This is a genomic window from Shinella sp. AETb1-6 (assembly GCF_009826875.1).
Lineage (GTDB): Bacteria > Pseudomonadota > Alphaproteobacteria > Rhizobiales > Rhizobiaceae > Shinella > Shinella sumterensis.
This window is the reverse complement of sequence record NZ_WUMM01000001.1, coordinates 112,004-167,708: the sequence shown is the minus strand read 5'-3', so window position 1 is coordinate 167,708 and position 55,705 is coordinate 112,004. Positions and strand designations below refer to the sequence as shown.

The following is a 55,705-nucleotide window of genomic DNA, read 5'->3' as shown; positions in this document are numbered from 1 at the left end:
CGGGCCGGCGACATCGCCAATATGGGGTTCGCCACCCGGGCCGGCGTGCCGGTCGTCCTGGTGGGCGATATCGATCGCGGCGGCGTCATCGCCTCGCTGGTGGGAACCCACGCCATTCTGCCGGACGAGGACCGGCGCATGGTCACCGGCTATCTGATCAACAAGTTCCGGGGCGATGTCACGCTGTTCGACAGCGGCATTGCCGAAATCGGCCGCTTCACCGACTGGCCATGTTTCGGTGTCGTGCCCTGGCTGAAGGATGCCGCGCGCCTGCCGGCAGAGGATTCCGTCGTGCTGGAGCGTCTGGCGAAGGGCGGCGGCGGGGCGCTCAAGGTCGCCGTGCCCGTGCTGCCGCGCATCGCCAATTTCGACGATCTCGACCCCTTGAAGGCTGAACCGCAGGTCGATCTCGTTTTCGTTCGGCCGGGGGAGGCGCTGCCGGCCGATGCCGGCCTTGTCGTCCTTCCGGGCTCGAAATCCACCATTTCGGACCTCCGCGATTTCCGCGCCGCAGGTTGGGACCGGGATCTTTCCTTTCATATGCGCCGCGGCGGCCGCGTCATCGGCATTTGCGGCGGGTATCAGATGCTCGGCCGCCGCGTGACCGATCCACTCGGCATCGAAGGCGGCGAGCGGGAGGTCGAAGGGCTCGGGCTGCTTGCGGTCGAGACGGAAATGGCGCCGGAGAAGACCGTGCGCAACAGCGACGCCCGCTCCCTGCAATATGATGTGCCGCTCGAAGGCTACGAGATCCACCTCGGCCGCACCACGGGGCCGGATGCGTTGCGTCCCTCCGTCAGCATAGACGGCCGGCCGGACGGCGCGGTCTCGCCGGATGGCCGCGTGATGGGAACCTATCTGCACGGCCTGCTTTCGAGCGATGCCTACCGGGCGCAGCTGCTTGCGGATTTCGGCATCGAGGGCGGCGGTTTCGATTACCGGGCCGGCGTCGATGCGGCACTCGACGGCGTGGCGGCCGAGCTTGCGGCCGTGCTGGATCCGCGCTGGCTCGACAGCCTTATGGGCATCCGCTGATTAAACTGCCGGCCTGAAACGTTCAGCCATCGGGTTTCTCCACTGTCGGTCGCGGCCGCACCAAAGTTGCGCCTGATTTCGGTGTAAGGAGGGACACTATCATGCCCGCTCTGCGGGTGCCGACGCCGTTGTGCGATCCGAAAGGGTGATTTGATGGGTTCTGGACCTCTTGCTCGATCTGTTCTGGTGGGCCTTGTCGGGCTGTCGCTCGCCGGTTTCCCGCTGGCTGCCTTCGCCCAGACGGCCAAGGAAACCACCAATGCCGGCAAGCGCTGGGAGGAGGAATTCGCCTTCTGGCAGAAAGCGTCTTCCGGCAGCGATGTCACGCAGTTTGAAAACTACCTGAAACAGTATCCCAACGGCACGTTCGCCTCGATGGCGCGTCTGCGTATCGCCGAATTGAAGGCCGCGGGCAATGCGAAGCCGGCGACGACGGCGTCCGACGATGCCGCCGCCAAGGCGAAGGCCGAGGAGGCGAAGGCGGCTGAAGAGGCCAAGCGCATTGCCGATGCGGAGAAGGCCAAGGCGGAGGACGCCCGCAAGGCCGCCGAGGCCGAAAAGGCGAAAGCCGAAGCGGCGAAGGCCGAGGCGGCCGCTGCCGCGGCCAGCAAGCTTGCGTCGGAAAAGGCCGCCGCCGAGGAAAAGGCGAAGGCCGAAGCCGCAGCCGCCGAAAAGGCGCGGGCAGAGGAAGCTGCCCGCCTCAAGGCGGAGGCGGACAGGAAGGCGGCCGATGAACGCAGGCTGGCGGCAGAGAAGGCTGCAGAAGCCGAACGCGTGAAGAAGGAAGCCGCCGCTGCAGCCGAAAAGGCCAAGGCGGACGAGGCGGCGCGCGTACAGGCCGAGGCTGAGCGCCGCAAGGCCGACGAGGCCGCCGCGGCCCAGAAGGCCCGCGCCGAGGCCGAGGCGAATGCCCGCGCTGCCGAAGCCGCGGCCGCCCGTGCCGAAGAGGCCAAGCGGCTGGAAGCGGAAAAAGCCGCGGCTGCCGAAAAGACCCGGCTGGAGCAGGAGGCGGCAGCCGCCCGCAAGCTGGCTGAGGAAAAGACGCGCGAGTTGGAGCGCCTGAAGGCGGAGGCCGCCAAGGCTGCGGCGGAAGCCGAGGCCAAGGCCGCCGAAGCCTCTCGCCTTGCCGCCGAGGCCAGGAAGCGTGCCGAGGAGGCCGAGGCCGCCCAGAAGCGCGCCACCACCAGTGGCCCGGCAACGGCAACGCGCGACGGCGCGGAGGCCGACAGGATCGCTGCGGCCAAGCGCGAGGAAGACACCTTCCAGAAGGCGGTGGTCGCCGGCTCGCGGCAGGCTTTCCAGGCCTATCTCGATGCCTATCCGCGCGGCCGCTATGCATCGGATGCGCGCGAACGGATGGCCGCCCTTTCGACCACCCCGACACAGAAGGTGGAAACCGAGCGCCTGGTCGAGGAGCGCCCCGTCGTCGATCCGCGTGAAGCCTATATGGAGCGCTCGACGCGCGTCCAGGCGCAGCGCTGGCTGAGCGCGCTGGGCTACAGCACCTATGGCGCCGATGGTGTCTTCGGCCCGCGCACCCGCGCGGCGATCGCCGCATGGCAGGGTGCGTCCGGCTACCGCGCCGATGGCTATCTTTCACGCCGGCAGTTCGCTGCCCTGCGCCAGGCCGCGCAATTCGCCGAGGCACGCCAGGCCAGCCGCGAGCGCCGCTACCAGCGCGAATACGATGTGCTCGAAGGCCCGGTCGACGGCTATTACGATGGCCCCTATTACGGCGATGACGGCTACTACCGCCGGCGCGGCGGCGTGGTGATCATCCCCGGCTATTGAGTTTGCGACGGCCGGCCGGCGTTTTCGGCACAGGCCATGCCGCTGGCTGTCGATTGACTTGTGGCGGCCGGCGGCATAATCATCCGACTATTGGATGGTTCTCTGGTCCGGAAACGGACCGGTGAGTAAATGGGAATGTGACGCGGCGGACCCAATCAGGGCGCTGCAATCACGGCCGACCCCGCGACTGTAGAGCAGCGAGGGACGCCCATCCGGAGGGAGGAATTTCGCGGGCGGGAGGGCAATGGTGTCCTTGAAGCGCGAAACGCCCACCGACCGGAAAAGCCACTGGGTGGCATCACGATAGCCGGGGCTGGACGCCTCTTTTTCTACGAATCGTCCGCCTGCGTGATGTGAAGAGACCTGGGAAGGTGAGGGTGGCCCGAAGGCGCTGATGCGCCGGACGCTGCGAGCCAGGAGACCTGCCAGCCAATGAGGGCATATCGCCCGACCTGGGGAGGGGCTTCCCCGGTGCCTGCACGGAGGTTGTCATGGCTGTTTCCAATACGTCTTCTATCACGCTTTCCGCGAGCGATCGCCTTGTCGCCGGCGTTCTCGCGCTGCTGCTCGGCGGGTTCCTCGTCTTCGGCGCCGGCCTTGCCAATTCGGCCGTGCTGCACGACACCGCGCACGATACGCGTCACTCCTACGGCTTTCCCTGCCACTAAGGAGTTTCTGACATGATCGTTCGTTATCTCCTGGCCGCCCTGGTGGCCGGGCTCTTCTCTGGCGTCCTGATGACGGCCGCCCAGGAGGCCCGCGTCGTGCCGCTCATCCTTCACGCCGAAGAATTCGAAGGCGATGAGGCGGCCCCCGCCACCGAAGGCACCACGCCGTCCACCGATGGCGCCGCCGCAACGCATGAGCATTCATCCTTGGGCGCCGTCGTCCTCGACGTCGCAGCTTACCTGTCGCCTGTCTCCGTCGCCTACGCCCACGATGCCGAAGGTCATGAAGACGGTGGCATCATGTTCGGCATGAGCCGGTTCTCCGGCACGCTGCTGGCCAACCTTGTGACGGGAGCAGGCTTCGCGCTGCTGCTTGCCGGTTTCAGCCTTGTCTCCGGCCATCCGATCACGGTCGCCAACGGGGCGCTGTGGGGTGCTGCGGGCTGGCTTGCCGTGCATATGCTGCCGGCCATCGGCCTGCCGCCGGAACTGCCGGGCTTCCCGGCCGCGGACCTGACGCAGCGTCAGATCTGGTGGGTTGCAGCGGTCGTGCTGTCGGCGGCGGGGCTCTACCTGCTGTTCCTCAAGCCGGGCATCGTGGCCAAGATCGCCGGGGTGGTGCTGATTGCCGCGCCGCAGGTCTATGGCGCGCCGCAGCCGTCGGACATTTCCAGCGCGGTTCCGGCCGTTCTCGGTGCGGAGTTCGCCGTCGCGGCCCTTGCCACGACGCTGTTCTTCTGGATCGTGCTCGGCCTTTCGCTGGGCTTTGCCAACGAAAAGATCGCCAAGGCTGCCTGATATGACGCTGACATCGCCCGGAGCCGTCCTGGTTCTGGGCGGTGCGCGTTCCGGAAAATCCGCTTTTGCCGAAAGGCTGGTCGCCGAGACCGGCCTTTCGCGTCATTATATCGCCACCGGCCGCGCCTGGGATGACGAGATGCGTGAACGCATCGCCAGGCACCGGGAAGACCGCGGCGACGGCTGGCAAACGCATGAGGAACCGCTTGCGCTCGCGGCCCGGATAACCGATGTCGCGCGTGCGGACCGTGCGGTCCTCGTGGATTGCCTGACCCTCTGGCTCACCAATCTGATGCTGGAGGAACGCGACATCGCGCAGGAATTCGCCGGCCTCCTGTCGGCCATCGCACAGGCGCCGGGCCGTCTTGTCTTCGTTTCGAACGAGGTCGGCCTGGGCATCGTGCCTGAAAACCGCATGGCGCGCGACTTTCGCGACCATGCCGGGCGGCTCCACCAGCAGGTGGCGGCGCTCGTACCGGAAGTGTATTTCGTTGCGGCAGGACTGCCGCTGAAAATGAAGGGTTGAGCCATGCTGCAACAGAAGATCCCCGCCACCGTCATCACCGGCTTCCTCGGGGCCGGCAAGACGACGATGATCCGCAACCTCCTGCAGAATGCCGGCGGCAAGCGCATCGCGCTCATCATCAACGAGTTCGGCGATCTCGGCGTCGACGGGGACGTGCTGAAGGGCTGCGGCGCGGAAGCCTGCACCGAGGACGATATCATCGAGCTCACCAACGGCTGCATCTGCTGCACCGTGGCCGACGACTTCATCCCCACCATGTCGAAGCTGCTGGAGCGGGAGAACCGCCCGGACCATATCGTCATCGAGACCTCCGGCCTTGCCCTGCCGCAGCCGCTCGTCGCCGCCTTCAACTGGCCGGAAATCAAGACGCAGGTGACGGTCGACGGTGTCATCACCGTGGTCGACAGCGCCGCCGTCGCGGCCGGCCGTTTCGCCGACGACCATGACAGGGTCGACGCGCTGCGCGTCGAGGACGACAATCTCGACCACGAAAGCCCGCTGGAAGAGCTCTTCGAGGACCAGCTGACCGCTGCCGACCTCATCGTGCTCAACAAGACCGATCTGCTCGACGCCGCCGGTATCCAGACCGTGCGCGACGAAGTCGCCTCGCGCACCGCCCGCAAGCCTTCGATGATCGAGGCGAAGAACGGGGACGTGGCCGCCGCCGTGCTGCTCGGCCTCGGCGTCGGCACGGAAGACGACATCGCCAACCGCAAGTCGCACCATGAACTGGAACACGAGAACGGCGAGGAACACGACCACGACGAATTCGACAGCTTCGTCGTCGAACTGCCGGCGCTTGCCGATCCGTCGGCCTTCATCGAGCGCCTCAAGGGCGTGATCGCCGAGCACGACGTGCTGCGCGTCAAGGGATTTGCCGATGTGCCCGGCAAGCCGCTGCGCCTGCTCATCCAGGCGGTGGGCAGCCGCATCGACAGCTATTTCGAGCGCGCCTGGGCGCCGGGCGAAACCCGCGGCACCCGCCTCGTCGTCATCGGCCTGCACGACATGGATGAGGCCGCCGTGCGCGCCGCCATCGCCGCGGCGGTGTGATATCGGGATGAGCATGCGGCGGCACCCCCCTCTGGCCTGCCGGCCATCTCCCCCACAAGGGGGGAGATCGGATGAGGCGACGGCTTGCCCCGCTGTCTTGCCTGGACGCCGCCGCTCAATCTCCCCCCGAGTGGGGGAGATGTCACGAAGTGACAGAGGCGGGTATGCCTCCTTGGCGGTCCTCTCGCAGCAGGGAGGCGCTGCATGCATCTCCTGCTAGCCCAGAAGGGCACCATCGCCGACGGAAAGGAGGCGATCGACCTTGGTCAGACGCCGGGCGATATCCTCTTCCTCTCCGCTGCCGATACGGAACTGGCCTCCATCGCCGCCGCCCACCGTGCGCGGGGCGGTGAGACGCGCCTTCGTCTGGCGAGCCTCGCGACGCTGTCGCATCCGATGTCGGTCGATACCTATATCGAGCGCACGGCCCGGCACGCCCGGCTCATCGTCATCCGCGCGCTCGGCGGCGCGAGCTATTTCCGCTACGTGCTGGAAGCCCTGCTGGCGACGGCTGTCGCCAACGATGTCAAGCTCGTCGCGCTGCCCGGCGACGATCGTCCCGATGAGGGCCTGATCCCCTTCAACCGCATCGAGGATGCCGACCGACGGAACCTCTGGGCCTATCTCAACGAGGGTGGGGCGGAAAATGCCGACCGTTTCCTCGCCTATGCCGATGCGGTGGTGTTTGGCGGCGAGAAACCGGCACCGGCGACGCCGCTCGAAAAGGCCGGCATCTGGTGGCCGGGGCGCGGCGTGGTGGATGTGGAAGCGTGGCAAAAAGAGTCTGCGGGGACTCCCGTCTCCTTCTCCCCCACGGGGAGAAGGTGGCCCGAAGGGCCGGATGAGGGGGCTTGTACCCCGGCGACGGTCGGTGCCGCCCCCTCATCCCGCTGCCGCGACCTTCTCCCCGCCGGGGAGAAGGGGAAGGGGGAGAGCCCTCGGCTTATTGGCGAACCCGAAGGCGAATTCCCCGGCAGGCCGGAGGGGGGTATCGGCGGAGCAGGCCGTCCGACCGTCGCCATCGCCTTCTACCGCGCCTATGTCCAGAGCGGCGAAACTCGCCCGGTCGAAATGATGATCGAGGCGCTGGCGGCGGAGGGCATCCGCGCCCTGCCGCTCTTCGTCTCCAGCCTCAAGGAGCCGGTTTCCATCGAAACCGTCCGCGCCGCCTTTGCGGAGGTCCGGCCGGAGGCCGTGCTGAATGCCACGAGCTTTGCCGTTTCCGCGCCCGGCGCCGGCCGCAAGCCGACGGTGCTCGACGAAACCGGTGCGCCGGTGTTGCAGGTCGTCTTCTCCGGCTCGTCGCGCGAGGCGTGGCAAGCGTCGGGGCAGGGGCTCACGGCGCGCGATCTCGGCATGAACGTCTCGCTGCCGGAAGTCGATGGCCGGGTTCTGTCCCGCGCCGTCTCCTTCAAGGCGGCCGCGCGGTACGACGAGCGCGTCGAGACCAACATCGTCAGCCTCGATCCGGTCGAGGACCGCATCCGCTTCGTTGCGAAGCTCGCCGCAGGGTGGGCGCGGCTTCGGCGCACCGCGCCGGCCGAACGCCGGGTCGCCCTCGTCATGGCGAACTATCCCAACCGCGATGGCCGCCTCGGCAACGGCGTCGGCCTCGATACGCCCGCCGGCACGATGGAAGTGCTGCGCGCCATGGCGGCGGAAGGTTATGCGGTGGCGGACCTGCCGGAGGATGGCGATGCGCTGATCGCCCATCTCATGGCGGGCCCCACCAATGCGGCGAACGACGGCCGTGAAATCCGCGAAACCCTTTCGCTCACTCATTACAAGGTCTTCTTCGCTTCGCTTCCGACATCGATTCAACAGGAGATGACCGGCCGCTGGGGCGCGCCGGAAGACGATCCCTTCGTGACCGGCGAGGTCTTTGCCCTGCCGCTCGCCCGTTTCGGCGAGACGCTGGTCGGCATCCAGCCGGCGCGCGGCTACAATATCGATCCCAAGGACACCTACCATTCGCCGGATCTCGTGCCGCCGCATGGTTATCTCGCCTTCTACGCCTTCCTGCGCCTGCATTACGGCGCGCATGCCATCGTGCATATGGGCAAGCACGGCAATCTCGAATGGCTGCCGGGCAAGGCGCTGGCGCTGTCGGAAGCCTGTTACCCCGAGGCCGTGCTCGGCCCGGTGCCGCATCTCTATCCCTTCATCGTCAACGATCCCGGGGAAGGCACGCAGGCCAAGCGCCGCTCCGCCGCCGTCATCATCGATCACCTGACGCCGCCTTTGACCCGCGCCGAAACCTACGGCCCGCTGAAGGACCTCGAAGCCCTCGTCGATGAATATTACGAGGCCTCGGGCGGTGATCCGCGGCGCATCAGGCTGCTGACGAAGCAGATCCTCGATCTGGTGCGCGATATCGGCCTGGACAGCGACGCCGGCATCGCCAAGTCGGACGGCGAGGAGGCCGCGCTGCAAAAGCTCGACGCCTATCTCTGCGACCTCAAGGAAATGCAGATCCGCGATGGCCTGCATGTCTTCGGCGTCTCGCCCGAAGGGCGCCTGCTGACCGACCTGACCGTTGCGCTGGCCCGGGTGCCGCGCGGCCTGGGCGAGGGCGGCGAGGCGAGCTTGCAGCGTGCCATCGCAGCCGACGCCCTGGGCGAGACGGATTTCGACCCGCTCGACTGCATCCCTTCCGATCCCTGGACCGGCCCGCGGCCGCAGATCCTTGCCGGGCAATCCGAAGCCGCCTGGCGCAGCAAGGGCGATACGGTGGAGCGCATCGAACTGCTTGCGGCAAGGCTGGTGGATGGCACATTGGGCTGCCCGGCCGGCTGGCTCGCCACGCGCGCCGTGCTCGACGTCATCGAGACATCCATCCGGCCTGCCATTGCCGCCTGCGGCCCGGCGGAAATCACGGCGTTGATGCGCGGCCTCGACGGGCGGTTCGTCGAGCCCGGCCCCTCTGGCGCGCCGACGCGCGGGCGACCGGATGTTCTGCCGACCGGGCGCAACTTCTATTCCGTCGACAGCCGTGCGGTGCCGACGCCGGCGGCCTGGGAGCTTGGCCGCAAGTCCGCCGAACTCCTCGTCACCCGCTATGCGCAGGATCACGGCGAATGGCCGACCTCCTTCGGCATCACCGCCTGGGGAACCTCCAACATGCGTACCGGCGGCGACGATATCGCACAGGCCATGGCGTTGATCGGCGTGAAGCCGACCTGGGATATGGCATCGCGCCGCGTCACCGGCTTCGAGATCATTCCACCGGCGACGCTGCGTCATCCGCGCGTCGACGTGACCTTGCGCATCTCCGGCTTCTTCCGCGATGCCTTCCCCGAACAGATCGCGCTTTTCGATCGCGCCGTGCGGGCGGTGGGTGCCCTCGACGAGGATGATGCGGACAACCCCATTGCCGCCCGTATGCGGGCGGAAGCCGCGGCGCTTGCGGCCCGGGGCGCCTCCGAAGCGGAGGCCGCCAGACAGGCGGGCTTCCGCATCTTCGGTGCGAAATCGGGCGGTTATGGCGCCGGCCTGCAAACCATGATGGACGAAGGCCTGTGGACGAACCGGGGCGACCTTGCCGACGCCTGGCTCGACTGGGGCGCACACGCCTATGACGGCGAGGGCGACGGCGTGCCGATGCGCGAACGGCTGGAGGCGCGCATGAAGAGCCTTCAGGCCGTCATCCAGAACCAGGACAGCCGTGAGCACGATCTGCTCGACAGCGACGAGTACTACCAGTTCGAGGGCGGCATGGCGGCAGCGGCGGAGCACCTGTCCGGCCGCCAGCCCGTCATGTACCACAACGACCTGTCGCACCCGGAAAAGCCCGTCGTGCGCACGCTGGAAGACGAGATCGGCCGCGTCGTGCGCGCCCGCGTGGTCAATCCGAAATGGATCGACGGCGTGATGCGCCACGGTTACAAGGGAGCCTTCGAGATCGCCGCGACGGTCGATTTCATGTTCGCCTTCGCCGCCACGACAGGGGCGGTCAAGGACCATCACTTCGAGGCCGCCTACCGGGCTTATCTGCTGGATGAACGCGTGCGCGATTTCCTGATGGAGAAGAACCCGGCCGCACTCGTCGAAATGGCGGCACGCTTTGCCGAGGCGATCGATCGGGGCCTGTGGACGCCGCGCTCCAATTCGGCGCGTTATGATCTCGACATGCTTGGGAAGAGGAGGGCATCGTAATGAACCTTACCGGCCATTGCCTTTGCCGATCTCTGGCGTTCGAGGTGACCGGCGATATTCTTCGCACGGGACATTGTCACTGCGAGAGTTGCCGACGCGCCACCTCTTCGCCGGTGACGACATTTTTCTGCGTCGCGACCGCCGATGTGGCATTCCGCGGCGACACGCTTCGCCATTATGCATCCTCGCCCGGCGTCCGTCGTGGCTTCTGCAACGGATGCGGTTCACCCGTGAGCTTCGAAACCGAAGGCCGACCGGGTGAGATCGACCTTTATGTTGCCGCGCTGGAGGACGCCACGGGCGTCGAGATCACCCAGCACTGGTATTGGAACGAGCGTGTCTCCTGGCTTCGTTGCGAGGACGACTTGCCGAAACGGGAAGACTGACATGACCGAAAACCACGACGACACCGCCGGCATGACCGAGGCCGAGCTCGCCCGCCACTCTGAAAAGATGGCGAAGAAGAAACAGGCGCGCGAAAAGATCATGGCGACGAAGACCGATGAAAAGGGTCTCGTCATCGTCCATACCGGCAAGGGCAAGGGTAAGTCGACCGCCGGCTTCGGCATGATCTTCCGGCATATCGCGCACAAGAAGCCCTGCGCCGTCGTGCAGTTCATCAAGGGCGCCTGGCAGACCGGAGAGCGCGACCTGATCGAGGCGCATTTTTCCGATCTCTGCCAGTTCTACACGCTCGGCGAGGGCTTTACGTGGGAAACGCAGGACCGTGCGCGCGATGTCGCCATGGCGCAGACGGCCTGGGAGAAGGCCAAGGAGCTGATCCGCGACGAGCGCAACTCCATGGTGCTGCTCGATGAGATCAACATCGCGCTGCGCTACGACTATATCGACGTCAACGACGTCGTCGACTTCCTCAGGACGGAAAAGCCCTACATGACCCATGTCGTGCTGACGGGCCGCAACGCCAAGGAAGAGCTGATCGAGATCGCCGATCTCGCGACCGAGATGGAACTGCTCAAACACCCGTTCCGCTCTGGCATCAAGGCGCAGCAGGGCGTGGAGTACTGAGGGCCGATCAACGCTTAATTCGCCTGCCTGCCGGTCTTGTGCGCGCAGGCGACAGCGAGGCTACCACCCCAGCCACACCCGGATCGGATGGGCCGGGTCGGCCATCAGGCGGATGGCGAGCGCGATCGAGGTGACGACGAGGAGCGGCTTGATGATCCGGGCGCCGTTTCTCATCGCCACGCGTGAACCCACCTGTGCGCCGAGGAACTGGCCGACACCCATGGTCAGCCCCACCTTCCACAGCACGACGCCGTAGAGAATGAAGACGACGAAGCCGCCCAGATTGGAGCCGAAGTTCAGAAGCTTCGTGTGCGCCGTCGCCTTCAGCACGCCGAATCCGGCCAGCGTCACGAAAGCCAGCATGAAGAACGAACCGGTGCCCGGGCCGAACACGCCGTCATAGAAGCCGACCAGCGGTACGATGGTGACGGTGAACAGGAAGACGCTCATGCGGCGGTGCTTGTCGAGATCGCCGATATTCGGCTTGAGGCCGAAGTAGATCGCGATCGCCACCAGCAGGAACGGCATGAAGATTTTCAGGACATCGCCGGGCACGACCGTGGCCAGCAGCGCACCGAATACCGAACCGATGGTCGCCGCCGCCGCCATGGGCAATTGCTCGCTGAGCCGCACATGGCCGGCGCGCGCATAGGCTATCGTGGCTGATCCCGAGCCGAACAGCGATTGCAGCTTGTTCGTCCCCAGCGTCTCCAGCGGCGGAATGCCGGCCAGCAGCATTGCCGGAATGGTGATCATGCCCCCGCCGCCGGCGATGGAATCGATGAAGCCGGCGAGGAAAGCGGCAAGGAACAGCAACAAGAGAAGGTGGAGGGCGATATCGGCCACGGCGGGACTCGGGAGCAAAAGGGGACGTCGCGTGACCTTCTGTCAGACTGGGGGCCGAAAAGCAAAGCATGTCGACGCTATGCCTCCGCACTCTGCCGCAACCCGCGCCTTGCATGCCGCAATCCGGTTTGACCGGCCTTGCCCCCTCCGGTACTAAGGAGGCAGCGACGGTGCCCGCCAGGCGGGCCGAGCGGTGTCCGGTGCGGCCGACCCAGGCGGGGCCATAGCCGGAACTGTCGGAAGACGGCGAAGCCGGGCCCTTTCGCGTGGAATTTTGCGAGAGACTGCCATGCGCGCTGCGGCCCCATCCCCAGACACCGGACGACCAAGGCTTGTCCTCGGCCTCGGCTGCGAACGCGGCACGGCGCCGGAAGAACTGGTCGCGCTTGCCCTGTCCGTCGTCGATCGCCCGGACGATATCGCTTTCGTCGCCACGCTGGATGTGCGGGCCGGGGAACCGGCCATGCAGGCCGTTGCCCGCCATTACGGCGTCCCGCTCGTGACGTTCACCGCCGCGCGCCTCGAAGCCGAGACGCCGCGCCTCGCCAATCCGTCCGATATTGTCTTTGCCCATACCGGCTGCCACGGCGTGGCGGAGGCCGCCGCCCTGGCGCAGGCGGGTGAGAAGGCGCGGCTCGTGCGCGGCAAGACGAAATCCGCCCATGCGACCGTCGCCATCGCCGAATCATCTCAATCGTTTGCGGCGCTTTCCTCGCAAACCGATTCGGCTTCTTCGCATATCGATTCAAGGGAGCGCGTGTGATGAACGCCCTGTTCTCCGCTCTTCCGGTCATCGAGAAAGGCAGCGTCTGGCTGGTCGGTGCGGGGCCGGGCGATCCCGGACTTCTCACGCTGCATGCCGCCAACGCGCTGCAGCAGGCCGATGTCATCGTGCATGACGCGCTCGTCAATGCCGAATGCCTGTCGCTTGCGCGGCCGGGCGCAACGCTGGAATTTGCCGGCAAGCGTGGCGGCAAACCCTCGCACAAGCAGCGCGACATCTCGCTCAGGCTGGTCGAACTGGCGCGGGCGGGCAACCGCGTGCTGCGGCTGAAGGGGGGCGATCCCTTCGTCTTCGGCCGCGGCGGGGAGGAAGCGCTTACGCTCATCGAGCACGGCATCCCCTTCCGCATCGTGCCGGGCATCACCGCCGGTATCGGCGGGCTTGCCTATGCCGGCATCCCGGTCACACACCGCGAGGTCAACCACGCCGTCACCTTCCTGACGGGCCATGATTCCTCCGGCGTCGTTCCCGATCGCATCAACTGGGAGGGCATCGCCAAGGGCTCGCCCGTCATCGTCATGTATATGGCGATGAAGCATATCGGCCAGATCGCCACCAATCTCATGGCGGCCGGCCGCGCGCCGGATGAGCCGGTCGCCTTCGTCTGCAATGCCGCGACCGCCGAACAGACGGTGCTGGAGACGTCGCTTGCCCGCGCCGAGGCGGATATGGCGGCGGCCGGCATCGAGCCGCCCGCCATCGTCGTGGTCGGCGAGGTCGTGCGCCTGCGTGCCTCGCTCGATTGGCTCGGCGCCTTGACGACCGGCCGCAGGCTCGCGCCGGACCCGTTCGGGGCGAGCGCGCTCAAGGACCCGGCATGAGCGGATTGCTCATCGCAGCACCTGCCTCCGGCTCCGGCAAGACGACGGTGACGCTGGGCCTGGCGCGCGCCTTCGCCGATGCCGGGCTCGACCTCGTCTCCGGCAAGGCGGGGCCGGATTACATCGATCCTGCGTTTCACGCCGCCGCCAGCGGAAGACCCTGCTTCAACTATGATCCCTGGGCGATGCGGCCGGACCTCATCCGCGCCAATGCCGCGCTCCAGGCGGGCGAGGGCAGCTTCCTGCTCGTCGAGGCGATGATGGGCCTGTTCGACGGCGCCATGGACGGCACCGGCACGCCTGCCGACCTTGCCGCCATGCTCGATCTGCCGGTGGTGCTTGTCGTGGATTGCAGCCGCATGTCGCAATCCGTGGCCGCACTGGTGCACGGCTATCGCGGGTATCGCAGCGATATCCATGTCGCCGGCGTTATCCTCAACAAGGTCGGCAGCGACAGGCACGAGGCGATGCTGCGCGGCGCGCTGGAGGCGGGCGGGGTTGAAATCTTCGGCGTGCTCGGGCGCGATGCCGCACTCGCCTTGCCGGAACGCCATCTTGGCCTCGTCCAGGCCGGCGAGCACACGGCGCTGGAGGGCTTCATCGCCCACGCGGCCGCGGTCGTTCGCCGCAGCTGCGATCTCCAGCGCCTCGCGGCCGTGGCGGAGACACGACGCGCGCCGCCCGCCGCGCCCGCCGTGTCGCGCCTGCCGCCGCTTGGCGCGCATATCGCCGTGGCCCGCGATCGCGCTTTCGCCTTCTCCTACGAGCATCTGCTGGCGGGATGGCGCGCGGCAGGCGCAGCCCTGTCCTTCTTTTCTCCGCTGGCCGATGAGGCGCCCGACGCAGGCGCCGATGCCGTCTATCTTCCCGGCGGCTATCCCGAACTCCACGCCGGCGCCCTTGCCAATGCCGCCCAATTCCGCCTAGGCATGCAGGCGGCAGCGCGCCGGGGAGCGCGTGTCTATGGCGAATGCGGAGGCTATATGGTTCTGGGAGAGGGGATCGTCGCTGCGGATGGCACCGGGCACGCCATGCTCGGGCTTCTGCCGCTCGTCACCAGCTTTGCCGAACGTCGCCGCCATCTCGGCTATCGCCGTGTCACGCCGCTGGCAGGTTCCGGTTTTGCCGGCCCCATGACGGCCCATGAGTTCCACTATTCGACCGTGCTGCACGAGGGCGATGCGGATCGGCTCTTTGCCGTCACCGATGCCGTGGGCGAGAATCTCGGCCAGGCCGGCCTTCGTCGCGACACGATCAGCGGCTCCTACATGCATCTCATCGACCTCGCCCCGGTGGCGGCATGACCGCGCCGCCTATCGTCCACGGTGGCGGCATTGCCGCGGCGGCCGCGCGCTTCGGCGGCAAGCCGGAGGACTGGCTCGATCTTTCCACCGGCATCAACCCCAATCCCGTCGCCGTTCCCGAGATCGACGCCGCCGCCTGGCATCGCCTGCCGGATCGGCATCGGCAGGACGCCGCCCGCGCCACCGCCGCCCGCTATTATCGCACGCCGCACGTCCTGCCGCTGCCCGTGCCCGGCACGCAATCCGTCATCCAGCTTCTGCCGCGCCTTGTGCCGGCGGGCCGGCGCGTCGCCGTCCTGTCGCCGACCTATGGCGAATATGCCCGCGTGCTGAGCAATGCCGGCATTGCCGTCGACCGGGTGGACGGCCTCGATGCGGTGACGGAAGCACACGGCCTCGTGGTCGTCGTCAATCCGAACAATCCCGATGGCCGCTTCTTCCAGCGTGAAACCCTTCTGGACCTCCATCGCCGGGTCGAGGCATCTGGCGGCATTCTTCTGGTCGACGAGGCTTTCGGCGATATGCGCCCGGACGACTGCATCGCGCCGCTTGCCGGCGATGACAGACCCGGTCTTGTCGTCTTCCGCTCCTTCGGAAAATTCTTCGGGCTTGCCGGCCTTCGGCTGGGCTTCGTCGCCGGCCCGTCCGCCGTTCTGGAGACGTTGGCCGATGGCCTCGGACCCTGGGCCGTGTCAGGCCCGGCGCTGACCATCGCGACAACGCTGATGGCCTCCGATACGACAGCCATCCGGCATGCCATCCAGCAACGCAAGGCGGCGCTCGATCGGGTCCTTGCCGGGGCCGGGTTGGTGTCGGCCGGCGACACGGGCCTGTTTTCACTGGTCGAACACGCGTCGGCCAAGGACCTGCACCTGCATCTCTGCCGCCAGCATATCCTCGTGCGTCCCTTCGACTATCATCCGCGCTGGCTGCGCTTCGGTCTCACGCCGGATGGGACGTCCGACACCCGGCTGGCGGCGGCGCTTCGTGATTTTGCGGGCTGACCGATGACGCAGACGCTCTTCATCCTCTTTTTCGCGCTCGTGCTGGATCGGCTGATCGGCGATCCCGATGCGATCTGGCGGCGCGTGCCGCATCCGGTCGTGCTGTTCGGCCAGGCCATCGGCCTGATGGACCGGCTGTTCAACGGCAAGCGCCTGTCCGCCGAAACGCGGCGCTTCAATGGTGCGGCCTGCATCGCCGTCCTGCTGGCCGCGAGTGTGCTGCTCGGCTTCGTCATGCACCGTCTTCTCGCCGCGATCGGGCCGCTCGGTTTGCTCGTGGAGGTCGTCGTGGTCGCGGTCTTCCTCGCCCAGAAAAGCCTGCTGGATCACGTTCGCGCCGTGTCGGAGGGCTTGAAACAGGGCGGACTCGAAGGCGGGCGGCGCGCGGTGTCGATGATCGTCGGTCGCGATCCGGCAACGCTCGACGAGCATGCCGTCTGCCGTGCCGGCATCGAAAGCCTTGCGGAGAACTTTTCCGACGGCGTCGTCGCACCGGCCTTCTGGTATGCGCTGTTCGGCCTGCCGGGCCTGTTCGCCTACAAGATGCTGAACACCGCCGATTCGATGATCGGCCACAGGAACGCGAAATATCTGGACTTCGGCTGGGCCTCCGCCCGGCTGGACGACCTGGCCAACTGGCCGGCGGCGCGGCTGTCGGTCCTCTTCATCGCCGCCGGCGCCTGGCTGGCCAAGGGCAAGGCGTTTGCGCGGCTCGCCGTCAGCACCGCCCTGCGGGATGCCGGCCTGCACCGTTCGCCCAATTCCGGCTGGCCGGAAGCGGCCATGGCCGGCGCGCTCGGCATCGGCCTCGCCGGCCCCCGCATCTATGGCGGCCAGCGCGTCGACGAACCCATGATGAACGCCAGCGGTCGCACCACGGCCACCCCCGCCGATATGGATCTCGCGCTGCGCATCTTCTCGGCAGCCTGCGCTGCACTGTCCTTCACGATACTTGTTCTGGCACTCTGCGCCGTCGTTTTGTGAACGCGTGATAGTAAAGCTCGTGCGCCCGCATCTGGTATTCGCTAAATTTTTATACCTTAACTTCGTTTTGTTTTCGCCATCCCCGTCAATATTGCGGAAGGATGAAACGTCTATATTCTGTGCCATCGGGAGACATGGCGTTCAGCATTTCAGAAATCGATAGAGAGGGAAATCATGCGTAGTTTTCTTGCGACTGCCGTCGCATTTCTTCTTGTGCTGTTCCAGGCGGAGACGGTGCTTGCCGCCAATCTGGTAGCGCAGGTCAATCTTTCTTCGCAGACCATGACCGTTACTCAGAACGGCGTCGTGAAGCATCGCTGGCGTGTTTCCACGGGGCGCAAGGGCTTCAACACGCCGACGGGCAGCTGGTCGGCCAAGTGGGCGTCGCGCAACCACCGTTCGCGCAAGTACAACAACGCGCCGATGCCCTATGCGATCTTCTTCAAGGGCGGTTATGCCGTGCATGCGACCTATGAGACGCGGCGCCTCGGTCGCCCTGCGTCGCATGGCTGCGTGCGGCTTTCGCCAAGCGATGCGGCGACGTTCTACCAGCTGGCCAACCGCCACGGCCTGCCGAACACCCGCATCGTCATCACGCGCTAGAGCATTTCCAGCCGAAGCGAAGTCGCTTCGGCGTCGGATAATGCGGTAAAAACAGGAATCTAGCGCATTTCCGGTGAACCGGAGTTCACCAGAAATGCGCTGGTATCGTCAGTCATTGCCGGCATAGCGCATGAGGCGGTCCATGTCGGGCACGCTGACATGGCGGTTGTTTTCGATGCGGATGACGTTTTCCTTGCGCAGCTTGGTGAACTGGCGGCTGACCGTCTCGATGGTCAGGCCGAGGAAATCGGCGATGTCGGCGCGCGAGAGCGGCAGGTCGAAGACGGTGGTCTCGATGTTTTCCGGGTCGACATGGGTGGCGATCAGGTGGAGGAAGCTTGCGACCTTCTCCTGCGCCGTCTTGCGGCCGAGCGTCAGCATCCAGTCGCGGGCTTCGTCCAGCTCCTTGAGCGCCTGGCGGTGCAGCTTGTGCTCCAGCTCCGGTGTCCGCCTGACGAGGCGGTCGAGCACCTGGCGCGGGAAGTTGCAGACCTCGCTTTCGGTCGCGGCCTCCGCGGTGATGGCGCTTTCCTCAAGGAAGGGGCGACCGAGGAAATCGGGTGCGAATTGCAGGCCGACGATCTGCTGGCGGCCATCGGCCATGACCTTGGTCAGCTTCACGACGCCGCGGATGATGTTGGAATAGTTCACCACCGTCTCGCCCTGGCCGATCACTTCGGCGCCGGTGTCCAGGCGATGGCGGGAGGAATGCTTGTTGAGTTCGCAGAGCTGCTCGGGCGTCAGCACGCCGCAAACGCCGCCGTGGCGTGCCTCGCAGGCGCGGCAGACCACCGGGATATCGGAATTGTGGATATCTTGGCGACGAACTTCCATGTCGATTTCCTTTGGCCCGATGGCACAACGCTGCCGTGCTATCGCAAGGTGCCGCCAACATAAAGAGTGTCGCGCAGCGGCAAAATAGCGCTTTCTGACTATTGTCAAATCCTAGCCCATCCAATCGGCTTTTCACTTGATCAAAATCAAATGGCGCGCGGCATTTCGGGTTTATTTGGCTGATCAGCAAGGAGATGATCATGCAGGACGCACTCGTAGAACGCCTTTCCGCGCCGGTTCCCCGCTACACGAGTTATCCGACCGCGCCGCATTTCGACGAGAGCGTGGGGCCGGATGCCTATGCCGGGTCGCTCGCGGCGCTGGGTTCTGCCAATCGGCTGTCGCTCTACGCCCACATTCCCTATTGCGACCGGCTCTGCTGGTTCTGTGCCTGCCACACCAAGCACACGCTGCGCTACGAGCCGGTGGAGGCCTATCTGAAGGGGTTGCATGCGGAGATCGCGTCCGTCGGCGCGCGGGTATCGCGCGCGGCGTCGGTGACGGCGCTGCATTTCGGCGGCGGCTCACCCACCATGCTGCGGCCCGATGACCTCGTGGCGCTGAAGGACTGTCTTGCGCATCATTTCGCCTTTTCCCCGGAGGCCGAGATCTCGGTGGAGATGGACCCGAACGATCTCGACGATGCCAGGCACGATGCGCTCGCGGCCATCGGCATGACGCGCGCCAGCCTCGGCATCCAGGATTTCGACCCCAAGGTCCAGAAGGCGATCAACCGCATCCAGACCTTCGAGCAGACGCGGGGCGTTGTGGAGGCCGCACGGGCGCGGGGCGTGCGCTCCGTCAACTGCGACGTCCTGTACGGGCTGCCTTACCAGACGCTGGAGACGATGGCCGAGACCGTGCGCGCGGTGATTTCGCTCGCGCCTGATCGCATCGCGCTGTTCGGCTATGCGCATGTGCCTTGGATGAAGAAGCACCAGTCGATGATCGCCGAGGCTGCGCTGCCCGGCATCGTGGCGCGCTTCGAGCAGATGTCGATGGCGGCGGAGATGCTGGTTTCGGCCGGTTACGAGGCGATCGGCATCGACCATTTCGCGCTGCCGGCCGACCGGCTCGCCGTGGCTGCACGGGAGGGCACGCTGCGCCGCAATTTCCAGGGTTATACGGACGACCGGGCGGATGCCCTGATCGGGCTCGGCGCATCGTCCATTGGGCAATTGCCGCAGGGTTATATCCAGAACATGCCGGCGACGGGCGAATATCTGCGTCGCGTTGAGGAGGGCGGCCTTGCGGTGGTGCGCGGCTACGCTCTGACCGAGGAGGATCGCGCTCGCGCCTGGGTCATCGAACGCGTCATGTGCGATTTCGGCTTTTCGCTGGCCGATCTCGCGAAGCGGCATCCGGCATTTTCCGCCGTCATTCGCGGGGAGGCGGGGCGTTTCGTCGCGACGGATCGGGACGGGCTGGCGACGCTTGAGAGCGAGCGCTTCGTGCTGACGCAGGCCGGCCGACCCTTTGCCCGCACGGTGGCCGCCACCTTCGACGCGCATCTTGCGAGCGGCCGGGGACGGCACTCCATTGCCGTGTGAGGGCTGTTGCCGCGGCAACACAGCCTTGCGGGGAATGCAGGTCCCTCATCAACCCCATTGGCAATCGCGTCGGTTTTCCATATAGGATCGCGCGACTATAGATTCATGAGGTATGGGCGTGACTGCTACATTCGACAAGGTTGCCGACATCATTGCTGAAACCAGCGAGATCGATCGCGAGACGATCACGCCGGAAAGCCACACGATCGACGATCTCGGCATCGACAGCCTCGATTTCCTCGACATCGTCTTTGCGATCGACAAGGAATTCGGCATCAAGATCCCGCTGGAACAGTGGACGCAGGAAGTCAATGAAGGCAAGGTTGCGACGGAAGAATACTTCGTCCTGAAGAACCTCTGCGCGAAGATCGACGAACTGCGGGCCGCCAAGGCCTGATATGCGGCGCCCGGCCGCCTTTCGGGCGGCGATGTTCCGGACGAACCCGGCGCAGAGGGCTATCGGCCTGCCGTCTTCGGCAGGCCTTTCGATTTTCGGCAAAGGCTAATCCGATGCTGCTAGAATATTTCCAGATGATCGACCGGGTGGAAGCCGTCGATGCTGCGCGCCGCACCCTGAAGGCCCGCTCCGTCGTTCCGTCCAAGAGCCCGGTCTTTGAAGGTCATTTCCCCGGCATGCCGCTCGTTCCGGGCGTGCTCCTCATCGAGACCATGGCGCAGGCATCCGGCTTTCTCGTGCTGGGCGCATCGGATTTCGCCGCCATGCCCTTTCTGATGAGCGTGGACGGCGCGAAGATGCGCACCTTCGTCGAGCCCGATGCAGTGCTCGACATCGAGGTCGTGCTGGAGCATGAGGGATCCGGCTACGCCGTGACGAAGGCGAAGATTTCGTCGGCCGGCAAGAAGGTATGCGACACGCAGCTGAAGCTGCGCACCATGCCGTTTGCCGAGGTGCCGCTTGCCGATATCGTGCGCAAGCGCGCCGAAGAGGTGGGTTTGTTGGAGGCGCTAGCCGCGTCTGCTGAAGGGAAGTGAGTATGGCCAAGGCGAACAACGATGTTGTCATCACCGGCGTGGGTATCGTCACCTGTCACGGTGTCGGCGCCGAGGCGCATGTGCAGATCCTCGGCGCGGCCGCAGCGCCCGGGCTGAAGATCGAGACGGAGCGTTTTTCGCCCTATCCCGTGCATCCCATGCCGGAAATCGACTGGAACCAGCAGATTCCCAAGCGTGGCGACCAGCGCCAGATGGAAAACTGGCAGCGCCTCGGCGTCTTCGCCGCCGGCCTCGCGCTTGACGATGCCGGTTTCAAGGACGATGCGGACGCCTGCGGCACCATGGACATGATCGTGGCGGCCGGCGGCGGGGAGCGCGACATCACGGTCGATTCGCTCATCGTCGACGAGGGCCTGAAGCGCAACGACCGCGAACACCTGCTCAACGAGAAGCTGACGACCGAGCTGCGGCCGACGCTTTTCCTCGCGCAGCTTTCCAACCTGCTCGCCGGCAACATTTCCATCGTGCACAAGGTCACGGGCTCCTCGCGCACCTTCATGGGCGAGGAAGCGGCCGGCATCAGCGCCGTGGAGACGGCGTTCCACCGCATTCGCTCGGGCCAGTCGACGCACACGCTGGTCGGCAGTGCGCTGGTGGCCGAGCGGCAGGACGTCATCCTGCTTTACGAGGCGCTCGGCGCGCATGCCACGGGCGGCTGGACGCCCCTGTGGTCGCGTGACGAGACGGCCGGCGGCGGCATCATCACCGGCTCGGCCGCCGCCTTCCTCATTCTGGAATCGCGCGCGCATGCCCAGGCGCGCGGGGCGCGCATCTATGCGACCATCGACGCCATCGGCGGCGACCGCGGCTCGCGCGACGCGGGCCGCCTGGAAGCGCGCCTTGAGCAGCTGGCCGACGGAGCAAAGGCCGGTGCGGAGACTGTCGTCTTCTCCGGCGCCTCCGGTGCACATGACGTTACGGCCCGTGAAAAGGCCTGGCTCGGCACCCGTTTCGAAGGCAGCGCCGTGCGCGGCTATAGCGGCGTCATCGGGCAGTCGCTCGAGGCGCAGTTCCCGCTGGGCTTGGCGCTCGCCGCGCTGACGCTCGGTGCGGGCATCACGGTCGCGCCCTTCGACACGGCCGCCGAGACCGCCATGAGCGCACCCGCCGCAACCGCCGTCGTCACCACGGTCGGTCATTCGCGCGGCGAGGGCGTCGCAATCCTTTCCGCAGAGAAGTGAGGGTAGGGCCATGACGAAAGCCGCTTACAGGGATCATCTCGGTCGCCCCATCGTCGCCGTGACCGGCATGGGTGTCGTCACCTCGCTCGGGCAGGGCCTCAAGGACAACTGGGCCGCGCTGACCGGTGGCGTCTCCGGCATCCACGCCATCACGCGTTTTCCGGTGGACGGGCTCAACACCCGCATTTCCGGCACGGTCGATTTCATCGAAGTGCCGGTCGAAAACCCGGTCGAGCGCTCCTATGCCTATGCCCGGGAGACGACCGACGAGGCGCTGGCGCAGGCCGGCATTTCCGGCGATTTCGGTGGTCCGCTCTTTCTGGCAGCACCGCCCATCGAGCCCGACTGGCGCGACCGCTTCGCGCTCGCCGACCGGGCGCCGGCCTCGCAGCGCCCGGGCGACGCCTATGACCGCTTCCTGTCCGTGCTGCGCGAACAGCCGAGCCCGGAACTGCACGAGGCATGGTCCTTCGGTTCGATCTCCGAACGCCTGTCCGACCGCTACGGCACGCGCGGGCTGCCGGTGACGCTCTCGACCGCCTGCGCGTCGGGTGCGACCGCGATCCAGCTCGGCGTCGAGGCGATCCGCCAGGGCCGCACGGAGCGCGCGCTGACCGTCGGCACCGATGGCTCGGTGACCGCCGAGGCGCTCATCCGCTTTGCACTTCTGTCCGCGCTGTCGACGCAGAACGACCCGCCGACCAAGGCTTCCAAGCCGTTCAGCAAGGACCGCGACGGTTTCGTCATCGCAGAAGGCGCGGCGACGCTCGTGCTGGAATCGCTGGAATCGGCCATTGCCCGCGGCGCCAAGGTGCTCGGCATCCTCAAGGGCTGCGGCGAGAAGGCCGATCATTTCCACCGCACGCGCTCGTCGCCGGACGGCGGCCCCGCCATCGCGACCATCCGCGCGGCGCTGGAAGATGCCGGCATCGACGAAAGCGGCATCGGCTATATCAACGCCCATGGCACGTCGACGCCCGAAAACGACAAGATGGAGTATCTCTCCATGTCGACCGTCTTCGGCGACCGGCTGGCGGGCATTGCGGTTTCGTCCAACAAGTCGATGATCGGCCACACGCTGACGGCGGCTGGTGCGGTCGAGGCCGTGTTCTCGATCCAGACCATGCTGACCGGGACGCTTCCGCCCACCATCAACTACACGAACCCCGACCCGACCATCCAGCTGGACGTCGTGCCGAACGTGAAGCGCGATGCGCAGGTCACGGCGGTTCTCTCCAACTCCTTCGGCTTCGGCGGCCAGAACGCCAGCCTCGTGATGACGGCCGAACCGGCCTGATAGGAAATTGACTATGCGTGCCCTGCAGCTTCTCGACGACCGCAAGCTCGAAATCACCGACATCCCGGAACCGGAAGCGCCCGGCCCGGGCGAGGTGACCTTGCGCGTCAAGGCCGTCGCCCTCAACCATATCGATGTCTGGGGCTGGCGCGGCATGGCCTTTGCCAAGCGCAAGATGCCGCTTGTCATCGGCGCGGAAGCCGCCGGCGTCGTCGAAACGCTCGGTCCGGGCGTCTCGAACGTTCTGCCCGGCCAGCTCGTCTCCATCTACGGCGCGCGCACCTGCGGCCTCTGCAAGCCCTGCCGCGAGAAGCGCGACAATCTCTGCGAACATGTCGGCGGCGTGCATGGCTTCCATCTCGACGGCTTCGCGCAGGAAAAGGTCAACCTTCCCGCCCGCCTGCTCGTGCCGGCACCGCCCGGCATCGATGCGGTTGCGGCAGCGCTTGCGCCCGTCACCTTCGGTACGGTCGAGCACATGCTGTTCGACAATGCCAAGCTTCAGCCCGGCGAGACGATCCTCGTTCACGCCGGCGGCTCGGGCATCGGCACGGCCGCGATCCAGCTTGCCAAGAAGACCGGTTGCACCGTCATCACCACCGTCGGCTCGAACGACAAGATCGAGAAGGCCAAGGCGCTTGGCGCCGATCACGTGATCAATTACCGCGAGGATCGCTTCGAGGGCGTGGTGCGCAAGCTGACGAAGAAAAAGGGCGTCGACGTCGTCTTCGAACATGTCGGCAAGGATACCTGGGCCGGTTCGATGCTCTCCATGAAGCGCGGCGGCCGCCTCGTCACCTGCGGCTCCACGTCGGGTGTTTCGACCGACATGAACCTGATGATGCTCTTCCAGCAGCAATTGAAGCTGCTCGGCTCCTTCGGCTGCCGCATGGAAAACATGGCGGATGCCATGCAGAAGATGGCCCGCGGCATCGTGCATCCGGTCATCGACACGGAAGTCACCTTCGACGGCATCGCGACGGCGCTGGAGCGCATGGAATCGCGCCAGATCTTCGGCAAGATCGTCCTCAAGCTGGACTGATTGCCGTGAAGATGATCATCACCCGCCTTGTTCTGGCGCTCAGGAACACGAAGCAATGGCTGGAGGCGCAATTCGCCTTCGGCCTGCTCAACCTCCTGAAGCTGCTGCCGGCGGATGGTGCGATCAACTTCGCCGACCGGGTCGCGCGCTGGATCGGTCCCAGGACGAAGCGCCACAGGCTGACCCTGACCAACCTGCGCAATGCCTTTCCGGAAAAAACGGATGAGGATATCCAGGCGATCGCGCTCGACGCCTGGGGCAATATGGGTCGCCTCGCCGCCGAATATGTCTTCCTCGACAAGCTGTTCGATTTCGATCCGGCGCGCTCGACGCCCGGCCGTGTCGAAGTGTCCGGCATTCCGATCTTCGTCGACCTTCGGGACAATCCGCGCCCGTTCATCGTCTTCACCGCCCATACCGGCAATTTCGAGCTGCTGCCGGTCGCGGGCGCGGCCTTCGGGCTTGACGTGACGGTGCTGTTCAGGCCGCCGAACAACCCCTACGTCGCCGACAAGGTGTTTGAATTCCGCCGCGCGCGCATGGGCGGTCTGGTGCCGTCCCACGCCGGTTCGTCCTTCACGCTGGCGCGCAAGCTGGAAGCCGGCCAGCCGGTGGGCGTGCTCGTGGACCAGAAGTTCACCCGGGGCCTGCCGACGCAGTTCTTCGGTCGCCCGGTGCAGACCAACCCTTTGCTCGCCAAGCTGGTCCGCCAGTTCGACTGCGAGGTCTATCCGGCCCGCTCCATCCGGCTTCCCGGTAATCGTTACCGCCTGGAGATCGAGCCGGCGATGAGCATTCCGCGCAAGCCGAACGGCGCCGTCGACGTCGATGCCACGGCGCAGATGCTGAACGACAAGGTGGAGCAGTGGGTGCGCGAATATCCGGGCCAGTGGCTCTGGTATCATGATCGCTGGAATATCAAGCGCAGCCTTATTACTTGAAGGCTTATCATTTTTTATTGGAACTTTGCTTTTACGTACGTACTTCAGCCTTTTTCTTTCAATTTGTCGTTTGACATCTTTTCCGACGCTGTTACCATTTTGCTAATGTAAGCGCTTTGGACGGCGGTTTCAGGGAGGTGTCAGGCGAGGGAGGAATCCTGTTCTCAATAATATGAATAATATGGATGGCTAATTGCTGTAGTTGTCAGCAATTTTGGGGAGCATGCATTGAAAGCTCTTATAGAGTTATTCTGGTTTAAGTATTCGCAACTACAGTATGCTGTAAGAACGGGGGATGAGAAGCTCATCTCCATGCTGGACAGGGAAATAGAGCCGGCGCTCGCCGCCGTGCTCCAGCTGGAGGCGCAGAATGTCGGCGACCTTCGCTGTCAGTTCCAGTTCGCGCTGGATCTTCTGCGGGAGGATGCGGACGACAGGGCCTGCGTGCTTCGGCAGGCGCAAAGCCTCAAGATTTTGCTCGACAGGTATTTTGGCACGCAGGAGGCGGCAGGTCCCTTCTCCGTTCCGGCGATCGATGCCATACGCCCGAGCGGCGTGTCGCGTGTGACGGAGGACGGCCTTCTGAACGAAGCGATCCTCGACAGCCTGCCCGATCGCGTTGCTGTCGTTACCACGGATTACCGCTACATCTATTCGAACGCGCTCAATGCCAGCCGCTTCAGCCAGAAGCCCATCGATCTCGTCGGTCGGCATATCGTGGAATTCATCGGCCTTCAGCGCTTCGAGGCACGCGTGAAGCGGCATCTCGACCGATGTTTTGCCGGCGAGCTGGTGGAATACGACTACATATCCAGCGGGCGCGGCAGCGCCGTCACCCGTTGCCGCATGACGCCCTGCCTGTCGGCGGCCGGCGACGTGATCGGCGCCATCCTCGTTCTCCAGGATTGCCAGGAGTTGTCGCGCGACCCGATGGCGGCGTGAGCCCCCTCATGAAACGAGCGGCCCGCGCAGCATGAACTGCTGCTCGAAGGCGATATGGCGCCGGATCGATTCGAAGAAGCCGCGGAGCATGTAGCCCGCCGCTTCCGCGTTGATCCCGGCGTCACCGCTGCCGAGCCGCGTCAGCGTGTCGGTCAACTCCTCGGCGAAACACTCGTCTTCGACATGCTCGAACTTCAGCCGCGCGATGGCTTCCGTCAGTTCGCCGTCATGCGCGCGCTGTTTCTCCAGCAGGGGAAACAGCGTTTCCTCCTCATAGCGATGCACGCCGTTGACCAGCGGAATCAATGATTTGGCGGCGTACATGCATTTTTGCCGGTTGATGTTGGCCGGCAGGCTGTCGGCGATGTCTTCCAGCGCTTCGCACAGCGCGAGCTGCGCATCATGGGCCTTCTTCAACCAGTCGAGCGAAACGGCATCCATCGGGCGGTCCGAAAGCAGCCGGGCGATACCAGTGTGGTCCGTCATCTCATATGTCCTCGTTTTCTGGATGCCGCGCGTCGCCGGGCGGGCTGCGTCAACCTGTCCCCTTGATGACCTCGGCTTCCGATCTGCGCCTTGATCCATGTCAAGGATGCTGGCGTGCGCATCTGCGAAGGCTCATTCGAGCGCAAAGGCCGATTCCGCGTGGGAACGGCTTATGCGGGACATTCGAGAGTTGGGGGATGCCAACGATGAAATACACAACGGAAACAATCGTCCTTGCCGTGGGCGCATTCCTCGCGCTGCTCGGCGCGGCGTTTGCCCAGGACAAGCTTTTCGGGGCCCATATGTGGGTCCTCTTCTTCGTGCTCCTGACGGGCACGGTCTTCATGATCCGGCGCATTTCCTTCGCTCCGGCCAAGGTCGCGGCCTCGTCCGACGATGGCGGTTACTTCGACGAGGTCGTGAAATACGGCGTCATCGCAACCGTCTTCTGGGGCGTCGTCGGCTTCCTGGTCGGCGTCGTGGTCGCGCTGCAACTGGCCTTTCCCGATCTCAACATCGAGCCCTGGCTGAACTTCGGCCGCACGCGCCCGCTGCACACCTCGGCGGTCATCTTCGCCTTTGGCGGCAATGCGCTGATCGCGACGTCGTTCTATGTGGTGCAGCGCACCTCGCGCGTGCGCCTCTTCGGCGGCAATCTCGGCTGGTTCGTGTTCTGGGGCTACCAGCTCTTCATCGTCATGGCCGCCACCGGCTATCTGCTCGGCATCACGCAGGGCAGGGAATATGCCGAGCCGGAATGGTATGTCGACCTGTGGCTCACCGTCGTCTGGGTCGCCTACCTCGTCGCCTTCCTCGGCACGATCATGACCCGCAAGGAACCCCACATCTACGTGGCGAACTGGTTCTTCCTGTCGTTCATCGTGACGGTGGCCATGCTGCATATCGTCAACAACCTGGCGATCCCGGTGTCGTTCCTGGGTGTCAAGAGCTACTCGGCGTTCTCGGGCGTGCAGGATGCGCTGACGCAATGGTGGTACGGCCATAACGCCGTGGGCTTCTTCCTGACGGCCGGTTTCCTGGGCATGATGTACTACTTCATCCCCAAGCAGGTGAACCGTCCGGTCTATTCCTACCGCCTGTCGATCATCCACTTCTGGGCCCTGATCTTCATGTATATCTGGGCCGGCCCGCATCACCTGCACTACACGGCGCTGCCCGACTGGGCGCAGACGCTGGGCATGGCCTTCTCGATCATGCTGTGGATGCCCTCGTGGGGCGGCATGATCAACGGCCTGATGACGCTCTCGGGCGCCTGGGACAAGATCCGCACCGATCCGATCGTGCGCATGATGGTCATGGCCGTCGCCTTCTACGGCATGGCGACCTTCGAAGGCCCGATGATGTCGATCAAGTCGGTCAACTCGCTCAGCCACTACACGGACTGGACCATCGGCCACGTTCACTCGGGCGCGCTGGGCTGGAACGGCCTCATCACCTTCGGCGCGGTCTACTTCCTCGTTCCGAAGCTGTGGAAGCGCGAACGGCTGTACTCGATCCGCATGGTCAACTGGCACTTCTGGCTCGCCACGCTCGGCATCGTCGTCTACGCGGCGGTCATGTGGGTCGCCGGCATCCAGCAGGGCCTGATGTGGCGCGAATACGACGAGCAGGGCTTCCTGGTCTATTCGTTCGCCGAAACCGTCGCCGCGATGTTCCCCTATTACGTGCTGCGCGCCGTCGGCGGCGGGCTGTTCCTCTTGGGGGCGCTCATCATGGCCTACAACGTGACCATGACAATCCTCGGCTACCAGCGTGACGAAGCCCCGATCCCGGGTGCCGCACCTGCGCTCCAGCCGGCCGAATAGGAGGGGACACCATGTCCATTCTTGACAAACACGCGATCCTCGAACGCAACGCGACGCTTCTCCTCGTCGGCTCGCTCCTGGTCGTCACCATCGGCGGCATCGTCGAGATCGCCCCGCTGTTCTACCTCGAAAACACCATCGAGAAGGTGGAGGGCATGCGGCCCTATTCGCCGCTCGAACTGGCGGGCCGCGACATCTATGTCCGCGAAGGCTGCTACGTCTGTCACAGCCAGATGATCCGCCCGTTCCGCGACGAGGTGGAACGCTACGGGCACTACTCGCTGGCCGCTGAGTCGATGTACGACCATCCGTTCCAGTGGGGCTCGAAGCGCACGGGGCCGGATCTCGCCCGCGTCGGTGACCGCTACTCGAACGAGTGGCATGTCCAGCACCTGATCGAGCCGCGCTCGGTCGTGCCGGAATCGGTGATGCCGAGCTACGCCTTCCTCAAGGAGACGCCGCTGGAGGTGAAGAACATCACCCTGCATCTCGAAGCAAACCGCAAGGTGGGCGTGCCCTATACGGACGAGATGATCGAGAACGCGGCGGCCGATATCAAGGCGCAGGCGGATCCGAACGCCGACACGTCCGGCCTGGAGGCCCGCTATCCGAAGGCCAAGCTCGGCGACTTCGACGGCGATCCCGCCAAGCTCACCGAAATGGATGCGCTCGTCGCCTATCTGCAAATGCTCGGCACGCTGGTGGACTTCTCCACCTATGACGATGCCAGCGGTTACCGCTGAGGAGGTGGATCATGGAAACCTATACCGCCATGCGCCACTTCGCCGACAGCTGGGGCCTGCTCGCCATGACGCTGTTCTTTCTGGCCGTCGTCGGCTTCACACTCCGCCCCGGCGCCCGCAAGGCCGCCGAACGGGCCGCTGAAATCCCTCTCAAGGAGGACTGATCATGGCCGAGAAACATGTTGACGAAATCTCGGGCGTCGAAACCACCGGCCACGAATGGGATGGCATCCGCGAACTGAACAACCCGATGCCGCGCTGGTGGGTCTGGACGTTCTATGCGACGATCCTCTGGGCGATCGGCTACACCATCGCCTTTCCAGCATGGCCGCTGGTCAGCGACGCCACAAGGGGCGTTCTCGGCTGGTCGAGCCGCGGCAATATCGCGACCGAGCTGGCGGAGGCCAAGCAGGCGCAGTCCGCCTTCGTCGACCGCATCGCCAATTCCCCGCTTCAGGAGATCATGGCCGATCCGCAGCTTTCGCAGTTCGCAATCGCGGGCGGCGCATCGGCCTTCAAGGTCAACTGTGCGCAGTGCCACGGCTCGGGCGCTGCCGGCGGCGCCGGCTTCCCGAACCTCAACGACGACGACTGGATCTGGGGCGGCTCGGTGGATGATATCTACCAGACCATCGCGCATGGTATCCGCAACCCCGGCGACGACGAGACCCGCACCTCGGAAATGCCGGCCTATGGCGAAATCCTGGAGCCCGTGCAGATCAAGCAGGTGGCGGCCTATGTCGTCAGCCTGACGGGGACGCCGTCGGATGCCAGCTTCGTCGAACCGGGCAGGCAGATCTTCGCCGACAACTGCGCCGCCTGCCACGGCGATGACGCCAAGGGCAACCGCGAGTTCGGCGCGCCGAACCTCGCGGACGCCATCTGGCTGAAGGGCGAGGGCGAGGCGGCCATCGCCACGCAGGTCCGCGCGCCCAAGCATGGCGTGATGCCGAGCTGGCTGCCGCGCCTGGGCGATGCTTCGGTCAAGCAGCTTGCGATCTTCGTCCACTCGCTGGGCGGCGGCGAATAATCGCCGAGACCAGACATGACACAGGAAGAGGCCGCGTCGAACGCGGCCTTTTTCATGCGACGACCGTGTTGCGGCCTGCCGATTTCGCCCGGTAGAGATTGCGGTCGGCGGCGGCGAGCGCCTCGGCCGGATCGAACCGGGGCGCGCAATGGAAGGCGCCGATGCTGACGCCGAGGGGTATGCGGATGCCGGATGGGTGGCGAAGATCGATGGCGGCGACCGCCTCGCGCACCGCCTGCGAATGATCGAGCATGCGCTCGGCCGACGCGCCGTGCAGGAAAATCGCGAACTCCTCGCCGCCGAGGCGGCCGACGATGTCGTTCTCCTGAGACAGGCCCTGGAGGGTAGCGCCGATGAGATGCAGGGCCTCGTCGCCCGTGGCATGGCCGAACCGGTCGTTGACCGACTTGAAATGATCGACATCGAGAAAGAGCAGGCCGCCATTCGCGCCGTCGTTGCTGGATGCGGCAATCTCGTCCATGAAGGCTGCCCGGTTGAGCAGGCCGGTCAGGGCATCGCGCCGGGCCTGGTATTGCAGGCGGGCATAGGCCTTTTCCAGCGCATCGCGCGCCTCGGCGAGCGCCGTATTGGCGCGGCGCAGACGGTCGGCCTGATAGAAATGCACGAGCGAGGCGGGGATGGAGGTGGCGATCGGGCAGACGATGGTCATGATCAGGCCTGCGCCAGCCACGCGGCCGCCCATCATCGGTACGAAGGCGAAGCTGATCACGAGCGATGCGACCGTCGACAGCACCGCGACCAGTAAGGTCCTGCCTAGAATTGCGTACATCGACGAGCCCACGCTGATTTAACCGCTGGACTCGTCACTAGGAGGCGATCGTTGAAAATCCCTGAATTCCAAGGGTAAAAATGCTTCACGCCGTCAGATTGACGCCAGTCGAGCCGGTCAACGGTCGGACCAGACCGCCAGCTCGTATCCGTCGGGATCGGTGAAGTGGAAGCGGCGTCCACCGGGAAAGTCGAAGATCGGCTGCACCACCTTGCCGCCCGCGGCCTCTACGCGCACCAATATCTCCTCCAGCGCATCGGCAAAAAGGATGATCAGCGGGCCGCCCTCAGCGCGAACCGGGGCCGTTGTGGTGAAGCCGCCGGTCAGGCGGCCGTCCTGAAATTCGCAATATTGCGGCCCGTAATCCGTGAAGGTCCAGCCGAAGGCGCTGCCATAGAAGGCCTTGCTGCGGGCGATATCCGCGACGTTGAACTCGATATAGTCGATCTTGCGATCCGCGCCTCTGCTGCTCATCGCGGCAACTCCCTGTCTTCCATCAGTTTGGCCAACGCGTCGAGATCGCGGGCCACATGCGCCGCATCCGACTCGAAGGCCGCGTCATCCATATCCGGTTGCCGCAGCAGCGTGAACATCACCTCCGCGCCATCACCGTTCGGAACGACGCGCAGGGCGTTCTCGACGACCCGGCCATCGGGCAGGGTGACGGTATGATCGATGACGCCGAAATCGTTGGCCGGCGCGAACCGGACACGCACATTGCCGATCGGCCCGCCGTCGGCGATCCAGTCGTCACCGTCGCGCGTCAGCCCCGAGGCGAGGCCCGAAGCCCAGAGCGGCATGTTCTCCGGCTTTGCGGCGAAGGCGTAAACGGCGCGCCAATCACGATCGATGCTGCGGTGGACGATGCGGGCGGGCAGGGTGGTCATGGGCGCTCTCCTTATCGACGCAGGATAGGTTGGAACGAGCGCATTTGTCGAACGAAAAGTGAACATACCTGCCTTTTCGGCAGCGGCAGAAGGTGTGTACCGCGCATTCGTGCGGCAACGCGCCACGCCCATGGCGGCCGTAACGCCCACCAAACTTGACGTAGATCAACGATGCGGCGCCCCGTTGGCGTCATTGTCCCCGGCACAGGCAGAAGATTCCGGGACATCCGCATATTATGACGACCGTCTACACCGCAGACACGACCATCGAGCGCCACGAGGCCGAGCCCGTCAACTCGGCCAAGGTGCGCAAGCCGCTCTACGAGAAGCGCAAGAAGATCTTTCCCAAGCGCGCCCAGGGCCGGTTTCGCCAGTTCAAGTGGCTGATCATGCTTGTAACGCTCGGCATCTATTACCTGACGCCGTGGATTCGCTGGGACCGCGGTCCCTATGCGCCGGACCAGGCGGTGCTCATCGATCTCGCCGGCCGTCGCTTCTACTTCTTCTTCATCGAGATCTGGCCGCAGGAATTCTTCTTCGTGGCCGGCCTGCTCGTCATGGCGGGCTTCGGCCTGTTCCTCGTGACGTCGGCTGTCGGGCGCGCCTGGTGCGGCTATGCCTGTCCGCAGACGGTCTGGGTCGATCTCTTCCTCGTCGTGGAGCGCGCCATCGAGGGCGATCGCAATGCGCGCATGAAGCTCGACGCCGGGCCGTGGACGCTCTCCAAGGTCTGGAAGCGCGTCAGCAAGCACGCGACCTGGCTCGTCATCGCCGTCGCCACGGGCGGCGCCTGGATCTTCTATTTCGCCGATGCACCGACGTTGCTGATCAATTTCGTCACGCTGCAGGCGCCGCCGGTCGCCTATATCACCGTCGCGGTCCTGACGGCGACGACCTACGTCCTGGGCGGGCTGATGCGCGAGCAGGTCTGCACCTATATGTGCCCTTGGCCGCGCATCCAGGCGGCGATGCTCGATGAAAGCTCGCTTGTCGTGACCTATAACGACTGGCGCGGCGAGCCGCGCACCCGCCATGCCAAGAAGGCCATTGCTGCCGGGGAGAGCGCCGGCGATTGCGTGGATTGCAACGCCTGCGTCGTGGTCTGTCCCATGGGCATCGATATCCGCGACGGCCAGCAGATGGAGTGCATCACCTGCGCGCTCTGCATCGATGCCTGCGACAATGTCATGGACAAGATCGGCAAGGAGCGCGGCCTGATCGCCTATGCCACCCTGTCGGATTATGCGGCGAACATGGCGCTCGCTACCGCAGGCGGCACGCAGCCGATCGCGCCGGCCCGCGTCCGCAATGCCGACGGCACGTTCAACGATCGTATCCGGCATTTCGACTGGCGCGTCATCTTCCGTCCGCGCACGCTGCTCTATTTCGGCGTATGGTCGCTGGCGGGCCTGGCGCTGGTCTACGCACTGCTCGCGCGCGAGCGGCTGGACCTCAACGTCATCCACGACCGCAATCCCCAGTTCGTCGTGGAATCGGATGGCTCGATCCGCAACGGCTATGCGGTGAAGTTGCTCAACATGATCCCCGAACCGCGCGTCATCACCGTATCGATCGAGGGCATGCCGGGCGCCGTCATGAAGATCGCCGGCCATGACAACACGGATGGCCGCAGCGTCGACGTGCCCGCAGATCCGGACAAGGTGACGGCACTCAGGGTCTTCGTCACTCTGCCCAAGGACAAGCTGGCGGAAGCGGCCGACGGCTTCAGGATCGTGGCGGAAGATCGCCAGGGTCACGAAAGCAGGGCCTATTCCGCCAAATTCAACATGCCGGGAGCACGATAATGGTCGCCGAAAGCAAACAACGCGGTTTCGTCTTCACGGGCTGGCATATGCTCCTCGTCATGGTGCTGTTCTTCGGCACCATCATCGCGGTCAACGTCTTCATGGCGTGGAACGCGGTGCGGACCTGGAGCGGGCTGGTCGTGCCGAACACCTATGTCGCCAGCCAGCAGTTCAACGGCAAGGTGGAGGAGGCCAAGCGGCTCGCCGCGAGCGGCATCGAGGGCGATATCGTCATCAAGGACGGCCGCGTCGTCTACCATGTGGTCGATGCCGGCGGCCAGCCCGTCGTCGCCGACGAGGTCTCGGCCACTTTCAAGCGTCCGGTGGACGAGCGGGAGGATTTCACCCTGTCGCTCGTGCCCTCGGGTGCGGGGCGGTTCGTTGCCGAGCGCGATGTGCCCGCCGGCCAGTGGGTGATCGATATCGCCACGCGGCATCAGGGTGCGAAGGTGTTCCACCAGACGCTGCGCACCGTCGTCGCAGGAGGCCGCCAATGAGCTGCTGCGCACCCGGAACGGAAGGCGCGATGGAGGCCGAGCGCGCCCGCCATGCCTTGCCGTCGTCGGAGGAACTGCTGCTCGCCAGCCGCCCGGTCGGGCCGGGACTGCGCCAGAGCGACCTGAGCGTTCCCGGCGTGCATTGCGGCGCGTGCATTACCACCATCGAGGCCGCACTCGACGCCCTGCCGGAGGTCGAGCGGGCGCGCGTCAACCTTTCCACCCGCCGGGTCTCGGTGGTGTGGAAGGAGGAGGTGGGCGGCGCGCCGACCGATCCGCATACCATGGCCGCGGCGATCGCCGCCACGGGTTACGACACGCATCTCTTCTCGCTTGCCGCGGAAGGCGATGACCTCCTGCGCAACCAGCTGATCCGCGCCGTCGCCGTTTCCGGCTTCGCGGCCACCAACATCATGCTGCTTTCGGTTTCCGTCTGGTCGGGCGCCGAGGCCGCGACGCGCGACCTGTTCCACTGGATTTCCGCCTTCATCGCCGGCCCGACGCTGATCTATGCCGGCCGCTTCTTCTACCGCTCGGCCTGGAACGCGCTGCGCCACGGCCGCACCAACATGGATGTGCCGATCGCCATCGCGATCACGCTTTCCTATGTCTTCTCGTTGTGGGAGACGCTGCACAGCGCCGAGCATGCCTGGTTCGACGCCACCGTCAGCCTGCTGTTCTTCCTGCTCATCGGCCGCACGCTCGACCATGTCATGCGCGATCGCGCCCGCTCGGCCATCACCGGCCTTGCCCGCCTGTCGCCGCGCGGCGCGATGGTGATGCTGCCCGACGGAACGCGCGACTATCGGCCGGTCGAGGAGATCGCTGTCGGCGATCATCTCGCCATCGCCGCGGGCGAGCGTATTCCCGTCGATTGCCGCGTGCTGACGGGGGCAAGCGATGTCGACCGTTCCATCGTCAACGGCGAGAGCGATCCGCTTGCCGCCGGGCCCGGCACCCGCCTCGAGGCGGGCGCGATGAACCTCACCGGCTCGCTTCTGGTCGAAGCCGTCGCGACCGCCCGCGATTCCTTCCTGTCGGAGGTCATCGGCCTGATGGAAGCGGCAGAAGGCGGCAGGGCGCGGTATCGCCGCATCGCCGATCGTGCGTCGCAGATCTATGCGCCCGTCGTGCATGTCATGGCGCTGGGCTCGTTCCTTGGCTGGGGACTTCATGACGGCGACTGGAAACATGCCCTCATGGTCTCCATAGCGGTGCTGATCATCACCTGCCCCTGCGCGCTCGCGCTTGCGGTGCCGGTGGTGCAGGTGGTGGCGGCCGGCCGCCTGTTTGCCGGCGGCGTCATGGTGAAGGATGGTTCGGCCATGGAGCGCCTGGCCGAGATCGACACCGCCGTCTTCGACAAGACCGGCACGCTGACGCTCGGCAAGCCGCGCCTTGTCGACCGTGATAGCGTCAATCGCGCCCATCTTGCGCTTGCGGCGGCGCTGGCCGCCCATTCGCGCCATCCGCTTTCCGTGGCGCTTGCAAGTGCTGTGCCCGGTCCCATGCCTGTCCTTAACGAGGTTCGGGAAATCGCGGGCGGCGGGCTTGAGACCGAAACGCCGCAGGGCCTGCTTCGCCTCGGCAGCCGCGCCTTTGCGGCCGGCAGGGCCGTTGGCGGCGAGGAGATGCACGGGCTTTCCGAGGTCGTGCTGTCGCGGGACGGCGTCGTGCTGGAGACCTTCCGCTTCGAGGACGCCCTGCGCGCGGGTGCCGGCGAGGCGGTCGGCGCGCTGCGCGAGGACGGCATCGCTATGGCGATCCTGTCGGGCGACCGGCCTGCGGCGGTCTCGCGCATTGCCGGCCTGCTCGGCATCCAGCGCTGGCAGGCCGGTCTTTCGCCGCGTGAGAAGACCGAGGTGGTCGCCGAACGTGCCGCAAGCGGTCATCGTGTCCTCATGGTGGGCGACGGCATCAACGATGCGCCGGCACTGGCGGCGGCGCATGTCTCCATGGCGCCGGCCAGTGCTGCCGATGTCGGCCGCCAGGCGGCGGACCTGGTCTTCCTGCATGAAAGTCTCGAGGCCGTGCCCTTCGCCATCGAGACCGCGCGAAAGGCCGGGCGCCTGATCCGGCAGAACTTCGCGCTCGCCATCGGCTACAATGTCGTGGCCATTCCCATCGCCATTCTCGGACATGCGACGCCGCTGATTGCGGCCATAGCAATGTCCACATCGTCGATTACGGTCGTCGTCAATTCGCTGCGCCTGCGCGGACGCCTGCCGGCCTTTGCGACACGCGCCGCGGATGCGGCGCGTCCGGTCAACACCATGGTGAAGGCGGCATGAACACGCTCATCTTCCTCATCCCCATCGCCCTTTTCCTCGGTGCGCTCGGGCTTGCGGCCTTTCTCTGGTCGCTCAAGAGCGGGCAGTACGACGATGTGGAGGGTGCCGCCTGGCGCGTCCTCGACGATGGCGACGACCGGCCGGGCAGGTAGTTTCGAGGGGTTCTAAAATGGCGGGCAAGTCAAACAATCCCTTGTCGTAAATCGATTTGAATGCCAAAACACGCGCGCTGGAGCGATGCTCCACTCTCTCTTTTCGCGCGGCGTTTTCGGCAGGCTCCGAAAGTCATCCCCGCCGCGCCATACCTACGGAGGTACTATCGTGGCACAGGCGGAAATCGGTCTTATCGGTCTCGGCGTGATGGGGTCCAACCTTGCGCTCAACATCGCCGAGAAAGGCAACAAGATCGCGGTGTTCAACCGCACCGTTGCGCGCACGAAGGAGTTCTACGAGGAGGCCGGCGACCTCAAGGGCCAGATCGTGCCCTGCGAGACCATCGAGGAATTCGTCGCCGCCATCCGCCCGCCGCGTCCGATCATCATCATGATCCAAGCCGGTGCGGCGGTGGACCAGCAGATGGATCTGCTGCGTCCCTACCTCGAAAAGAACGACATCATGATCGATGCCGGCAACGCGAATTTCCGCGACACGATGCGCCGCTTCGATGCGCTCAAGGATTCCGGCCTCACCTTCATCGGCATGGGCGTTTCCGGCGGCGAGGAGGGTGCGCGCCATGGCCCGTCCATCATGGTCGGCGGCACGGAAGATAGTTGGAAGCGCGTCGAGAAGGTTCTGACCTCGATTGCCGCCAAGTACAACGACGATCCGTGTGTTGCCTGGCTCGGCGAGAACGGCGCCGGCCACTTCGTCAAGACCATCCACAACGGCATCGAATATGCCGACATGCAGATGATCGCCGAAATCTACGGTATCCTGCGCGACGGCCTGAAGATGAGCGCCGCCGAGATCGGCGAGGTCTTCGGCCAGTGGAACAAGGGTCGCCTGGAATCCTACCTCATCGAGATCACCGAAAAGGTTCTCGCCGCCAAGGACCCGATCGCCGGTGGCCCGATGGTCGACATGATCCTCGACAAGGCCGGCCAGAAGGGCACGGGCAAGTGGTCCGCCATCGAAGCCCAGAACATGGGCGTGCCGGCGACCGGCATCGAAGCCGCCGTTGCCGCCCGCTCCATCTCGTCGTTCAAGGCCGAGCGCGAAGCCGCCGAAAAGATCCTCGGCCTGCCGGATGTGCCCGCACTCTCGGTCGCAGACAAGGCCGCCTTCATCAAGGATCTCGAAAGCGCGCTTCTGGCCGGCAAGATCGGCGCCTATGCGCAGGGCTTCGCCGTCATGGCCGCCGCCTCGAAGGAATATAACTGGAACCTGCCGATGCCGACGATTGCCAAGATCTGGCGCGCCGGCTGCATCATCCGCTCGCAGTTCCTCGACGAGATCACCAGCGCCTTCACCAAGGCCCCGGATGCGGCAAACCTCATCGTCACGCCGGCCTTCGCCGCCATGGTCAAGGAAACCGACGGCGCGCTGCGCCGCGTCGTTTCGGCCGCTGCGCTGCACGGCCTGCCGGTTCCCGCACTCGCCTCCGCGCTCGGCTATTTCGACAGCTACCGCCGCGGCCGCGGCACGGCCAACGTTATCCAGGCCCAGCGCGACTTCTTCGGCGCCCACGGCTTCGACCGCCTCGACGGCGCCGACAGCCACCACGGCCCATGGGGCTCCGGCCTGAACGGCTGAGAACACAAAAGGCCCGGTCGAGAGACCGGGCCTTTTGCTTATGGGCATTTGTGAAAGCCTCAGGCGTAGAGGCCGCGCAGGTGAGGGCCGGCCGCATCTCCCGATGCGGTCGCCGGCATGAGTGCCGCCGATGCCCTGGGTGGCGGCATTCTGGTGCCGATCGCAAAGAGGATGGCGCTGGCGGCCGCAAAGGCGGCAAAAAGCAGGAACATGCCCGGGCCGCCGAACGCCCCCAGCATGAGGCCGCCGAGCGTCGGCCCGATGAAATTGCCGACGGTCGAGAAGGAATGGGCGCCGAAATAGCTGCCGCGGTTATCGTCGTTCGCGATGCCGTCGACCAGCATGTATTCCGACGGGATAACCAGGATTTCGCCGATGGTGAAAACCGCCATCGAGATCGCAAGTCCCCAGAGGCCGCCGGATGCCAGGAAACCGAGTTCGCCGGCAAGAAACAGCAGGCAGCCGATCACGAGTGCGTTCAGCGCGCCGGCGCGCTCGACGAAGCGGCGGGCGAACGGATTTCCGAGCAGCACGACCACGCCGTTGATGGAGACGATATAGGCGAAGATTTCCACGCCGCCGGCAATGTTGCCGGCAAGATAGGGCGCAAGCGTCGCCGACCATTGGCCGTGGACGGCGACCAGCAGGGTGCCGCCGCCGACGAAGAAGGCCAGACGGGGATCGCGGATCGCTGTCCTGATGCTCTGAAGCACCGATATTTTGGGCGCGCCGACCGTTCCCGCGGCAGGACGGTGGAGCGGAACCTTCAGGAGATGCAGGGCCAATGCAAACAGCGCGTAGACGATGCCCGAAACGATGAAAAGCGTCGTGGATGCTGCGCCCGCCGCAATCCCGATCAACGGGCCGACGGCAAAGCCGAAATTGATAGCGGTGTAGCGCCAGGAGAAATATTTGAGGCGCATCGGCTCAGGGCATACATCGCTCATCAGCGCGCGTGAGACCGGTTCGTTGATCGCGATGGCGACGGCCGCGACGATCTGGGCGAGGCAGAAGGCAAGCACCGTTTCGGCAATGCCCATGCCGACCATGGCAAGCGCCATGGAAAGCAGCGTGAGCGTCAGGACGGTCTTGCGTCCCACCTTGTCGGACAGCGAGCCCGCAAGCGGCGCGGCGACCGCGCCCACCAGGGGGCCGATACCGAGCAGAACGCCGATCATGGCAGGCCCGAGGCCAAAACTCTGCTGTAGCTTGATGGCGAGGAACGACAGGGTCATCGCTCTTGCGACATTCACAAGACCTGCCCCGGCGACGAGGAACAACACGTAGTTCAATCTCTGCTTTTCATGGTCCATTGCGATGTCGCTCCGCCGCGCTCCGCCTCACTCGTGAACCGTTCGATGCCGCAAAAACGGACAGCCCGCAACAGCCCTATCATCACACCGGGAACGTGTCAGGTTTCGCCCGTCGGGATCGGATAGCTCAGCGTCTGCAACTCTTCCGGCAGGCGGCCTTCGATGCGGGCGATGACGGCTTTTGCCAGTTCGCGTCCGGCGAGGCGAATATCCTCGCGCATGGTCATGACCTCCGGACGCAGCCATTGCAGCAGCATCTGCGATTCCTTGGAGACGAGGTCGATATGCTCGCCGAGCTTCAGCCCATCCGCCTCCAGCGCCGCGACGAGCGCCACCGCGCCCGAGCCGCTGCCCGAGACGATGCCGTCGGGGGCATTCGGCGCGCGCAGGAGGTTTTCCGCCGCCCGGCGTATGTCGACGAGGCTGCTGTCGAGGTTCACTTCGTTGAAGGGCACGGCCGTCGCGCCGAAGTCGCGGACGCCGCGCTCGAAGCCCGCCCGCATGTGCAGGTAGAAGGTCAGGTACGGCGGCGGCTGGAGTAGGACGAGCCGTTTGCGGCCCTGTTCGACAAGCTTGCGCACAGCCTCGTAGGCGAAGCGCTCGTTGTCGAAGTCGTGATAGGGATGTGTGAGCCCCATCTCCGTGCGGCCATGGGTGGCGAAGGGAAAATTGCGCTCCATCATCAGCGCCACGCGAGGATCCTTCGGCTCGGTGCGCGAGATGATCACGCCGTCGGCCGCGCCGGTTTCCAGCACGTATCGCACCGGATCGAGCGCATTGCCCTGGGCGCGGTAGGGCGTGACGACGAGGTGATACTGCGTCGTTGCGAGCACCTCCGAGATGCCGATCACCATGGGGCTCGTCAGGCCCATGATCTCTTCCTCGAGGCTGAGGATGAGGCTGATGACATTCGTCTTGCCGGTGCGCAGGCGCACGCCCGCGCGGTTGGGCTGGTAGCCGATCTGGGCGGCGACGAGGCGCACGCGCTCCTTCGTCTCGGTGCCGATATCGGGGGCATCCTTGAGTGCGCGCGAGACGGTCGTGATGCCAAGACCCGTCATGAAGGCGATCGTCTTCAGTGTCGGCCGCTCATTCGTGCCCGCGGGCGCGGCTCGTGCGCCCTCGCTCAGCCTGTTCTTCATTCCGACCCCAACCTCTCCGCATTAGCGAGCGGTTATACATGTTCTGCCCGGCACCGCCACATGGGTGTGCAGAAGCATGGAAAAACTGTAACGATATAGTGATTTTGTCGAGCCCAAAATTCCGAAAACGGCTTTTTCCGATGCCTCGGTGGCTTTTTCCGCATTGCACAAGGCGGCGACGGCGCCGCGTGACGGAGCGCAGCCTATGAATCTTAGATACAAAATTAAAACAAGTATTTGTAACTTCCCACGTGCTGGATTTTGCCGGATGAACGCATCCTTTGCGCATCTCTCAAATCGGGAGCTTTGAGGAAAACGTCCCTTTGTCGCGCTTGCAGGTTGCGCGTTCGCTCCTGTTCGTCTACTTTTTTACTGCAACGTTTCAGTGAGGGAGGAGACTCATGAAAATTCGTTCGATGGCCGCTGCCTTGGCGGTGACCGTGGCCCTGCCGTTCGCCGCAGCCCATGCGACCGATCTGGAGGTGACCCATTGGTGGACGTCCGGCGGGGAGGCCGCGGCGGTCGCCGAACTGGCGAAGGCATTCGACGCGACGGGCAACAAGTGGGTGGACGGCGCCATTGCCGGCGCCGGCGGCACGGCGCGGCCGATCATGATCAGCCGCATCACCGGTGGCGATCCGATGGGCGCCACGCAGTTCAACCACGGCCGCCAGGCCGAGGAACTGGTGGAGTCCGGCCTGATGCGCGACCTCACGGATGTCGCGACGCGGGAAAACTGGAAGGACATCATCAAGCCGGCGAGCCTGCTCGACAGCTGCACAATCGACGGCAAGATCTATTGCGCGCCCGTCAACATCCACTCCTGGCAGTGGCTTTGGCTGTCCAACGGCGCCTTCGAGAAGGCGGGTGTGGCCGTTCCCAAGAACTGGGACGAGTTCGTCGCGGCGGCTCCGGCGCTGGAAAAGGCCGGCATCGTGCCGCTCGCGGTGGGCGGCCAGCCCTGGCAGGCGGCCGGCGCGTTCGACGTGCTGATGGTCGCCATCGCCGGCAAGGATACGTTCTACAAGGTCTTCAAGGACCGCGATGCCGAGGTTGCGGGCGGGCCTGACATCGCCAAGGTGTTCAAGGCCGCCGACGATGCGCGCCGCATGTCCAAGGGCACGAATGTGCAGGACTGGAACCAGGCCACCAACATGGTCATCACCGGCAAGGCCGGCGGTCAGATCATGGGCGACTGGGCGCAGGGCGAATTCGCGCTCGCCGGGCAGGTCGCCGGCAAGGACTATACCTGCCTTCCGGGGCTGGGCGTGAACGACATCATCTCGACCAGCGGCGACGCCTTCTACTTCCCGCTGCTCAAAGACGAGGAAAAGTCCAAGGCGCAGGAAGTGCTGGCGTCGACGCTCATCGCGCCCGCCACGCAGGTCGCCTTCAACCTGAAGAAAGGCTCGCTGCCGGTGCGCGGCGACGTCGATCTCGCCGCCGCCAACGACTGCATGAAAAAGGGCCTCGAAATCCTTGCCAAGGGCAACGTGATCGAGGCGCCGGACCAGATGCTTTCGGCCGACAGCCAGAAGCAGAAGGAGGACCTCTTCTCCGAGTTCTTCGCCAATCCCTCGATGACGCCGGAAGACGCCCAGAAGCGTTTTGCCGGCATCATCGCCTCGGCGGAGTGATCAGCGGACGGTCGGCGCTTGCCGCCGGCCGTCGGCAAAGCCCGGAAACCTCCCGTCCGTCATGCTCTGGCCTGTCCCGGGCATCTGCCAGCGTCTCGATTTTCGATGCGTCGGCAGATCCTCGGCACAAGGCCGAGGATGACGGAGGAGGGGGCGGGGCTCTGCCGTACACCGAAGGCGAGCGCTTGCGCCTGCCGTGTGATCGAGACCAAGGAGGAGTGACCCATGACGGGCCAGGCACACACCGGTCGCCCCAGTAGACTGCTGCGCAATCTCAGTTCCAAGATTGCGTCCATTCCGATGATGCTCACCGCCGTCGTCATCTTTCTCGGCGGCACGATCTGGACGGTCGTCTATTCGTTCACCAATTCCCGGCTCCTGCCGCGGGCCAAGTTCGTCGGGCTCGACCAGTACGAGCGCCTGTGGGATGCGCCGCGCTGGATTGTCTCCATCCAGAACCTGGCGATCTACGGCTTCTTCACGCTCGTCTTCAGCCTCGTGGTCGGCTTCCTGCTGGCGGCGCTGATGGACCAGAAGATCCGCTTCGAAAACACCTTCCGCACCATCTTCCTCTATCCCTTCGCGCTGTCCTTCATCGTGACGGGCCTCGTCTGGCAATGGATCCTCAACCCGGAATTCGGGGTACAGTCGGTGGTGCGCGCGCTGGGCTGGACGAGCTTTACCTTCGACCCGCTCTACAATGCCGACATCGTCATCTACGGCGTGCTGATCGCGGGGCTGTGGCAGGGCACGGGGCTCGTCATGTGCCTGCTGCTCGCCGGGCTTCGCGGCATCGACGAGGATATCTGGAAGGCGGCGCGCGTCGACGGCATACCGATGTGGAAGACCTACCTCTTCATCGTCATTCCCATGATGCGCCCCGTCTTCATCACGACGCTGGTCATCATCGCGAGCGGCATCGTCAAGGTCTACGACCTTGTCGTGGCGCAGACGAGCGGCGGCCCGGGCATCGCCTCGGAGGTCCCGGCGAAATACGTCTACGACTACATGTTCCAGGCCCAGAACCTCGGCCAAGGCTTCGCCGCCTCCACCATGATGCTCGTCACCGTCGCGATCATCATCATCCCCTGGGCCTATCTCGAATTCGGAGGACGCAAGCGTGGCTGAGACCGTCTCCCTCAAGCCCGGCGCGGCGCTCGCCGCCACCGCCGGACCGCCAAGCGAGCCCTGGGGCAGGAAGCCCCGCCGCACGCTGTCCCGCCGCAACATCATGCTATACGGCACGCTTCTCGTGGCGGCGCTCTACTATCTGCTGCCGCTCTACGTGATGGTCGTGACCTCGCTGAAGGGCATGCCGGAAATCCGGCTCGGCAACATCTTCTCGCCGCCGGTGGAGGTGACCTTCGAGCCCTGGGCCAAGGCCTGGGCCACCGCTTGCACCGGCCTCAACTGCGACGGCCTGTCGCGCGGCTTCTGGAATTCGGTGCGCATCACCGTGCCCTCGACGCTGATCTCGATCCTCGTCGCCTCCGTCAACGGCTATGCGCTGGCCAACTGGAAGTTCAAGGGCGCGGACCTGTTCTTCACCATCCTCATCATCGGCGCCTTCATACCCTATCAGGTCATGATCTATCCGATCGTCATCGTGCTCCGGGAAATGGGCATCTACGGCACGCTGACCGGCCTCGTCATCGTGCACACCATCTTCGGCATGCCGATCCTGACGCTGCTCTTCCGAAACTATTTCTCCTCCCTGCCGGAGGAGCTGTTCAAGGCGGCGCGCATCGACGGGGCAGGGTTCTGGCAGATCTATTTCCGCATCATGCTGCCCATGTCGCTGCCGATCTTCGTCGTCGCGATGATCCTGCAGATCACTGGCATCTGGAACGACTTCCTGTTCGGCGTCGTGTTCACGCGGCCGGAATATTACCCGATGACCGTGCAGCTCAACAACATCGTCAACTCCGTCCAGGGGGTGAAGGAATACAACGTCAACATGGCCGCGACACTGCTCACCGGCGCTGTTCCGCTCATCGTCTATTTCGTGTCGGGACGCCTGTTCGTCCGCGGCATCGCCGCCGGCGCAGTCAAGGGTTAAGCCATGCAGAAATCCGTCTCCATCAAGGACCTTTCGTTGAGCTTCGGCGCGGTCAACGTGCTGGAAAACCTCAATCTGGATATCGGCGAGGGCGAGTTCCTCGTGCTGCTCGGCTCGTCCGGCTGCGGCAAGTCGACCCTTCTCAACTGCATTGCCGGCCTGCTTGAGCCGACCGGCGGGCAGATCTTCATCAAGGACAGGAACGTCACCTGGGAGGAGCCCAAGGACCGCGGCATCGGCATGGTGTTCCAGTCCTATGCGCTCTATCCGCAGATGACGGTGGAGAAGAACCTTTCCTTCGGCCTGCAGGTCGCCCGCATGCCACGCGCGGAGATCGACAAGCGGGTCGCCCGCGCCTCCGAAATCCTGCAGATCGGCCCGCTTTTGAAGCGCAAACCCTCGGAACTGTCGGGCGGACAGCGCCAGCGCGTGGCGATCGGCCGGGCGCTGGTGCGCGATGTCGATGTCTTCCTGTTCGACGAGCCGCTCTCAAACCTCGATGCCAAGCTGCGGTCGGAGCTGCGCGTGGAAATCAAGCGGCTGCACCAGTCGCTGAAGAACACGATGATCTATGTCACGCACGACCAGATCGAGGCGCTGACGCTCGCCGACCGCATCGCCATCATGAAGAGCGGCGTCATCCAGCAGCTCGCCGATCCCAACACGATCTACAATGCGCCGAAGAACATGTTCGTCGCCGGCTTCATCGGCTCGCCGTCGATGAATTTCCTGCGCGGCGAGATCGTGGAGAAGGGCGGAAAGCCGGTGTTCAGCACGAACGGCGTGGATTTCCCGCTCGATGGCTATGCCGCCGGCGAAGCGCTTCCGGCCGGCCGCAAGGTCGTGCTGGGCGTGCGCCCGGAGCATGTGAAGGTCGACGAGGATGGCGCCGGTGCTAAGGCGCACCAGGCGAGCGTCGATATCGAGGAGCCGATGGGCGCCGACAACCTGCTGTGGCTCAAACTTGCCGGCCACACGCTCGCCGTCCGCGTCGCCGGCAACAGGCGTTTTGCCCCCGGCACGGCCGTGTCGCTCTCCTTCGACATGGGGCTGGCCTCGCTGTTCGATGCCGGCACGGAGGAGCGGATTTAGGATGGTGGAGATTGCACTTGCCGTCCTTCCTTCTCCCCCACGGGGAGAGGGTGGCCCGAAGGGTCAGATGAGGGGGGACACGCCGATATTCCGGCTCTTTCAGTCGGTGGCCTCCCCCTCATCCGCCTGCCGGCACCTTCTCCCCGTGGGGGAGAAGGGGGAGAAGCGACGCCGCAACTCGCTACGAGGCGCCGCACATCGCAAGTCAGAGACACAACCATGACCCAAGCATCCGACATCACCGCCATCGATCTTTCCGGCACCTGGACCGTCACCAGCACCGACGCCATGCTCGTCGCGCCGATGCGCGTGCCCGGCGACGTGCACAGCGCGCTGATCGCCGCCGGCCTCATTCCCGATCCCTATGCCGGCCGCAACGAGCGCGACGTGCGGTGGGTGGCCGGGAAGGACTGGGCGATCGAGCGCACGTTCGACCTTCCACCGGAAACGCTGGAAGGCGACTGGTATCTCGATATCGGCAGCATCGACACGGTGGCGTCGGTCTATCTCAACGGCGTCCTGGTGCTCGATGCCGACAATTGCTTCCGCCGTTACCGGCCGGCCGTGACCGAGGCGCTGAAGGCGGGGGAAAACACGCTGAAGGTGCTGATCCATTCCAGCATCGCAGCCGGCGCGCGGCGGCAAGCCGAACAGCCATTCTTCATCCCGTGGTCGACGAACAATTCGCCCATTGCGAACGGCAACATGCTGCGCAAGCCGCAGTGCCATTTCGGCTGGGACTGGAACATCGCCATCGCGCCGCTCGGCATCTATGGCGAAATCGTGCTGCGCCGGCTTGAGGTGGCGCGCATCGAGCATGTCACGACGCGGCAGTTCCATCATGCCGATGGCGCGGTCGATCTCTATGTCACCGCGACCTTCCACGCCGAGGAGCCGGGCATCCTGCCGGTGCATTTCGCGCTCGGCGAGGAGCGCGTGCGGCTCGATATCGGTGTCGCCGCCGGCGAGACCCAGCTCACCCACATGTTCAGCATCGAAAAGCCGGTGCTCTGGTGGCCGGCCGGCCACGGCGAGCAGGCGATCTATGCGGTGCGCGTCGAGACGCCGACGGAGACCGTCGTGCGCCGCGTCGGCCTGCGCCGGGTGGAGCTGATCACGGACAAGGACGAGGCGGGCAGCCGTTTTGCGCTGAAGGTCAACGACCGGGAAATCTTCTGCCGTGGGGCAAACTGGATTCCCGCAGATGCCTTGCCCTCGCGCATCAACCCGGTCGCCGTGCGCGACCTGCTGCAATCGGCCGTCGACGCCAACATGAACATGCTGCGCGTCTGGGGCGGCGGCTTCTACGAGCCGGACTGGTTCTACGATCTCTGCGACGAGCTGGGACTGATGGTCTGGCAGGACTTCATGTTCGCCTGCAACCTCTATCCCTCGACCGTCGATTTCCTCGACAATGTGACGGCGGAGGTGGACTACCAGGTCAGGCGGCTCGCCTCGCATCCCTCCATCGTGCTGTGGTGCGGCGATAACGAGCTGGTTGGCGCGCTCACCTGGTTCGAGGAAAGCCGCCGGGATCGCGACCGCTACCTCGTCTCCTACGATCGCCTCAACCGCACCATCGAAGTGGCGATGAAGAAGGCGGCGCCCGGCGCGATCTGGTGGCCGTCGAGCCCGACTTCGGGCTATCTCGATTTCGCCGATGCCTGGCATGCCGACGGTTCCGGCGACATGCACTACTGGTCGGTCTGGCACGAGAACAAGTCCTTCGACAATTACCGGACCGTCAGCCCCCGCTTTTGCTCGGAATTCGGCTTCCAGTCCTACACGTCCATGCCGGTCATGCAGACCTTCGCGGACCCCAAGGACATGAACATCGCGTCGCCCGTGATGGAAAGCCACCAGAAGAATGCCGGCGGCAACGAGCGCATCGCCGGCACGATGTTCCGCTACTTCCGTTTCCCGAAGGACTTTCCGAGCTTCGTCTATCTCAGCCAGATCCAGCAGGGCCTCGCCATCCGTACCGCCGTGGAATACTGGCGCTCGCTGAAACCCCACTGCATGGGCACGCTCTACTGGCAGCTCAACGACACCTGGCCCGTCGCCTCCTGGTCGAGCCTCGATTACGGCGGCAGCTGGAAGGCCATGCACTACATGGTGCGCCGCTTCTTCCAGCCCGTGGCCGTCGCCGCCATTCCGTCGAAGGACGGCGAAACGATCGGTTTCTCGGTGGTCAACGATACGGCCGAACCTGTCACCGTGACGCTCGACACCTGGCTCGTCTCGCTGTCCGGCGAGCGGCGCCCGCACCGTAGCGTCGAGGGTGTCTGCGGCCCGGACAGGGCGGAAATGCTGTTTTCCGTCGTTTCCGCGGATCTCCCCGAGGATGCGCTGCTGTTCTGGTCCTTCAAGGCCTCGAACGGCATGGCGGGCGAGGGGCACCATGTCTCCGGCACCTACAAGGCGCTCGATCTCCAGGCCTCCGGCCTGACGCTCGACGTCGCGCCGCGCGGCGACGGCCGTTTTGCCGTCACCGCCACGGCACACGGCCTGGCGCTGCACGTCATGCTGGAGGCCGACGTGCCCGGCCGCTGGTCGGACAACGCGTTTGACCTCACGGCAGGCGCCCAAAAGACACTCGTCTTCACGCCGTCCGAGCACGGCGCGGAACCGACATTCCACTGGCTCGACCTTCACGCGTGCCAGACCCACCAAGACTGAACCAAGGAAACCGCCATGCAGACCGTCAGCTTCCAGCTTTACAGCGCCCGCAATTTCCAGCCCTTCGCCGAAGTGTTCCGCATCCTCTCGGATGCCGGCTACAGCGAAGTCGAGGGCTACAGCGCCCTTTACGATACGCTCGACGACGCGGCGATCCAGCAGGTGAAGGCCGACCTCGATAAAAACGGCCTCACCATGCCGACCGCCCATTTCAGCCTCGAAACGCTGGAGACGCAGCCGCAGCGTGTGCTCGACATCTGCCGAACGCTCGGCATCACGGCGGTCTATTGCCCCTATCTGCTGCCGGAGCATCGCCCGACCGATGCAGCGGGCTGGCATGCGCTGGGCGCGCGGTTGCAGAAGGCCGGGACGCCGATCCGCGAGGCCGGCCTCGTGTTCGGCTGGCACAATCACGACTTCGAGTTCTTCGCGCTGCCCGACGGCACCGTGCCGCTGGATCATCTTTTCGCCGGCGGCCCGGATCTGACCTGGGAGGCGGACGTCGCGTGGATCATTCGCGGCGGGGCCGACCCCTTCGCCTGGATCCAGAAATACGGCAGTCGCATCACCACCGTCCACGTCAAGGACATCGCGCCGACGGGCGAGAACGCCGACGAGGACGGCTGGGCGGATGTCGGTCATGGCACGGTGCCGTGGGGCGATCTCGCCAAGGCGCTCGCCGGCACGCCGGCCAGACATTTCATCGTCGAGCATGACAATCCGAGCGACATCACTCGGCTTGCCACCCGCTCGATCGCGACCGTCAAGACATTCTGAGGACCGGCATCATGAGCAAGGAATACGGAGTCGGCATCATTGGCTGCGGCAATATCTCGGGCGCCTATTTCAAGCTGATCCCGACCTTCAGGAACCTGAAGCTCGTCGCCTGCGCCGATATCAACCCCGCGGCCTCGACGGCGCGATCGGAGGAATTCGGCGTGCCGGCGCAGGAGATCGGCGCGCTGCTGGCCAATCCCGATGTCGATGTCGTGGTGAACCTCACCATCCCCGAAGCACATTACCCGGTGTCGAAGCAGGCGCTGGAGGCGGGCAAGCATGTCTATTCGGAAAAGCCCTTCGTGCTGTCGCTCGAACAGGGCGAGGATCTGCGCCGCATCGCCGATGCCAAGGGCCTGAAGGTCGGCTCGGCGCCGGACACCTATCTCGGCGGATCGCACCAGTTCGTGCGCCACCTCATCGACAGCGGCAGGGTGGGCAAGATCATGTCCGGCACGGCGCATGTGCTGGGTCCGGGCATGGAGAGCTGGCATCCGAACCCGGATTTCTTCTTCGCGACGGGCGGCGGGCCGATCCTCGACATGGGGCCGTACTACGTCAACAACCTCGTCAACCTGGTCGGGCCGGTGAAGCGGGTGGTGGCGCTCGGCAACCGGGCGCGCGAGGAGCGCATCATCGCCAATGGCCCGCGGCTCGGCGAGGCCGTGCCGGTCGCGGTGCTGACGAACATCCATGCTGTGCTCGAATTCGTCAGCGGCGCGCAGGTCGCGCTGATGGCGAGCTGGGATGTGTGGGCGCATCGCCACCAGAACATGGAGCTCTACGGTACCGACGGCGCGGTCTTCGTGCCGGATCCGAATTTCTTCGGCGGCACCGTCGAGCTGGCCGGCAACGACAAGGAACCGAAGGCGGTCGCGGTCTGGGATCATCCTCTGACGGCTCAGAACTACCAGTTCGACTGGGGCAAACAGGCCAATTACCGCGGCATCGGCCTTGCCGACATGATGGACGCCGTGACGACGGGCCGCGACTATCGCTGCTCGCTCGACCGCTCGCTGCACACGATCGACGTGCTGACGGCGATCCTGCGCTCCGCCGAGGAGGGCCGGGCGGTCGATATCGTCACGACCTGCACCCAGCCGCAAGCCTTCGGCATCGAGGAGGCGCGCGCGCTGCTTCGCTAGCACCTTACATCCCTCACCCCGCCTGGCGCATCCAGAGCGGGAAGGGGTCGGGGAGGTTTGCCCAGCGCGCCGGTTCGAACGTCTCTTCGGCGACGAGGCAGGCGTCGAGCCGGCGGCGGATGTCGTGCTCGTCCATCGGGTCCGCGCCGATGAAGACGAGTTCCTGCCGCCGGTCGCCCCAGACGGGATCGGAAGAGCGGGCGATGGCCTCGCGCGCCGCCTCGTCCTGCGGCCAATGCTGTTGAGGAACCGAGGCCCACCACAGGCCGAGCCGGCCGCTGCGCACCAGAGCGCCCGCCTGACTCATCTCTCCGACATGATGCGGCCGCGTGGCGAGCCAGAAGAAGCCCTTGGCGCGGATGACGCCTGGCCAGCTCTCGTCGAGAAAAGCCTTGAAGCGGGCGGGGTGAAACGGACGTTTCGCCCGGTAGACGAAGGAGCGGATGCCGTATTCCTCGGTTTCGGGAACGTGGTCCTTGAAGCCGTGCAGCTCCTTGAACCACAGCGGATGTTCGCTCGCCTTCTGGAAATCGAACAGGCCCGTGCCGAGGATATCCGCCAGCGCGACCCTGCCGAAATCGGTCTCGATGACGCGGGCCGCGCCGTTCAGGCCGCCGATGATCTGGCGGGCGGCCAGCAGGTCCGCGGGGCTCGCCGCACCCGTCTTGTTGAGCACGACCACGTCCGCGAACTCGATCTGCTCGACCAGCAGTTCCACCAGCGTGCGGTTGTCGTCCTCGCCGGCCGTTTCGCCGCGCTCTGCCAGGAAATCCTGCGAGCCGTAATCCTTGAGCAGGTTGGCGGCATCGACCACCGTGACCATCGTGTCGAGGCGGGCGACATCCGACAGGCTCCAGCCGTCCTCGTCGCGGAAGTCGAAGGTGGTGGCGACCGGCAGCGGCTCCGAAATGCCGCTGGATTCGATCAGCAGATAGTCGAAGCGCTTCATTTCGGCGAGACGGCGCACCTCCTTGAGGAGGTCGTCGCGCAGCGTGCAACAGATGCAGCCATTCGTCATTTCCACCAGCTGCTCGCCGGTGCGTGACAGGTCCGCCCCGCCATCGCGGATGAGTGCGGCGTCGATGTTCACCTCGCTCATGTCGTTGACGATGACGGCGACGCGCAAGCCGCTGCGGTTGTTGAGCACGTGGTTCATGAGCGTCGTCTTTCCGGCGCCGAGGAAACCGGAGAGGACGGTAACGGAAAGGCGGTTGTCCATGCGATCTACCCTTATGTTATAGTATTACATTCGCGGGGCCAAAAAATGGCGGAATGATCCCGCCACGCGATTTCGGAGTGAGGCTGCCCGGCCCGACAGAACCTGCTCAAGTCTCCACGCCATGCTGTCGACGGCGTGGAGAATGGAGCGGGCGTTGCGCTCAGGCCGGAGCCGTGAGGGCCGCAAGCGCTCCTCAGCTGGCCTGTCCGAGGCAATCGCGCAGCGACGTGGCGATGCTCTTCATCAGGGTGAAATAGAGATCCGGGCCGGGCTCAAGCGTGGCGGCCTCGGGGTCGAGAACGCCGGATTTCGCAGGCGTGCCCTCGATCACCACATTGACCAGCTTCGGCTCGAACTGCGGCTCGGCGAAGACGCAGGTCGCGCCCAGCGTCTTCACCTTGTCGCGGATCTGCGTCAGGCGTTCCGCACCGGGCAGGGTTTCCGGGCTCACGGTGATGGAGCCGGCAGCATGCATGCCGTAGTGATGTTCGAAATACTGGTAGGCATCGTGGAAGACGATGAAGGGCTTATCCTTCACGGGCGCGACCGTCTCGGCAACCTCCTTGTCGAGCGCATCGAGCCTTTCTTCGAGACCGGCGAGGTTCTTCCTGTAGGTCTCGGCATTGGCCGGGTCCTTCTCGGCGAGGACCTTGGCGGCTTCGGCCGCAATGGCGCGCGCGTTCTGCGGGCTCAGCCACAGATGCATGTCGAATTCGCCGTGCTCGTGGCCTTCATGGCCGGCTTCCTCGCCATGGGCATGGTCGTGGCCGTCCGCCTCCTTGCCATGGTCGTGTGCCTCTTCACCATGGGCATGCGCTTCCTTGCCGTGGTCGTGACCTTCCTTCTCATGGTCATGGCCTTCCTCGCCCTCATGCGCGTGGCCCTCATGCGCATGGTCGTGGCCTTCGCCTTCATGCGTATGGGCCTCGAACGGGCCGCCTTCGCGGAAGGGCAGTTTTTCGAGGCCCGGCGCGTCGTCCAGTTCCACCACGGTCGCCTTGCCGCCGAGCGATTCCAGCGGCTTTTCAAGGAAGGCTTCCAGGCCATGGCCGACCCAGAAGACCACATCGGCATTCTGGAGAGCGGCCGCATTCGACGGCTTCAGCGAATAGGTGTGCGGTGAGGCGGCACCCTCCACGATGAGGCCCGGCTCGCCGACGCCCTGCATGATGGCGGCGACCAGCGAATGGATCGGCTTGATCGACACGACGACATCGGGCGCCTCGGCGCGCGCGGCACCGACGCCGGCAATGAGAAGGGCGGTGGAAAGGAGGAGGGCGCGAACGGCCTTTTGCATGGGATACTCCGCTTGAATGTAAATGTAATGTTATTACATCAATTGCGTTATGCTATAACGTGTGCCATATGCTGACGCAACAGGCTTTTGGAAAAAATGATGCTGCAGACCCCAACCAGGACCGCTTCGCCGCTCGTGTCGCTTGCCGGCGTCGGTGTGCGCCGCCAAGGTCGCTGGCTCGTGCGCGGCGTGGAATTCTCGATTGCGCCCGGCGAGATCGTCACGCTGATCGGCCCGAACGGCTCGGGCAAATCCACCACCGCCAAGGCGGCCATCGGCGTGCTGAAGGCCGACGAGGGCAGGGTGGAGCGCAAGGCGGGCCTCAAGGTCGGCTATGTCCCGCAAAAACTCTCCGTCGACTGGACCATGCCGCTGACCGTGGAACGGCTGATGACGCTGACCTCGCCGCTGAAGGGCGCGGAGATCGAGGCGGCGCTGGACGCGACCGGCATCCGTCATCTCGCCCGCGCGGAGGTGCAGCATCTCTCCGGCGGCGAGTTCCAGCGCGCGCTGCTGGCCCGCGCCATTGCCCGCAAGCCCGATCTTCTGGTGCTCGACGAGCCGGTGCAGGGCGTGGATTTCTCCGGCGAGATCGCGCTTTACGATCTCATCAAGACGATCCGCAACACGACCGGCTGCGGCATCCTGCTCATCTCGCACGACCTGCATGTGGTGATGGCCGAGACCGACACCGTCATCTGCCTCAACGGCCATGTCTGTTGCCGCGGCACGCCCGAGGTGGTGAGCCAGAGCGCGGAATACCAGCGCCTTTTCGGCGCGCGCGCCGGGCAGACGCTGGCCTTCTACAATCACGATCACGACCACACGCACCTGCCCGACGGCCGCGTGCTGCATGCCGACGGCTCGATCACAAACGATTGCCGCCCGAAAGACGGCCATCATACGCCCGTCGTGCCCTCGGGCCGCGCCGGGCCGATGCGCATCGTGCACACGCACGGGCCCGATTGCGGCTGCGGCCACGATCATGGCGTGGTGCCTGACGGCGCCGGACAGCAGGAGAAGCGCGATGCTTGACGATTTCTTCATGCGCGCGCTCGTCGCCGGCATCGGCCTGGCGCTCACCGCGGGCCCGCTCGGCTGTTTTGTCGTCTGGCGGCGCATGGCGTATTTCGGCGATACGATGGCCCATTCGGCGCTGCTCGGCGTGGCGCTGTCGCTGCTGATGAACTTCAACCTGCTCCTCAGCGTCTTCGTCGTCGCGGCGACCGTCTCGCTTCTTCTGCTGCTGCTCCAGAAGCGCGGCACGCTCTCGACGGATGCGCTGCTCGGCATCCTCTCCCACGCGACGCTGGCGATCGGCCTCGTCATGGTGTCCTTCATGACGTGGGTGCGCATCGATCTCGTCGGCTTCCTGTTCGGCGATATCCTCGCCGTGTCGCGCGGGGATGTGGACCTCGTATGGGGCGGCGGCATTCTCGTCGTTTTCGCCATCGTGTGGATGTGGCGCCCGCTGATCGCGTCGACGGTCAATCCGGAACTGGCCGAGGCCGAAGGCATGCAGCCGGAGAAGACGCGCCTGGCCTTCATGCTCTTGATGGCGCTCGTCATCGCCATCGCCATGAAGATCGTCGGCATCCTGCTGATCACCTCGCTTCTCATCATCCCCGCGGCGACGGCGCGGCGCTTTTCCACCAGCCCGGAGATCATGGCGGTGCTCGCCTCGCTGATCGGGGCGCTGGCTGTGGTTGGCGGATTGTTCGGATCGCTGAAGTTCGACACGCCCTCCGGTCCCTCGATCGTGGTTGCAGCGCTTGGCCTGTTCATTCTAAGCCTCATCACGAAACCGAGGACGAGCGTCGTGGAACATTCGGCGGCAAACCAGGGAGGTCGGGCATGACCACGCAACAATTGACGAAGAACCAGGGCCTCGTCTTCGACGTGCTGTCGCATTCCGACAGCCCGCTCAGCGCCTACACCATCCTCGACAAGCTGCGCGACAACGGGTTTCGCGCGCCGCTCCAGGTCTATCGTGCGCTGGACAAGCTCCTGGAGTTCGGCCTCGTGCACCGGCTGGAGAGCATCAATGCCTTCGTGGCCTGCGCCCATCCGCATGAGGGCTGTCACAACCACGGCATCACCGCCTTCACGATCTGCGAGACCTGCGGCCAGGTGACGGAGTTCCACGACCACGTGATCGAGGACCGGCTGAAAGCCTTTGCCAAGGGCCGCAACTTCAAGACCGGCAAGACGACGATCGAGATCCGCGGCACCTGCGCGGGTTGCGCGTAGATCCCCTAGCCGACGGGTTTCAAGCCCTTCCTGAAGCGCTGCCAGTTGCGCACATAGCCCTCCGCCGAGCGTTTCAGGCCTTCGATCGCCTCGGCATCGAGCGTGCGCACGGCCTTGGCGGGGGCGCCGACGATCAGCGAATTGTCCGGAAAGACCTTGCCTTCCGTCACCAGCGCATTGGCGCCGACGAGGCAATTGTTGCCGATGACCGCGCCGTTCAGCACCGTGGCGCCCATGCCGACCAGCGAATTGTGGCCGATGGTGCAGCCATGGATGATGGCGCCGTGGCCGATGGTGCAGCCCTCGCCGATGATGACGGGCTTGCCGGGATCGGTATGCACCACGACGCCTTCCTGGATATTCGACCTTGCGCCGACGATGATCGGCTCGTTGTCGCCGCGCAGCGTGGCGCCGAACCAGATGCCGACATCCTCGCCGAGGATGACCTTGCCGATGACATTGGCATCCGGCGCTACCCAGTAGCGGTCGTCGGCGGGGAGTGTGGGCGCGCGGTCGTCGAGGGCATAAAGCGGCATGGTTTCCTCCGGCGGTCTGATTCCGGTGACAGTCTAGCACCGGCCCGGCGACCGGGGGAAAGGGCGAGGGTGGTTTTTGCTGATCATATGGAGTATGAGCCCGGCCATGACGAACAGAGCGACATTCTACAGCCGGGCCGTGGAGACGGGGACGAAGATTTTCGCCACCGCGCCGATGATCGACTGGAGCGACCGGCATTTTCGCGTGTTCGCGCGCCAGCTCACCCGCAACGCGCTGCTCTTCACCGAA

54 protein-coding genes and 1 riboswitch (2 of these 55 cut by a window edge) are annotated in these 55,705 nt (G+C 65.1%); of the genes, 43 read left to right on the top strand and 11 right to left on the bottom strand.

Features of this window, described 5'->3' with window-relative positions; translation table 11 throughout:
- From GR158_RS00775 to cobO, 9 genes are all read left to right on the top strand, one after another.
- Positions 1 to 1,035, top strand: partial view of a cobyric acid synthase gene (locus GR158_RS00775; RefSeq protein ID WP_160869348.1) — the 3' portion only. 426 nt of this gene lie to the left of the window's left edge; only the last 1,035 of its 1,461 coding nucleotides appear in the window; the start codon falls outside the window, past its left edge; the stop codon is at positions 1,033 to 1,035.
- Between the two features lie 153 nt (positions 1,036 to 1,188).
- Positions 1,189 to 2,826, top strand: a complete 1,638-nt coding sequence (locus GR158_RS00770) for a peptidoglycan-binding protein (protein ID WP_160869346.1) — start codon at positions 1,189 to 1,191, stop codon at positions 2,824 to 2,826.
- A 78-nt stretch (positions 2,827 to 2,904) separates the two neighbouring features.
- Positions 2,905 to 3,271, top strand: a riboswitch (cobalamin riboswitch).
- 46 nt (positions 3,272 to 3,317) lie between these two features.
- Positions 3,318 to 3,494 carry a CbtB domain-containing protein gene (locus GR158_RS00765; RefSeq protein ID WP_134649446.1) on the top strand — a complete coding sequence of 59 codons (177 nt, stop codon included), beginning with the start codon at positions 3,318 to 3,320 and terminating at the stop codon, positions 3,492 to 3,494.
- Between the two features lie 12 nt (positions 3,495 to 3,506).
- Positions 3,507 to 4,292 carry a CbtA family protein gene (locus GR158_RS00760; protein ID WP_160869344.1) on the top strand — a complete coding sequence of 262 codons (786 nt, stop codon included), beginning with the start codon at positions 3,507 to 3,509 and terminating at the stop codon, positions 4,290 to 4,292.
- Position 4,293: 1 nt separating this feature from the next.
- Positions 4,294 to 4,818 (top strand): bifunctional adenosylcobinamide kinase/adenosylcobinamide-phosphate guanylyltransferase, encoded by a 525-nt coding sequence (gene cobU, locus GR158_RS00755; protein WP_134649444.1) that lies wholly within the window; start codon positions 4,294 to 4,296, stop codon positions 4,816 to 4,818.
- Positions 4,819 to 4,821: 3 nt separating this feature from the next.
- Positions 4,822 to 5,871 (top strand): cobalamin biosynthesis protein CobW, encoded by a 1,050-nt coding sequence (gene cobW / locus GR158_RS00750; protein WP_160869342.1) that lies wholly within the window; start codon positions 4,822 to 4,824, stop codon positions 5,869 to 5,871.
- Between the two features lie 204 nt (positions 5,872 to 6,075).
- On the top strand, positions 6,076 to 10,026 hold the full coding sequence (gene cobN, locus GR158_RS00745) for a cobaltochelatase subunit CobN (RefSeq protein ID WP_160869340.1): 3,951 nt from the start codon (positions 6,076 to 6,078) through the stop codon (positions 10,024 to 10,026).
- A complete protein-coding gene (locus GR158_RS00740; protein WP_246665500.1) occupies positions 10,026 to 10,412 on the top strand; it encodes a GFA family protein in 387 nt (128 codons plus the stop codon). Before cobN ends, GR158_RS00740 begins: the two co-directional genes overlap by 1 nt.
- 1 nt (position 10,413) lies before the next feature.
- Positions 10,414 to 11,055, top strand: a complete 642-nt coding sequence (cobO, locus tag GR158_RS00735; RefSeq protein ID WP_160869336.1) for a cob(I)yrinic acid a,c-diamide adenosyltransferase — start codon at positions 10,414 to 10,416, stop codon at positions 11,053 to 11,055.
- A gap of 60 nt (positions 11,056 to 11,115) precedes the next feature.
- Here the strand turns inward: cobO and GR158_RS00730 are convergent, their stop codons facing one another.
- Positions 11,116 to 11,901 (bottom strand): TSUP family transporter, encoded by a 786-nt coding sequence (locus GR158_RS00730; protein ID WP_160869334.1) that lies wholly within the window; start codon positions 11,899 to 11,901, stop codon positions 11,116 to 11,118.
- Between the two features lie 289 nt (positions 11,902 to 12,190).
- On the opposite strand from GR158_RS00730, the gene GR158_RS00725 reads away from it, so the two are divergent.
- The 6 genes from GR158_RS00725 to GR158_RS00700 all read left to right on the top strand — a co-directional run bounded on the left by GR158_RS00725 (position 12,191) and on the right by GR158_RS00700 (position 17,401).
- Complete coding sequence (locus GR158_RS00725) at positions 12,191 to 12,664, top strand: cobalamin biosynthesis protein (protein ID WP_160869332.1); 474 nt, start codon at positions 12,191 to 12,193, stop codon at positions 12,662 to 12,664.
- Positions 12,664 to 13,506: a uroporphyrinogen-III C-methyltransferase gene (gene cobA / locus GR158_RS00720; RefSeq protein ID WP_160869330.1), complete on the top strand. Its 843-nt coding sequence runs from the start codon at positions 12,664 to 12,666 to the stop codon at positions 13,504 to 13,506. The genes GR158_RS00725 and cobA overlap by 1 nt, the downstream gene beginning before the upstream one ends.
- Complete coding sequence (locus tag GR158_RS00715) at positions 13,503 to 14,810, top strand: cobyrinate a,c-diamide synthase (RefSeq protein ID WP_160869328.1); 1,308 nt, start codon at positions 13,503 to 13,505, stop codon at positions 14,808 to 14,810. The genes cobA and GR158_RS00715 overlap by 4 nt, the downstream gene beginning before the upstream one ends.
- Complete coding sequence (gene cobD / locus GR158_RS00710; protein WP_160869326.1) at positions 14,807 to 15,814, top strand: threonine-phosphate decarboxylase CobD; 1,008 nt, start codon at positions 14,807 to 14,809, stop codon at positions 15,812 to 15,814. The genes GR158_RS00715 and cobD overlap by 4 nt, the downstream gene beginning before the upstream one ends.
- A 3-nt stretch (positions 15,815 to 15,817) precedes the next feature.
- Complete coding sequence (gene cbiB / locus GR158_RS00705; RefSeq protein ID WP_160869324.1) at positions 15,818 to 16,798, top strand: adenosylcobinamide-phosphate synthase CbiB; 981 nt, start codon at positions 15,818 to 15,820, stop codon at positions 16,796 to 16,798.
- Between the two features lie 174 nt (positions 16,799 to 16,972).
- A complete protein-coding gene (locus tag GR158_RS00700) occupies positions 16,973 to 17,401 on the top strand; it encodes a L,D-transpeptidase (protein WP_160869322.1) in 429 nt (142 codons plus the stop codon).
- 108 nt (positions 17,402 to 17,509) lie between these two features.
- Here the strand turns inward: GR158_RS00700 and GR158_RS00695 are convergent, their stop codons facing one another.
- Positions 17,510 to 18,235, bottom strand: coding sequence for a Crp/Fnr family transcriptional regulator (locus tag GR158_RS00695; protein WP_160869320.1), 726 nt, complete (start codon positions 18,233 to 18,235; stop codon positions 17,510 to 17,512).
- Between the two features lie 200 nt (positions 18,236 to 18,435).
- Between GR158_RS00695 and hemN the strand changes: the two genes are divergently transcribed.
- The 8 genes from hemN to GR158_RS00655 all read left to right on the top strand — a co-directional run bounded on the left by hemN (position 18,436) and on the right by GR158_RS00655 (position 26,202).
- On the top strand, positions 18,436 to 19,785 hold the full coding sequence (gene hemN, locus GR158_RS00690) for an oxygen-independent coproporphyrinogen III oxidase (protein ID WP_160869318.1): 1,350 nt from the start codon (positions 18,436 to 18,438) through the stop codon (positions 19,783 to 19,785).
- A 112-nt stretch (positions 19,786 to 19,897) separates the two neighbouring features.
- The gene (locus tag GR158_RS00685; RefSeq protein WP_134650064.1) at positions 19,898 to 20,182 is read left to right on the top strand and encodes an acyl carrier protein; all 285 of its coding nucleotides are present in this window, start codon (positions 19,898 to 19,900) and stop codon (positions 20,180 to 20,182) included.
- Between the two features lie 113 nt (positions 20,183 to 20,295).
- Positions 20,296 to 20,778 carry a 3-hydroxyacyl-ACP dehydratase FabZ family protein gene (locus GR158_RS00680; RefSeq protein WP_134650063.1) on the top strand — a complete coding sequence of 161 codons (483 nt, stop codon included), beginning with the start codon at positions 20,296 to 20,298 and terminating at the stop codon, positions 20,776 to 20,778.
- A gap of 2 nt (positions 20,779 to 20,780) precedes the next feature.
- A complete protein-coding gene (locus GR158_RS00675; RefSeq protein ID WP_160869314.1) occupies positions 20,781 to 21,980 on the top strand; it encodes a beta-ketoacyl-ACP synthase in 1,200 nt (399 codons plus the stop codon).
- A gap of 10 nt (positions 21,981 to 21,990) precedes the next feature.
- Positions 21,991 to 23,277: a beta-ketoacyl-ACP synthase gene (locus GR158_RS00670; RefSeq protein ID WP_160869312.1), complete on the top strand. Its 1,287-nt coding sequence runs from the start codon at positions 21,991 to 21,993 to the stop codon at positions 23,275 to 23,277.
- 13 nt (positions 23,278 to 23,290) lie between these two features.
- Positions 23,291 to 24,319 carry a zinc-binding dehydrogenase gene (locus GR158_RS00665; RefSeq protein WP_134650060.1) on the top strand — a complete coding sequence of 343 codons (1,029 nt, stop codon included), beginning with the start codon at positions 23,291 to 23,293 and terminating at the stop codon, positions 24,317 to 24,319.
- Between the two features lie 11 nt (positions 24,320 to 24,330).
- Positions 24,331 to 25,260, top strand: coding sequence for a lipid A biosynthesis lauroyl acyltransferase (locus GR158_RS00660; RefSeq protein WP_160869939.1), 930 nt, complete (start codon positions 24,331 to 24,333; stop codon positions 25,258 to 25,260).
- A 312-nt stretch (positions 25,261 to 25,572) separates the two neighbouring features.
- The gene (locus GR158_RS00655; RefSeq protein WP_246665499.1) at positions 25,573 to 26,202 is read left to right on the top strand and encodes a PAS domain-containing protein; all 630 of its coding nucleotides are present in this window, start codon (positions 25,573 to 25,575) and stop codon (positions 26,200 to 26,202) included.
- A gap of 6 nt (positions 26,203 to 26,208) precedes the next feature.
- Here GR158_RS00655 and GR158_RS00650 read toward each other — a convergent pair whose 3' ends face one another.
- Complete coding sequence (locus GR158_RS00650) at positions 26,209 to 26,688, bottom strand: hemerythrin domain-containing protein (RefSeq protein ID WP_160869308.1); 480 nt, start codon at positions 26,686 to 26,688, stop codon at positions 26,209 to 26,211.
- A 206-nt stretch (positions 26,689 to 26,894) separates the two neighbouring features.
- On the opposite strand from GR158_RS00650, the gene ccoN reads away from it, so the two are divergent.
- Genes ccoN through ccoP form a run of 4 tightly spaced genes read left to right on the top strand, consistent with a single transcriptional unit; the run spans position 26,895 to position 30,287 of the window.
- Positions 26,895 to 28,514, top strand: a complete 1,620-nt coding sequence (ccoN, locus tag GR158_RS00645; RefSeq protein ID WP_160869306.1) for a cytochrome-c oxidase, cbb3-type subunit I — start codon at positions 26,895 to 26,897, stop codon at positions 28,512 to 28,514.
- An 11-nt stretch (positions 28,515 to 28,525) separates the two neighbouring features.
- Entirely contained in the window at positions 28,526 to 29,257 is a 732-nt protein-coding gene (ccoO, locus tag GR158_RS00640) for a cytochrome-c oxidase, cbb3-type subunit II (RefSeq protein WP_134650056.1), read from the top strand.
- A gap of 11 nt (positions 29,258 to 29,268) precedes the next feature.
- Positions 29,269 to 29,421 carry a cbb3-type cytochrome c oxidase subunit 3 gene (locus tag GR158_RS00635; RefSeq protein ID WP_134650055.1) on the top strand — a complete coding sequence of 51 codons (153 nt, stop codon included), beginning with the start codon at positions 29,269 to 29,271 and terminating at the stop codon, positions 29,419 to 29,421.
- Between the two features lie 2 nt (positions 29,422 to 29,423).
- The gene (gene ccoP, locus GR158_RS00630) at positions 29,424 to 30,287 is read left to right on the top strand and encodes a cytochrome-c oxidase, cbb3-type subunit III (RefSeq protein ID WP_160869304.1); all 864 of its coding nucleotides are present in this window, start codon (positions 29,424 to 29,426) and stop codon (positions 30,285 to 30,287) included.
- Between the two features lie 52 nt (positions 30,288 to 30,339).
- Here ccoP and GR158_RS00625 read toward each other — a convergent pair whose 3' ends face one another.
- From GR158_RS00625 to GR158_RS00615, 3 genes are all read right to left on the bottom strand, one after another.
- The gene (locus GR158_RS00625) at positions 30,340 to 31,077 is read right to left on the bottom strand and encodes a GGDEF domain-containing protein (protein ID WP_160869302.1); all 738 of its coding nucleotides are present in this window, start codon (positions 31,075 to 31,077) and stop codon (positions 30,340 to 30,342) included.
- 117 nt (positions 31,078 to 31,194) lie between these two features.
- Positions 31,195 to 31,551: a VOC family protein gene (locus tag GR158_RS00620; protein ID WP_160869300.1), complete on the bottom strand. Its 357-nt coding sequence runs from the start codon at positions 31,549 to 31,551 to the stop codon at positions 31,195 to 31,197.
- Positions 31,548 to 31,964, bottom strand: coding sequence for an SRPBCC family protein (locus GR158_RS00615; protein ID WP_160869298.1), 417 nt, complete (start codon positions 31,962 to 31,964; stop codon positions 31,548 to 31,550). Before GR158_RS00615 ends, GR158_RS00620 begins: the two co-directional genes overlap by 4 nt.
- Before the next feature lie 236 nt (positions 31,965 to 32,200).
- Between GR158_RS00615 and ccoG the strand changes: the two genes are divergently transcribed.
- The 5 genes from ccoG to gndA all read left to right on the top strand — a co-directional run bounded on the left by ccoG (position 32,201) and on the right by gndA (position 38,309).
- Positions 32,201 to 33,769, top strand: coding sequence for a cytochrome c oxidase accessory protein CcoG (gene ccoG / locus GR158_RS00610; protein ID WP_160869296.1), 1,569 nt, complete (start codon positions 32,201 to 32,203; stop codon positions 33,767 to 33,769).
- Complete coding sequence (locus GR158_RS00605) at positions 33,769 to 34,266, top strand: FixH family protein (RefSeq protein WP_134650049.1); 498 nt, start codon at positions 33,769 to 33,771, stop codon at positions 34,264 to 34,266. The genes ccoG and GR158_RS00605 overlap by 1 nt, the downstream gene beginning before the upstream one ends.
- On the top strand, positions 34,263 to 36,557 hold the full coding sequence (locus GR158_RS00600) for a cation-translocating P-type ATPase (RefSeq protein ID WP_160869294.1): 2,295 nt from the start codon (positions 34,263 to 34,265) through the stop codon (positions 36,555 to 36,557). The genes GR158_RS00605 and GR158_RS00600 overlap by 4 nt, the downstream gene beginning before the upstream one ends.
- Positions 36,554 to 36,709, top strand: coding sequence for a cbb3-type cytochrome oxidase assembly protein CcoS (gene ccoS / locus GR158_RS00595; RefSeq protein ID WP_160869292.1), 156 nt, complete (start codon positions 36,554 to 36,556; stop codon positions 36,707 to 36,709). The genes GR158_RS00600 and ccoS overlap by 4 nt, the downstream gene beginning before the upstream one ends.
- A 169-nt stretch (positions 36,710 to 36,878) precedes the next feature.
- Positions 36,879 to 38,309, top strand: coding sequence for an NADP-dependent phosphogluconate dehydrogenase (gene gndA / locus GR158_RS00590; protein ID WP_134650046.1), 1,431 nt, complete (start codon positions 36,879 to 36,881; stop codon positions 38,307 to 38,309).
- Between the two features lie 59 nt (positions 38,310 to 38,368).
- Here gndA and GR158_RS00585 read toward each other — a convergent pair whose 3' ends face one another.
- Together GR158_RS00585 and GR158_RS00580 are read right to left on the bottom strand one after the other, a co-directional pair.
- Entirely contained in the window at positions 38,369 to 39,622 is a 1,254-nt protein-coding gene (locus GR158_RS00585; protein WP_160869290.1) for an MFS transporter, read from the bottom strand.
- Positions 39,623 to 39,720: 98 nt separating this feature from the next.
- Entirely contained in the window at positions 39,721 to 40,764 is a 1,044-nt protein-coding gene (locus GR158_RS00580) for a LacI family transcriptional regulator (RefSeq protein ID WP_160869288.1), read from the bottom strand.
- Positions 40,765 to 41,165: 401 nt separating this feature from the next.
- Between GR158_RS00580 and GR158_RS00575 the strand changes: the two genes are divergently transcribed.
- From GR158_RS00575 to GR158_RS00545, 7 genes are all read left to right on the top strand, one after another.
- Positions 41,166 to 42,401 carry an ABC transporter substrate-binding protein gene (locus GR158_RS00575; protein ID WP_160869286.1) on the top strand — a complete coding sequence of 412 codons (1,236 nt, stop codon included), beginning with the start codon at positions 41,166 to 41,168 and terminating at the stop codon, positions 42,399 to 42,401.
- Positions 42,402 to 42,626: 225 nt separating this feature from the next.
- Entirely contained in the window at positions 42,627 to 43,529 is a 903-nt protein-coding gene (locus GR158_RS00570; protein ID WP_134650042.1) for a carbohydrate ABC transporter permease, read from the top strand.
- A complete protein-coding gene (locus tag GR158_RS00565) occupies positions 43,498 to 44,460 on the top strand; it encodes a carbohydrate ABC transporter permease (RefSeq protein WP_370359625.1) in 963 nt (320 codons plus the stop codon). The genes GR158_RS00570 and GR158_RS00565 overlap by 32 nt, the downstream gene beginning before the upstream one ends.
- Positions 44,461 to 44,463: 3 nt before the next feature.
- Entirely contained in the window at positions 44,464 to 45,552 is a 1,089-nt protein-coding gene (locus tag GR158_RS00560; protein WP_160869284.1) for an ABC transporter ATP-binding protein, read from the top strand.
- Positions 45,553 to 45,771: 219 nt separating this feature from the next.
- The gene (locus GR158_RS00555) at positions 45,772 to 48,231 is read left to right on the top strand and encodes a glycoside hydrolase family 2 protein (protein WP_160869282.1); all 2,460 of its coding nucleotides are present in this window, start codon (positions 45,772 to 45,774) and stop codon (positions 48,229 to 48,231) included.
- Between the two features lie 15 nt (positions 48,232 to 48,246).
- Positions 48,247 to 49,008, top strand: a complete 762-nt coding sequence (locus tag GR158_RS00550; protein WP_160869280.1) for a sugar phosphate isomerase/epimerase — start codon at positions 48,247 to 48,249, stop codon at positions 49,006 to 49,008.
- An 11-nt stretch (positions 49,009 to 49,019) separates the two neighbouring features.
- Positions 49,020 to 50,153 (top strand): Gfo/Idh/MocA family protein, encoded by a 1,134-nt coding sequence (locus GR158_RS00545; RefSeq protein WP_160869278.1) that lies wholly within the window; start codon positions 49,020 to 49,022, stop codon positions 50,151 to 50,153.
- 13 nt (positions 50,154 to 50,166) lie between these two features.
- Here the strand turns inward: GR158_RS00545 and zigA are convergent, their stop codons facing one another.
- Both zigA and GR158_RS00535 read right to left on the bottom strand, forming a co-directional pair.
- A complete protein-coding gene (gene zigA, locus GR158_RS00540) occupies positions 50,167 to 51,372 on the bottom strand; it encodes a zinc metallochaperone GTPase ZigA (RefSeq protein ID WP_160869276.1) in 1,206 nt (401 codons plus the stop codon).
- A 193-nt stretch (positions 51,373 to 51,565) separates the two neighbouring features.
- Positions 51,566 to 52,669 (bottom strand): metal ABC transporter solute-binding protein, Zn/Mn family, encoded by a 1,104-nt coding sequence (locus GR158_RS00535; protein WP_160869274.1) that lies wholly within the window; start codon positions 52,667 to 52,669, stop codon positions 51,566 to 51,568.
- Between the two features lie 99 nt (positions 52,670 to 52,768).
- Between GR158_RS00535 and GR158_RS00530 the strand changes: the two genes are divergently transcribed.
- From GR158_RS00530 to GR158_RS00520, 3 genes are read left to right on the top strand one after another with little or no spacing between them, the layout of a single operon-like run.
- Positions 52,769 to 53,704, top strand: a complete 936-nt coding sequence (locus tag GR158_RS00530) for a metal ABC transporter ATP-binding protein (protein WP_160869272.1) — start codon at positions 52,769 to 52,771, stop codon at positions 53,702 to 53,704.
- Complete coding sequence (locus GR158_RS00525) at positions 53,697 to 54,527, top strand: metal ABC transporter permease (RefSeq protein ID WP_160869270.1); 831 nt, start codon at positions 53,697 to 53,699, stop codon at positions 54,525 to 54,527. Before GR158_RS00530 ends, GR158_RS00525 begins: the two co-directional genes overlap by 8 nt.
- On the top strand, positions 54,524 to 54,919 hold the full coding sequence (locus GR158_RS00520) for a Fur family transcriptional regulator (protein WP_134650034.1): 396 nt from the start codon (positions 54,524 to 54,526) through the stop codon (positions 54,917 to 54,919). Before GR158_RS00525 ends, GR158_RS00520 begins: the two co-directional genes overlap by 4 nt.
- A 5-nt stretch (positions 54,920 to 54,924) precedes the next feature.
- Here the strand turns inward: GR158_RS00520 and GR158_RS00515 are convergent, their stop codons facing one another.
- A complete protein-coding gene (locus GR158_RS00515) occupies positions 54,925 to 55,455 on the bottom strand; it encodes a gamma carbonic anhydrase family protein (protein WP_134650033.1) in 531 nt (176 codons plus the stop codon).
- A gap of 106 nt (positions 55,456 to 55,561) precedes the next feature.
- On the opposite strand from GR158_RS00515, the gene dusA reads away from it, so the two are divergent.
- Positions 55,562 to 55,705: the beginning of a tRNA dihydrouridine(20/20a) synthase DusA gene (gene dusA, locus GR158_RS00510; RefSeq protein WP_160869268.1), read on the top strand. The gene runs 933 nt beyond the window's last position; 144 of the gene's 1,077 nt are visible here — the first part of the coding sequence; it begins with the start codon at positions 55,562 to 55,564; its stop codon lies off the right edge, out of view.

Excerpts from the sequence above, each read along its gene's own strand:
- GR158_RS00770 (WP_160869346.1), top strand. The coding sequence starts at position 1,189 with ATGGGTTCTGGACCTCTTGCTCGATCTGTTCTGGTGGGCCTTGTCGGG.
- GR158_RS00765 (WP_134649446.1), top strand. The coding sequence starts at position 3,318 with ATGGCTGTTTCCAATACGTCTTCTATCACGCTTTCCGCGAGCGATCGC.
- GR158_RS00760 (WP_160869344.1), top strand. The coding sequence starts at position 3,507 with ATGATCGTTCGTTATCTCCTGGCCGCCCTGGTGGCCGGGCTCTTCTCT.
- cobU (WP_134649444.1), top strand. The coding sequence starts at position 4,294 with ATGACGCTGACATCGCCCGGAGCCGTCCTGGTTCTGGGCGGTGCGCGT.
- cobW (WP_160869342.1), top strand. The coding sequence starts at position 4,822 with ATGCTGCAACAGAAGATCCCCGCCACCGTCATCACCGGCTTCCTCGGG.
- cobN (WP_160869340.1), top strand. The coding sequence starts at position 6,076 with ATGCATCTCCTGCTAGCCCAGAAGGGCACCATCGCCGACGGAAAGGAG.
- GR158_RS00740 (WP_246665500.1), top strand. The coding sequence starts at position 10,026 with ATGAACCTTACCGGCCATTGCCTTTGCCGATCTCTGGCGTTCGAGGTG.
- cobO (WP_160869336.1), top strand. The coding sequence starts at position 10,414 with ATGACCGAAAACCACGACGACACCGCCGGCATGACCGAGGCCGAGCTC.
- GR158_RS00725 (WP_160869332.1), top strand. The coding sequence starts at position 12,191 with ATGCGCGCTGCGGCCCCATCCCCAGACACCGGACGACCAAGGCTTGTC.
- cobA (WP_160869330.1), top strand. The coding sequence starts at position 12,664 with ATGAACGCCCTGTTCTCCGCTCTTCCGGTCATCGAGAAAGGCAGCGTC.
- GR158_RS00715 (WP_160869328.1), top strand. The coding sequence starts at position 13,503 with ATGAGCGGATTGCTCATCGCAGCACCTGCCTCCGGCTCCGGCAAGACG.
- cobD (WP_160869326.1), top strand. The coding sequence starts at position 14,807 with ATGACCGCGCCGCCTATCGTCCACGGTGGCGGCATTGCCGCGGCGGCC.
- cbiB (WP_160869324.1), top strand. The coding sequence starts at position 15,818 with ATGACGCAGACGCTCTTCATCCTCTTTTTCGCGCTCGTGCTGGATCGG.
- GR158_RS00700 (WP_160869322.1), top strand. The coding sequence starts at position 16,973 with ATGCGTAGTTTTCTTGCGACTGCCGTCGCATTTCTTCTTGTGCTGTTC.
- GR158_RS00695 (WP_160869320.1), bottom strand. The coding sequence starts at position 18,235 with ATGGAAGTTCGTCGCCAAGATATCCACAATTCCGATATCCCGGTGGTC.
- hemN (WP_160869318.1), top strand. The coding sequence starts at position 18,436 with ATGCAGGACGCACTCGTAGAACGCCTTTCCGCGCCGGTTCCCCGCTAC.
- GR158_RS00685 (WP_134650064.1), top strand. The coding sequence starts at position 19,898 with ATGGGCGTGACTGCTACATTCGACAAGGTTGCCGACATCATTGCTGAA.
- GR158_RS00680 (WP_134650063.1), top strand. The coding sequence starts at position 20,296 with ATGCTGCTAGAATATTTCCAGATGATCGACCGGGTGGAAGCCGTCGAT.
- GR158_RS00675 (WP_160869314.1), top strand. The coding sequence starts at position 20,781 with ATGGCCAAGGCGAACAACGATGTTGTCATCACCGGCGTGGGTATCGTC.
- GR158_RS00670 (WP_160869312.1), top strand. The coding sequence starts at position 21,991 with ATGACGAAAGCCGCTTACAGGGATCATCTCGGTCGCCCCATCGTCGCC.
- GR158_RS00665 (WP_134650060.1), top strand. The coding sequence starts at position 23,291 with ATGCGTGCCCTGCAGCTTCTCGACGACCGCAAGCTCGAAATCACCGAC.
- GR158_RS00660 (WP_160869939.1), top strand. The coding sequence starts at position 24,331 with ATGATCATCACCCGCCTTGTTCTGGCGCTCAGGAACACGAAGCAATGG.
- GR158_RS00655 (WP_246665499.1), top strand. The coding sequence starts at position 25,573 with ATGCTGGACAGGGAAATAGAGCCGGCGCTCGCCGCCGTGCTCCAGCTG.
- GR158_RS00650 (WP_160869308.1), bottom strand. The coding sequence starts at position 26,688 with ATGACGGACCACACTGGTATCGCCCGGCTGCTTTCGGACCGCCCGATG.
- ccoN (WP_160869306.1), top strand. The coding sequence starts at position 26,895 with ATGAAATACACAACGGAAACAATCGTCCTTGCCGTGGGCGCATTCCTC.
- ccoO (WP_134650056.1), top strand. The coding sequence starts at position 28,526 with ATGTCCATTCTTGACAAACACGCGATCCTCGAACGCAACGCGACGCTT.
- GR158_RS00635 (WP_134650055.1), top strand. The coding sequence starts at position 29,269 with ATGGAAACCTATACCGCCATGCGCCACTTCGCCGACAGCTGGGGCCTG.
- ccoP (WP_160869304.1), top strand. The coding sequence starts at position 29,424 with ATGGCCGAGAAACATGTTGACGAAATCTCGGGCGTCGAAACCACCGGC.
- GR158_RS00625 (WP_160869302.1), bottom strand. The coding sequence starts at position 31,077 with ATGTACGCAATTCTAGGCAGGACCTTACTGGTCGCGGTGCTGTCGACG.
- GR158_RS00620 (WP_160869300.1), bottom strand. The coding sequence starts at position 31,551 with ATGAGCAGCAGAGGCGCGGATCGCAAGATCGACTATATCGAGTTCAAC.
- GR158_RS00615 (WP_160869298.1), bottom strand. The coding sequence starts at position 31,964 with ATGACCACCCTGCCCGCCCGCATCGTCCACCGCAGCATCGATCGTGAT.
- ccoG (WP_160869296.1), top strand. The coding sequence starts at position 32,201 with ATGACGACCGTCTACACCGCAGACACGACCATCGAGCGCCACGAGGCC.
- GR158_RS00605 (WP_134650049.1), top strand. The coding sequence starts at position 33,769 with ATGGTCGCCGAAAGCAAACAACGCGGTTTCGTCTTCACGGGCTGGCAT.
- GR158_RS00600 (WP_160869294.1), top strand. The coding sequence starts at position 34,263 with ATGAGCTGCTGCGCACCCGGAACGGAAGGCGCGATGGAGGCCGAGCGC.
- ccoS (WP_160869292.1), top strand. The coding sequence starts at position 36,554 with ATGAACACGCTCATCTTCCTCATCCCCATCGCCCTTTTCCTCGGTGCG.
- GR158_RS00585 (WP_160869290.1), bottom strand. The coding sequence starts at position 39,622 with ATGGACCATGAAAAGCAGAGATTGAACTACGTGTTGTTCCTCGTCGCC.
- GR158_RS00580 (WP_160869288.1), bottom strand. The coding sequence starts at position 40,764 with ATGAAGAACAGGCTGAGCGAGGGCGCACGAGCCGCGCCCGCGGGCACG.
- GR158_RS00575 (WP_160869286.1), top strand. The coding sequence starts at position 41,166 with ATGAAAATTCGTTCGATGGCCGCTGCCTTGGCGGTGACCGTGGCCCTG.
- GR158_RS00570 (WP_134650042.1), top strand. The coding sequence starts at position 42,627 with ATGACGGGCCAGGCACACACCGGTCGCCCCAGTAGACTGCTGCGCAAT.
- GR158_RS00560 (WP_160869284.1), top strand. The coding sequence starts at position 44,464 with ATGCAGAAATCCGTCTCCATCAAGGACCTTTCGTTGAGCTTCGGCGCG.
- GR158_RS00555 (WP_160869282.1), top strand. The coding sequence starts at position 45,772 with ATGACCCAAGCATCCGACATCACCGCCATCGATCTTTCCGGCACCTGG.
- GR158_RS00550 (WP_160869280.1), top strand. The coding sequence starts at position 48,247 with ATGCAGACCGTCAGCTTCCAGCTTTACAGCGCCCGCAATTTCCAGCCC.
- GR158_RS00545 (WP_160869278.1), top strand. The coding sequence starts at position 49,020 with ATGAGCAAGGAATACGGAGTCGGCATCATTGGCTGCGGCAATATCTCG.
- zigA (WP_160869276.1), bottom strand. The coding sequence starts at position 51,372 with ATGGACAACCGCCTTTCCGTTACCGTCCTCTCCGGTTTCCTCGGCGCC.
- GR158_RS00535 (WP_160869274.1), bottom strand. The coding sequence starts at position 52,669 with ATGCAAAAGGCCGTTCGCGCCCTCCTCCTTTCCACCGCCCTTCTCATT.
- GR158_RS00530 (WP_160869272.1), top strand. The coding sequence starts at position 52,769 with ATGCTGCAGACCCCAACCAGGACCGCTTCGCCGCTCGTGTCGCTTGCC.
- GR158_RS00525 (WP_160869270.1), top strand. The coding sequence starts at position 53,697 with ATGCTTGACGATTTCTTCATGCGCGCGCTCGTCGCCGGCATCGGCCTG.
- GR158_RS00520 (WP_134650034.1), top strand. The coding sequence starts at position 54,524 with ATGACCACGCAACAATTGACGAAGAACCAGGGCCTCGTCTTCGACGTG.
- GR158_RS00515 (WP_134650033.1), bottom strand. The coding sequence starts at position 55,455 with ATGCCGCTTTATGCCCTCGACGACCGCGCGCCCACACTCCCCGCCGAC.